We start from the raw sequence: 56823 nt of genomic DNA, 5'->3' as shown, positions 1-56823 counted from the left end.
TGCGGCTATCAGCATCCGGCCCAAGCTGTTCTGTCAGGTACAGCTTTAAAGCTTCTCGCTCAGCCCCCCCCAGCGTGGCTTGCCACCTCTGAGACCCCAGCCCTGACAATCTTGCCCCGCTTTACCTCAGCGTGATACCGAGAATACGCCGCAAAGGCTTCCCTCTGGAAATTGCCCAGTTTCCGCTTGAACTCCCGCTTGGTGATGATCGCGGAAACGTCCTTGGGGCCCCTGCGGCAATCTTGGAAACTGCCTCATTTGGTGCGTTCAACATGCTTCAAGCCTAGCCCCATGTGTTCCCCGATCTGCACCGGTAGGGACCGAAAATGATGGAAGCTATTGGTTGATTTGATTTTTTGACCGGTCATATGGAGCGGGTGAAGGGAATCGAACCCTCGTCTGGAGCTTGGGAAGCTCTCGCTCTGCCATTGAGCTACACCCGCACGGCCATCTAGATAGCCGCAGACGCCGACAAGCGCAAGCCATGCAATGCCAAACTCTTGCTAAATTGGTCGTGCCACGCTTGCAGTCCAGTCTTGCCTCATTTGGGCATTCTTTCGTTTGAAGGCCACGGAGCTTTTGCCACTTGGCGATGAATCTCGGCGATGCGGGTTACCTGAACCGCCCCCTGGGATGGCAACTGAGAGGTTTACGCTGTCCGCAAAACCTGGTGGCAGTTGTGCCGCGAAGGTGAAGCTGTGGCGCGCCATATGAAAGGCATGGGCCTGACGGTGAATGCAAGCATTCACCTGACGGCTGACAGATTGCGGGGCATTGTTCGAGGAAATATCCATGAAAACAACGATCTCCGATACGTCAGTGCCATATCCGCACGACAAGCTGAACCGCAAATTCCGGGCGCCAGCGCCAAATATGCTGTGGGGGTGTTCATTGTGGCGCCATTAGCTCAAGCCCAACGAACGACGACTTCACATTTGTCTCAACCGCTACCCGGCAACACATTCAAAGAATGTGTGAGAGGGGTGGCAAGGATTTGTTTGCCTCGCCTTCGTGATCGACACCTTCGCCAACTGAATCGTCGGTTGGAAAGCGTCGCGATCTGCCAAGACAGATTTTGTCTTGCCTTCTCGGGCTTTTGCGCTGCGAAACCCTGCCGGGTCACAGATGCGTTGGAACAGGCGCTTTATGCCCGCCGCCCTGCCTATCAGGCTGGTTTGGTTCATCTCCGGCGGCGTAGCTCGGGGAAAACCATGGAAGCGGTGGGGTTTGAAACGCTCAAATGGCCTTACGGCGATGCAAGCATCGCCTACCGGCCACCAGATCGGCGGTAAGATCAGGACGGGCCTCATCATCGAGAATTGGCCAGACATCCTGCGGGCCGTGGCCATGATGGCGGCGGGCCTCCTGCCGCCCAGTCAAGTGCTCAAAAAATTCGCGGCCTAACGCATAACGCCCTGATACCGTTGGATTCAGGCGGCGTTATGCGGGTCAGCTTCAGGTTGAAACGCTTTTGGCTGCGGGGTTTTCGATGATGACTGCGATCCCTTGGCCCCCACCGATGCACATCGTCGCCAAGCCATATCGCCCACCGATGCGGCGCAGCTCATGGATCAGTTTCACCAGAATGATAGCGCCGGATGCGCCGATCGGATGGCCAAGGGCAACCGCGCCACCGTTGGGGTTGGTACGGTCAGCATCAAACCCCAATTCGGCGGAAACAGCGCAGGCCTGGGCTGCAAAAGCCTCGTTTGATTCGATGACCGCCATATCCGCCGCCGTCAGCCCCGCCCGTGCAAGGGCTTGGCGCACAGCCGGCACCGGCCCCATGCCCATCACATCGGGGGCTACGCCGCCAAGCCCCGAAGCGACGATACGCGCCAACGGGGCAATATCTTTTGCAACGGCAGTCGCGGCATCCATCAAGACCAGCGCCGCCGCACCATCATTTAGCCCGCTCGCGTTACCTGCGGTCACGGTGCCATCTTTGGCAAATGCCGCGCGTAGCTTGGCCAGATCTGCGGCGGTAACATCGGGGCGGACATGTTCGTCTTGGTCAAACACCCCCTCACTACGGCCGCGTTTTACCGTGATCGGGTGGATTTGATCGGTGAAACGCCCTTCGGCAATGGCGCGGGCGGCGCGGTGATGCGACTCGGCGGCAAAGGCATCTTGGGTGGCGCGGTCAATGCGGTTGCGCGTGGCGATGTTTTCGGCCGTGACCCCCATATGGCCGTTGCCAAACGGGTCGGTCAGCGCACCGACCATCATATCAATCGCCCGCACATCCCCCATTTTCTGCCCCGTGCGCGCCTGCGTCAGCAAATGCCCGGCGCGGCTCATGTTTTCTGCACCTCCGGCAAGGGCAATGTCGGTATAGCCCAGCTTGATCTGTTCGGACGCGGTAATCACCGCCTGCAAGCCAGAGCCGCAAAGCCGGTTCAGCGTCAATGCGGGTGCGGTTTCCGGCACCCCTGCGCGCAAAGCGGCAACGCGGGACAGGTACATATCCTCCGGCGCGGTGTGGATGACGTTGCCGAACACCGCCTGGCCAATATCGGCCCCCGTCAGGCCTGCACGCGCAATCGCGGCGCGTGAAACCTCGGCCGCCAGATCACAGGGCGAAATACCTGCCAAAGCGCCGCCAAAATCCCCGATCGCTGTACGAAGGGCGGAAACGATAACCACGTCTTTTGTCATGTTTTATCCTTTTTTAAGGGGGGCATCGGGTTATGATATAAGAATACCGCTATCCACCGGGATCATATGTCCTGTGGTGCGCCGCGACTCATCCGACGCCAGAAACAACGCGGCCATCGCCACATCGCGCGGCTCTGCCAGGCCAAGAAGGTAGGAATCCCACTGAGACTTCAGATGCGGCTCCCGCTCATAGAAACTCAACACCCGTTCGGTGCCCACTGCGCCTGCAACCAAGGTGTTCACCCTGATTTTATCTGGCGCATATTCCACCGCAAGCGACCGTGTCAGCGCAATCACCCCGCCTTTTGCGGCAGTATAGGCATCGCGGTTGGGCAGGCCCATGGCCCCCATGATCGAGGCTGAATTGATGATCGCGCCACCGCCGCGCCGCTGCAGATGCGGAATGGCAAAGCGGCAGCCAAGGAAAGTGCCGAACAGGTCCACCCGGATGCAGCGCCAGAACTCATCCAAGGACGCCTCGGTCACCGGCCCATCTGCCGCCGACGATCCGCCAGCATTGTTGTAAAGCACATCCAACCCACCGAAATGCACGGCCGCCGCATCAATGGCAGTCTGTGCGCTTTCAGGGTCGCCGACATCCATCGCAAAAAACGCCGCAACACCGCCCGCGGCATGGATTGCGGCGACCACCTCGGCACCACGGCCAACATCACGGCCCGCGACGGCAACCGCTGCGCCCTCGCTTGCGAACAGCTCTGCTGCGGCGCGCCCGATGCCGGACGTGGCGCCGGTGATCAATGCTACTTTCCCTGCCAACCGCCCCATGCGCCCCTCCTGATTGCTTTTGATGTTTTATCGGGTCGATTTTGCGTGGCCATCGTCCGGCTGGACGAAGCGCGCTATTTTCTGGCCCTGTAGTAACACGCAAACGCAGTTGACCGAGGAAATGATGGAAACGCTGAACCAGATGCTCGCCCGCAATATCGCGATACTACCGGATCGCAATTTCCTGATTTTTGAGGATCGCGGCATCAGCTATGCCGAATTTGGGCAGCAAACCGCGCGGATGGCGCAGGTGATGGCGGCGCAGGGCTTGGGCAAAGGTGACCGCATCGGGCTTTATCTGCCATCGGTGCCGTTGATGGCCGTTGCCGTGTTTGCGTGCCAGCGATTGGGCGCAGTGCCGCTGCCCCTGTCGGCCATGTTCCGGCAAGATGAATTGCGCCGTGTGGTGCAGGCCAGCGGCATGAAAGCAATCATTGCCGATGCCATGACATTTGCCGAATTCGCCCCCATCCGGGCAGAGTTCCCGGCCCTTGGACAGTGCTTTGTTACCGGCGGCGCGCAAACAGATGCGCTGGACCTGGATGCGCTGATGGCACTGGCGCCTGATCGGTTTGACGATGCCCCCAATCAGATGGGCGATGTCGCCGCCCTGTTTTTCAGTTCCGGCACCACCGGCGCGCCAAAGGGAATTTTGCAAAGCCACCTGAATCATTGTTCGATTCTGCGTGACATGATGGTCGCCCATGGCAGCCGTTACGGGCAAGAGGTGTATTTATGCGCCGTGCCGCTGTTCACCAATTTTGGCCTGACCGCGACCCTGAATTTGTGCATGTATACCGGCGGCACGCTGATTTTGCATGAACGCTGGAACACCGACAAGGTGCTAACCGATATTGCGCATTACGGTGCGACCTATTTTGGCGGTACACCCACGATGTATGTCTATATGGTCAATGATTATGATACCACGCGGCACAATCTGTCGTCGCTGCGGGTGTGTACCACGGGCGGATCACCTGTTCCGCAACCGGTTATTCGCCGCTTTGAAGAGATTTCGGGCGTGAAGGTGGCGCAGGTTTATGGCGCAACAGAAACCTGCGGCCAAAACGTGATAGAGCCGGTTACGGGCCTGCGCCGTTCGGGCGCGGCCGGCCTGCCCATCGGCTCGTCTCGCATCTTGATCGTGGATGAGGCGGGTGAATTGATGCCACAGGGCGAGATTGGTGAAGTCATCATCGGCGGGGATTCCGTTGCGCTTGGGTATCTGGATGATCCGGCGGCAACGGCGGCGGCCTTTGGCCCCCTTGGTTGGAAATCCGGCGATCTTGGCTATCTGGATGAGGATGGTTTTCTGTTTATCGTGGACCGCAAGAAAGATGTGATCATCACCGGCGGTCACAATATCTTCCCGTTAGAGGTGGAAAGCACGCTATACGAACACCCTGCCGTTGCGGTTTGTGCGGTTGTGGGTGGCCCGGACGTGGCCAAGGGTGAAATTCCGGTGGCAATCATTGTGAAAACCCAAGGGGTTTCGGTGACCGCTGAAGAAATTCAGCGCTACTGCCGTGAACGGCTTTCGGCCTATAAAGTGCCACGTCAGGTTGAATTCATTGACGAAATGCCGGTGGAGGCCGCGAAAATCCGCAAGCGCGATCTGGTGGCCGCGCTGCGCGATGATACGCTGGACAAGTTTCGGCGCCAAAGCGTTTCGCCTTGAACCTGAACCACATATCGCGGCCGAGAATAAAATCTTTCAACGCGTTATGGGAAAAGAGCCGTTTCAAGCAAACATCGGAATGCTGCAGGCTTGGGGTTTTACCCCTCGCCGGTGCGGATTTTGCGAACATCGCCTGCCGCACCATATGCCGCCCAGCCCCCATCGACAGGCAGCACGGTGCCGGTGATATATGATGCCCAATCCGACAGCAAGAACGCCGCGGCGCGGGCCATTTCTTCGGGCATGGCAAAGCGTTCCAGCGGGGTGCGCTGTTCGATCAACGTGGGGTCAAACACGTTTCTGTCCAGCAAATCCTGCACCATCGGCGTGCGGGTATAGCCCGGCGCGATACAGTTCACGCGGATTCCTGCCGCACCCCATTCACAGGCCAGCGTCTTGGTCAAATGCACCACACCCGCCTTTGAAACACCATAAGCCGAGCGCCCCGGAAATGCCCCGAGGCCCACGATCGAGGACACGTTCACAATGGCCCCCTGCCCCCTGCGCAGCATCTGCTTTCCGGCGGCGCGGCACATCAGATAGGTGCCACGCAGATTCACATCCAGCACATGCTGCCAGCGGTCAACCTCTTGTTCATGCACGGGAAGCAGATCATCACCAATACCCGCGGCGTTGAACAACAGATCAACCCCGCCCATGATCGCCCCCGCTTCCTCTACCATGCGGTTGCAGTCTGCTTCTGACACCACATCGCCAGCAGTGATACCACAAGCCCCCGTGCGCAGCCGCGCCGCCGCCAGTTTGTCAGCGGCAAGATCTGCAATCACCACCTGCGCGCCAAGCTTTGCCAAGACCTGCGCAGTCACCTCGCCGATACCACTTGCGCCGCCGGTCACCAATGCCTTGCGGCCGGTTAAAGTCAGGGTCATCTGTCCGGATCTCCTCCATCGTCCGCGCCGGGGCGAAAATGCACATCCGGCGTCCATTCCTGCCGCGCGCGCAGATGTGTTTCCCAATAGGCGGCGGCCACAAGGTCGGGGTCATAGGGCGTGCCTGTTGCCATGGTGCCGTGAATGGCGATGGTTGCCACCTGCACCCCCAGCGGTGCCAACTCCAACGCCAGCGAATGGCCAAGGCTGCGCAGGGCGGCCTTGCCCAGCGAAACGGCCCCCCATTCGATCCACGGACCAAAGGCCAACACGCCGCCCGTCAGCAAAATAGTACCATGCCCGCGCGCGATCATTTCCGGCGCAACGCTTTGCGCGGCCAGCAGCGCGCCGGTCACATTGGCCCGAAGACCAGCTTCGAAGCTGGCACTATCAATTGGCGCCCCGCGCGCGGCCCAACCGGGTGCGTCGGCATAGCGCGCCTCGGTTATGCCCGACGGGGTTACAAAGCGCGAAGGCTCTACAATCGCGGCATTATAGATCAGCACTTCGGGCGCACCATGGGCCGCGCGGGCCTGCGCCAAGGCGGCGACAAGGCTGGCCGGATCGGCGGCATCGCCCACGATGCCCAAGGTCGCCAATCCCTCGGCCTGCAGGCTGGCGCTGTACTTGGCCACCGCCGCAGCCCGCCTGGCAACAAAGGCAGTCTGCAAACCTTCGCGCGCGAAACGACGGATCAGGGCAAGACCAAGCCCCGGCCCCGCACCGATGATGACCGCGCTGGTCATTTGTCGCGCGCCCGATTGGCGCGGCGGGCCAGGAAATCCTCAAACGCGCCAATCACGCCTTTGCGCAAGAACAAGACGCACAGCACAAAGGCACCGCCCTGAACCACCACGACCCACGCGCCCAATGGTGCCAATTCTCGCTGCATGGTGACCACCAGAACCGCGCCGACAATCGGGCCAAGCAGCGTGCCAACCCCGCCGATCAACGTCATCAGCAGCACATCGGCCGAGGTCATGAAGTTCAGATCTGCCAAGGACGCGATTTGAAACACAATCGCCTTCATTCCGCCCGCAAGCCCGGCAAGCATTGCCGAAAGGGTAAAGGCAAGCAGCTTGTAGCGATCGGTCGAATAGCCAAGCGAGATCGAGCGCGGCTCATTCTCGCGTACCGATTTCAACACTTGCCCAAAGGGCGAACGTACCATCCGCGTGATGAAGGCAAAGGCAGCAAGAAACACGACCAGCACAACGAAATACATGTTCATCGTGTCGTTCAGGTCAATCAGCCCGAACAGCTTGCCGCGCGGCACCGATTGAATCCCGTCCTCGCCATGTGTCCAGGACGAGGTGACGGCGTAGAAATACACGATCTGCGCCAGCGCCAGCGTTATCATCGCAAAATAAAGCCCCTGCCTGCGGATTGCCAACCAGCCAAACAGGGCGCCGATTGCCGTTGCAACCGCGACCCCGGCCAGAATCGACAGCTCTGGCGGCAAGCCCCACACAGCGGCGGCATGGGCCGCAACATAGGCCGAACTACCAAAGAACGCCGCATGGCCAAAGGCAAGCAGGCCACCATAGCCAAAAACAAGGTTATAGGCACTGGCAAACAGCGCAAAACACAGAATCTTCATGGCGAAAACCGGGTAGATCACGAAGGGCATCACCACCCCGACTCCCGTCAGCACGATCAGCCAAAGCTGGCCATTTTCCAGGATACTTTCGCGCCGCACATTGGAAATATCGTTGCCGGAATGGCTGACCGTATCCTTGCCAAACAGCCCTGCCGGACGCACCACCAGCACAATTGCCATGATGACGAAAATCACGGTCGATGCCGCTTCGGGCCAGAACACTTTTGTCAGCCCCTCAATCACGCCCATCATGATACCCGAGACAATCGCCCCGAAAATAGAGCCCATGCCCCCGATCACGACCACCGCAAAAATGGTCACAATGATCGACTGCCCCATATATGGGCTGACCTGATAAATCGGCGCCGCCATAACCCCGGCCAGCCCCGCAAGGCCGACCCCAAACGCATAGGTGAACATCAGCATTCGCGGCACGTTGATGCCAAAGGCGCGCACCAGATCGGGGTTTTCGGTGGCCGCGCGCAAATAGGCACCAAGGCGCGTCCGCTCGACCACATACCATGTCGCAAGGCACACAACCAAGGCGGCCACGATCACCCATAGCCGGTATATCGGCATGAACATGAAGCCAAGGTTCACGCCGCCTTTCAACGCCTCTGGCACACCGTATTGCTGGCCGGCCGCGGAAAAATGCACGTTGAAGCCACCTTCAAGCACCATGCCCAGACCGACTGTCAACAGCAGCCCATAGGCATGTTCCAGGTCATAGACCCGGCGAATGAATACCCGTTCTGTCGCGGCCCCCACCAGCGCCACCATCGGGGGCACCAGCAAAAGCGCCCACCAATAATTCACGGCAGGCAGGCCCAGACCCGGAAATATCGTGGGCAGGTTTGCCAAAAACCACGCACCATATGCACCCAGCATATACATCGCACCATGCACGAAGTTGCCGATCCGCAGCATGCCAAAGATGATCGCCACACCCAGGCTCATCATCGCATAGAACAAGCCGTTGATAAGGCCGATCAGCAATTGACCGAACAGCAACGGCGCAGAAATTCCCAGCAATTCCATCATGGTTCAGGCTTTCAAGTAGGTCTGGATGCGATCCAGCTTTGTGGTCACATCGGCGGCGGTGAAACTGTCGATCACCTGACCATGTTCCACCACATAATGACGATCGGCGAGTTTGGCGGCGAAACGAAAATTCTGCTCTACCAAAAGCACGGTATAGCCCCGCTCTTTCAAGGCGCGGATCACCATGCCGATTTGCTTGATGATAACCGGGGCCAGCCCCTCGGTCGGTTCATCCAGCAGCAAAAATCTGGACCCGGTGCGCAGGATGCGGGCGATGGCAAGCATTTGCTGTTCGCCGCCTGAAAGTTTTGTACCGGGGCTGGTCCATCGCTCGCGCAGGTTGGGAAACAGGGTCAGGATCGCGTCAACATCCATTCCGCCGGGTGCGATGACCGGCGGCAAAAACAGATTTTCCTCGACGGTAAGCGAGGCAAAAATTCCCCGCTCCTCGGGGCAATACGCAAGTCCGCGCCGGGCAATGGTTTCGGCGGGCAGCCCAAGGATCTCTTGCCCATGAAACGTCACTGACCCGGTTTTGCGGCGTAAAAGCCCTATGATCGCGCGCAAAGTGGTGGTTTTTCCGGCACCGTTGCGGCCCAAAAGCGTAACAACCTCGCCTTCATTCACCACAAAGCCCATGCCGTGCAAGGCTTGGCTTTCGCCATACCAACCGCGCAGATCAGTGACTTGCAGTATTGGGGGTTTGTCAGTCATCCTCGCCTCCGATATAGGCTTCAATCACGCGCGGGTCGTTCGAGACTGCGGCATAATCACCCTCAGCCAGTATTTTTCCGCGGGCCAGAACGGTGATCCGATCTGCCAGCCTGGACACGACCGACAGGTTGTGCTCGACCATCAAAATGGTCCGGTTTGCCGCAAGCCGGCCGATAAGATCAGAAATCTTATCCACATCTTCATGGCCCAGACCGGCCATCGGTTCATCCAGCAGCAGCACTTCTGGGTCCAGCGCCAGCGTTGTTGCCAGTTCCAGCGCGCGTTTGCGGCCATAGGGCAAATCAGACGCAAGGCCGCTCTGATCTGCCTCCAGGCCCACGGTTGCCAAAAGTTCCTCTACCCGAGGGGCAAGACTGGCAAGGCTGGATTCCGATTTCCAGAAATGGAAAGACGTGCCGCTGGGGCGCTGCAACGCAATGCGCACATTTTCCGCCACCGTCATTCGCGGGTAAATCGCTGATATTTGAAACGACCGCACAATCCCGCGCCGCGCCACCTGTGCAGCACCAAGCGCTGTGATATCCTCACCATTATACAAAATCACGCCCTCGCTGGGGGGCAAAACCTTGGTGATCAGGTTGAATACCGTTGTTTTGCCCGCGCCATTCGGCCCGATCAGGGCGTGAACAGAATTACGGCGAACACGCAGATCAACGCCACTGACCGCCGCAAAGCCGTAAAAGCGTTTGGTCAGACCGTGGGTTTCTATAACATAATCGGTGGCAGCTTGGGCTGTCATATGCGGCTCTTTTCTTCAGATTCGGGTCTTCAGATTCGGGTCTTCAGGGTCGCGTCTTCAAATTCGGGTCTGGCAAGTCAGCAGCGCCGACAAGAATACCCCGCCCGGTAGAGGCGCGCTGGCGCAATTGTGCCAAGGCTTTATAGGGGCGCGAGTGATAGAAATCATGCGCGGCCTGAAAGCTGGGAAATTCCACAACCGACAGGGATGTGGGGGTCCAGCCCCCCTCCAGCGGCTCGATCTTTTCGCTGGCAAACACAAAGCGCCCACCGGCCGCCGCCATAAGCGGTGCTGCAATATGGCGGTATTCGTCCCAGGCGGCGGGATCGGTGATGTCTATTTCAAAAATCATATAGCCGCGCATGGGGTTTCTTTTTTTTTCTGTTGTCAGGGTTTGCGGGGGCAAATTGGCGCCCCCGGCTTTTCAATCCAAAACGTGCCGCCTTTACTTCTTGATAAGCGGGCAAGTGGATGCGGAAATGTCACGGAAGGCATCCGCAGCCGCCACTGTCGAAACCAGCTGAAAGTAATCGTCGCCTTCGGTAAGCTCTGCCGGGGCTTTCACCTCTAGCAGGTGCATGTCATGGGCCAGGCGGCCATTCGGATACAACGTGCCGTTTTTGACAAACATGTCGTTCAGGTCGATTTCCTGAAGGGCGCTGAACACTGCATCCGCGTCATCGGTGCCAGCCTTTTCAACCGCGCGCAGATAGGCCCCCACAGCAGAATAGTTGCCCGCCGCAATCCAGCCCGGCGCGTTCCCGGTCTTGGCCTTCATCGCCATGCCAAACGCGCGCGAGTCGTCGTCCTGGGTCCAGAACCATGGGGCGGCAAATTGAATGCCCTGCAAGGATTCCGCACCGATCGCGCGGGCGTCGGATTGATGCAAGAAGGTCACGGAAACCGCCTGGCCCTGCTCGATGATGCCAAATTCCTGAATTTGTTTCAACGCGTTGATCAGCTCCGACCCGTTCAGGTTGATCTGGATGGCTTTTGCACCCGACGCTTGCGCCTGAAGGATAAAGGACGAGAAATCAGTGCCGCCCAAAGGTGCGCGCACTTTGCCAACCACGGTGCCGCCGCCTTCGGTCACAGCGGTTTCCACCCATGCCTCTTGTACCTTGCCGGCTTCATAATCGGGCGAAATGATGAAAAAGCTGTCCAACCCCTTTGCAAGCTGCGCCTTTACGGCTGTGCCTACAGTCGAATAGGCATCATAGGCCCATGCTGCGACATGGCCGTTGCAATCTGCCTCTGTCGGGCGGTCGGTCAGCGGCGAGATAAACAGGCCCAGCTTGCCCTTTTCGCCGATCAGCGTATTCACACCCAATGCGATGGCAGAGTTTGCAACGTCCACGATCACATCGACATCGCCGGTTTCCAGCCACTCGCGCGCGATCGACAGGGCCACGTCGGGCTTGTTCTGGTGGTCGGCAGAAACCACCTCGACAGGTTTACCAAGCGCGGTGCCGCCATGGGCCTCAACCGCCAGCGCCACGGCTTCGATCACCTCAGTCCCGCCAAGCGCAGAAAAAGAGCTGGATTGATCGTTCAAGATTCCGATCTTTACAGCGCCGTTTCCGGTTTGCGCGGCACCCGTCAACGGGATCAAAGCCAGTAAACTGGTTGCCAACAAAAGTTTCTTCATGTCATTCCCTCCCTGAAATCCAACCAGGCAACGCCTGACAAACCGGTGCCGCCATTTGCGGACATCCCCGCTTGTGGCTACAGATTTGTACAACACGCCGCGGTCAACATCGTCCTATCAGACTAAAGTCGATGGCTGCACGGTCACACAGCCGGCTGATTTGCGGCGCGCGCATGCATTTCATCGCGCAATTCGCGTTTCAAAATCTTGCCCTGCGCGCTGGTTGGCAGGCTGTCGCGGATCTCAACCGAACGGGGAACCTTGTAATTTGCCATGTTTTCGCGCGCCCAGGCGATAATATCGGCCTCGGTTGTGTGCGCATCTGCCCGCAGGGTCACGAACGCCTTGCCAACCTCGCCCAGGCGCGCATCCTCAACCCCGATCACAGCGACTTGCCCTATGGCCGGGTGGCGCGACAGCATCCGCTCTACCTCGGCCGGATAGCAGTTGAAGCCGCCGGCGATGAACATTTCCTTCAGTCGGTCTTCAATATGCAGATTGCCTGCCTCGTCAATGCGGCCAATATCGCCGGTATGAAGCCAGCCGTTGGCATCAATCGTCGCCGCTGTCGCCTCGGGGTTATCAAGATAACCCTTCATCACGATATAACCGCGAATGACCACTTCGCCCGTTTGACCCTTTGGCAAGATCTGGCCTGCCGCATCCATCATCTCGATCTCGACGTCCGGCATCGGTTTACCGGCGGTATTGGCGATCACCTCGTTGCTGTCGTCATGGCTGCACATCGTGCCATAGCCGCCACATTCGGTCAGGCCATAGCCGTTGCAAACACCGGTAAAGCCCAGCTCACTGCGCATCCGTTCCACCAGAACGGCCGGAATCACCGCACCGCCGGTGATGCCAAGGCGTAGGCTGGAACGGTCAAATTCGGCCAGGCGCGGATGGGCAAGCATGCCCTGAAAAATTGTCGGCGGCCCCGGAATGACACTGATCTTATCACGGATCACGCGGGCCAGCACCTCATCCGCGTCATAGGTCAGATGCGGCAGGATCGTGGCCCCGACAATGATCGACCCAATTGCACCGCCACGATAGCCAAACGCGTGGAAAAACGGAGGAATGACCAAGGTGCGGTCGCCCCGTGTCAGGCCAACGCGGCGGGCCCAGGCACTTACCACCCGCAAGAACTGGCCGTGCGCATACATCACACCTTTGGATTGCCCGGTGGTTCCCGACGTGAACAAGATATCGCAGATGGTGGCCGGGGTGATGGCCGCTGACCGCGCGTCCAATGCCGCTTCGGTCACGCTGGCCGCCCGCGCAAGGAATGCATCCCATGCCAGATCATCGCCCTTTGCGGCCCCAATCACCACCACTTCGCGCATCAGCGCACGGGTGGCGGGGGTCAGCATGTCGGGGTAGTATTTCCCCAGAAAATCCCCGACCGACACCAACAGCGTGGCGGCGCCACGCTGAACCAAATCTTCAACCTCGGCACCTTTGAACCGGGTAGAGGCCGGGATCATCACGGCACCCGCGCTGGCAATGCCCAGGGCCGCCACCAGCCATTCGGCACTGTTGGGGGCCCAGATCATCACCCGCTGGCCCGCCTCGATCCCCGACGCCATCAGAGCGCGGGCAAAGCGGCGCTGCATCTGGTCCAATTCGATAAAGCTGATCCTATGGTCACCATCTTCAATCGCGGGCGCATCGCCATAGATTTCGGCAGCGCGGGCACACAGGGCGGGCAGTGTCGTGAAGGTCCAGTTTCCGGTTTCCAGCATTGCAAGGGGGCTTTCTTGTAAGGGTATGGCGGCACGGGTACTTATCAACGGCTTGGTATCTGCTTCATCGTCCAAAGGGACGAAGAATTGCAAGCCGACACACGCCAGATCTGGTCAGGACAATTCAGCCCCACCCAAGGAGACCGCCCGATGCAAACGCCCCTTCCAACCGCCACGATCCGCCTAGATGGGCAGGTCGCGATAGTCACCGGCGGCACGCGCGGTATTGGCGCGATCATTGCCCAAACGCTGCTGGCGGCGGGGTGCGACGTGGCTGTCTGCGGCCGCACCGCGCCCGAAACCCTGCCCGAGGCCGATGGCCGCCGCGCCCGCTTTTGGCAATGCGATGTGCGCAAGCATGAAGAAGTGACAGCGTTCGTCGATGCCGTAGGGCAGGCCTGTGGCCGCGTGGATATTCTGGTGAACAACGCCGGCGGCTCGCCGCCGGTCGATGCCGCCAGCGCCTCGCCACGGTTCCATGAGGCGATTTTGGCGCTGAACCTGACGGCCCCTGTGCATATGTCACAAGCGGCAGCAAATTGGATGCGGCGCAACGCCTCGGTTGGGTCGATTGTGAATATCGCGTCGGTATCGGGGGTGCGCCCTTCGCCGGGAACTGCCGTTTATGGCGCGGCAAAGGCGGGGCTGTTGGGGCTGACCCGCAGCCTTGCGGCGGAATGGGGCCCGGATATTCGGGTCAACGCGATCGTGGTCGGGCTGATTGATACCGAAGGCGATGAATTGCCTTACGGGTCTGACGCTGCGCGCGATGCGATTGCCGCGTCGCTTCCGGCCAAACGAATGGGGCATCCGCGCGATATTGCGATGGGGGTCTTGTACCTGGCCAGCCCGATGGCGGCCTATGTTTCCGGGGCCACACTGGAAATTCATGGCGGGGGCGAACGCCCGATCTTTCTGGATCTGGTCGAACGCCATGCGCCATAGCGAAAGGGGCCTATAGCCCCTTTCGCCGTTTCACGACATGCCCCAGACCGGCTTGGCGGGCGGGCGCGCCGCCAAAATGGCATCAATCGCCGTGCCAATCCCGGCACTTTCATAGCGGGCATGCACGTCATGCGCCGGGCCTTCGTGCCAGCCAAGCGCCACCGAAAGCCGCCCGCCCAGCAGTTCAAAAACCTCACCCGTCACATGCGCGGATGCGGCCGAGCATAGCCATGCCACCAAAGGCGCAGTGTTTTCGGGCGCATACAGGTCCAGATCGCCTTCTTTGCGCTGCATCGCCTCACCAAAGGCGCCTTCGGTCATGCGCGTGCGGGCTTGCGGCGCAATCGCATTGGCGGTGATGCCATAGCGGCCCAGCTCTGCCGCTTGTACCAGCGTCATCGCGGCAATTCCGCCCTTGGCCGCCGAATAGGCCGTTTGCCCGATAGACCCCTGAAGCCCCGCACCCGAGGTGGTGTTGAGGATGCGGCCATCTACCGCTTTCCCCGCCTTTTGACGTGCGCGCCAGTAATCGACCGCGTGGCGCGATGTGCAGAAATGGCCGCGAAGATGAACCTGCATAACCGCATCCCATTCCTCTGGCGTCGCAGAAACAAACATCCGGTCGCGCACAAAGCCCGCATTATTCACCACCGCATGCAGATCGCCGAAGCTGTCCAGGGCCGTCTGCACAATGCGCCCGCCCGCCTCCCAATCTGCCACATTGTCAAAACTGGCGACGGCTTGCCCGCCCATGGCGTGGATCTCGGCCACAACCTGATCGGCGGGCGCCTCTTGTGTCGTCTCGCCGTTGTTGGTCACGCCAAGATCATTGACAACAACCGCCGCCCCCTGACGCGCCAATTCAAGCGCATAGGCCCGGCCCAAACCGCGCCCCGCCCCGGTCACGATAACCACGCGGCCCTCACAAATTCCCATCACAATATCCTTTCATCTGTCCCCGGCAAGGCACGCAGGCCCCGTCCCTCACCCGTGTGTTCATTGCCGACCCAGCCGCACCGGGCGCGCCTGGCCTGCCTGCCGCTTGCGGTCGGGTTCACAGGCGGGCAGCGGCGCACATTCCACCAGCGTTTCCAGCGCCGCTTGCGCAAGCCGCTGATATTCGCCATCACCATCGTTTTTCCAGCCGATTTCGGCCGGGTCCAACGCGCGGATCACACGCGCCGGATTGCCCGCAAGCAAATGCCGCGCGGCAATCACCTTGCCGCCTTTCACAAGGCTCATCGCGCCAACAAGGCATTCATCGCCAACCTCAGCCCCATCCAGAACCACCGAATTCATCCCGATCAGCGCGTTTTCCCCGATACGGCACCCGTGGATCACCGCGCCATGCCCAATCGTGGCCCCGCGCCCCACCACACAATCTTGCTCGGCCGATCCATGCAGCACGCAGCAATCTTGGATACTGGCATCGCCCACAACCACAATGCGGCCGAAATCACCCCGCAACGAGGCAAAGGGCGCGATATAGCACCCAGGCCCAACGATCACATCGCCAATCAAGGACGCTTGCGGATGCACAAAACTGCTCGGGTCCACAACCGGCACAATACCGTTGAAAGCATAGCACGCCATCACAGACGCTCGATGATTGTGACATTGGCCTGCCCGCCGCCTTCGCACATGGTTTGCAAGGCATAACGGCCGCCGCGCCTTTCCAATTCATACAGCATGGTCGTCATCAGGCGCGCTCCGGTAGCGCCCAAGGGATGACCAAGCGCAATGGCGCCGCCGTTCACGTTGACCTTGTCGTGGGGTATATTCAGCTCTTTCATCCAGGCCATCGTTACCGATGCAAAGGCCTCGTTACATTCAAACAGATCAATATCGCTGACCTTCAGGCCCGTCCGCGCCAGCGCGTGCTGCGTGGCGCGGATCGGGGCGGTCAGCATCCAGACCGGATCATCGCCGCGTACCGTCAGGTGATGGATGCGCGCGCGGGGCTTTAGCCCGTGATCTTTCACGCCGCGCGCAGAAGCGATCACCAACGCCGCTGCGGCATCGGCATTCTGGCTGGCAATCCCGGCGTGAATGGTGCCGCCCTCCAGCAGCGGATTCAACGTGGCCATGCGCGCCAGCGTGGTATCGGCGCGGGGCGGCTCATCCACTGAAATCCCGTTCAGGGGCGCAATCTCGGCGGCAAAGCGGCCTTCGGCAATCGCTGCAAGCGCGCGTTGGTGGCTGGCAAGGGCAAATTCCTCCATCGCCACCCGCGACAGGCCCCATTTATCCGCGATCATCTGCGCCGATCGGAACTGGTTTACCTCTTGCCCGCCGTAGCGCGCATTCCACCCCGGCGAGGTGGAGAAAGGGTCTGGAAAACCGAATTGCTGCCCTACGATCATCGCGGCGGAAATCGGCACCATGTTCAGGTTGGCAACACCGCCCGCGATGACCAGATCTTGCGTGCCGCTCATCACACCCTGGGCCGCAAAATGAATGGCTTGCTGTGCCGATCCACATTGGCGGTCCACGGTAACGCCGGGCACATGGTCGGGCAGGCCCGCGACCAGCCAGCAGGTGCGCGCAATGTCGCCCGCCTGGCTGCCGATGGTGTCAACGCAGCCGTAAACCACGTCATCCACAGCGCCCGGATCAATGCCTGTCCGTTCGATCAGCACCCTGATGGGATGCGCGCCAAGATCAGCGGAATGAAGCGTGGCAAGCCCGCCTTTCTTGCGCCCGATGGGGGTACGGATAGCGTCGATGATATAGGCTTCGGCCATGTCAGCCCTCCTGAGGGAATAGGGTTTCGATTTCCAGTGGCGCGCCAAACACTCGCGCCGCCATACGGTCGCGGTGCCAGGCAGGCGTGCCCCAGGCATTGGTCAACGCCAGCGCGCGTTTAAGGTAGAAATGCACATCCACCTCCCAGCTATAGCCCATGGCGCCATGCACCTGCACCGCATTGCGCGCAGCCAGATCAGCCGCATCGCCACAGGCAAGCTTTGCGTGCGATATCCGCGCCGCCGTGGCCACCCCTGCGCCGGGGGCCAGCGCCGAGGCCGCATGCAAGACCGGGCGGGCAAATTCAATCTTTACCTGCGCCGTGGCAAGATGATGCTTGACCGCCTGATAGGTTCCGATGGGTTTGCCGAATTGCTTGCGCTCGGATGTATAGGCCACCGAAAGATCAACACAGCGCTGCGCCATGCCCAGCATTTGCGCGGCGCCAAAAAGGGCGGCGCGATCAACGGCCTGTTCGGCCAGTCTGGCAGCGGCTTTCCCCGTCGCCAAAATCGTGACGCGCCTTTCATCAGCCTGCATGGTAAACACGCGCCGCAACGGATCGACCGAGGGTCGCGCCACTAGCTGCACCGCATTGGCCGGGATCAGGTCTATCCGGTCAGGCCCCACGCGCAAAATGGCATCGGCGCGGTCGGCATCGACAATCACCGGGTTCAGGGGGTGCGACAGGGCCACAAATGCCTGCCCCGCCATCGCTTGCGCCAACAGGTCCGGCCTGTCCAGCGCTGCAAGCAAGGGCAGCGTCACCCCTGCCAACTCTACCAAGGGTTCGGGCAGGGCCACATAGCCGCAGCCTTCGGCCAGTTGCACAAAATCGACACAGCTCAGCCCAAGCCCGCCTTTATCCTCGGGCACCAAAGACCCGGCAAGGCCCAGCCCCATCAGCTTTTCCCAGCGATCTGCATCGAAATTCTGCCCCGTCGCCAGCAGGCTGCGCAGCCGCGCCGATGTACATTCCGCCGTCAGCAGTTTGCGCGTCATTTCGGCCATCATGGCCTGTTCATCGGTAAAGGTGAATTGCATCCCTGTTACCCTTTCGGCATGCCAAGCATACGCTCGGCGATGATGTTACGCTGAATTTCATTGGTCCCGGCATAGATCGGCCCGGCCAGTGAAAAAAGATAACCATCAAGCCATGCACCCGCCTCGGCCGCCTCTGGCGCGGTCGGCAAAAGTTCGGCCCGCGCGCCAAGGATAGACAGGGCAGCCCGGTGCAGCGCAATATCCATCTCTGACCAGAAAATCTTGTTCACACTGGCCTCGGCGCCAATATGCCCGCCCGCGATCAGCCGTGATGCGGTGGAATAGATCGACAGCGCATAGGCCTCGGCATCCATCACGGCTTGCACCACCGCATCGCGGGCGGCAGGTGGCGCGCTGGTTGCATGGCGCTGATACAGATCAACCAAACGTTTGGCCGCCATCTGGAAACGCGCGGGGCTGCGCAACATCAAGCCACGCTCAAACCCGGCGGTCGCCATGCAGATTTTCCACCCTTCGCCTTCCGCACCCAAAAGGTTGAAGGCCGGAACACGGACATCTTCCAAGAACAGCTCGGCAAAGCCGACCTCGCCGTTGATCTGCGCGATGGGTTGGCGCCTGACCCCCGGCGCATCCAGCGGAAACAAGATCAGCGTCAGGCCGCGATGGCGATCAGATGCGGGGTCGGTGCGAAACAGGCCAAAAGCCCAATCGGCAAATACCGCGCGCGAAGACCAGATTTTATGCCCCGACAGAACATATTCATCCCCCTCACGCCGCGCCTTGGCCTGCACCCCCGCAAGGTCAGACCCGGCCTGCGGTTCAGACCAGGCCTGCGCCCAGATTTCATCGCCCGTCGCCATCTTTGGCAAGAAACGTGCTTTTTGGGCATCGGTGCCAAATTCCATCAAGGTTGGCCCCAGCAGGAAAATGCCGTTCTGGTTCACCCGTAACGGCGCGCCAGCGCGGTAGTATTCCTCCTCAAAGATCAGCCATCGGATCAGGTCCAGCCCGCGCCCGCCATAGGCCTGCGGCCAGGTGACCATCCCCCAACGGCCCGCGTTCAGCTTGCGTTCCCAGGTGCGGTGGGCTTCAAACCCGTCCGCATCGGCATCAAAGGATTTCAACGGCGCGGGCGGCACATTGGCATCCATCCAGGCCCGCACCTCGGCGCGAAAAGCCTGCTGTTCGGCGGTGTAATTCAAATCCACAATGCCCCCCTGTCAGCCCTTGGCCGCGTCTTTATTCGCCGCAGCCATCTTGCCCGCATCAAGCCCCGCAAGGTTGTTGCCTGTCAAAATCTGGTTCTGGGCATGGGCAAAATGATGCATGTGATAGACGGCATCCATCGCGCTGCGCTTGCCGCGCAACTCTTCGACATGATTGACGGCCTGCTTGGTCAGCCACAGGCCAAGCGACGGCATACCGGCCAGCTTTGACGCCCAGTCCGATACGGTCGCGGCAAGCTCCGCGCGCGGTACAACCTTGTTGACCATGCCAAAACCCTCGGCGCGCTGCGCCGACATCCGGTCACCGAACAACAGAAACTCTTTGGCGACACGCGGCGGCAGTTCAAACGCATGTGCAAAATATTCAACGCCCGGAATGCCCATGCGGATCACCGGGTCCTGAAAAAACGCATCATCCGAGGCCACAATCAGGTCGCAAACCCAGGCCAGCATCAGCCCGCCCGCAACACAGGCGCCCTGCACCATCGCAATCGTCGGCTTTTGGCAATCGCGCCAGCGGCGGCACATGCCAAGATAGACCTCTTGTTCACGGGTATACAAGAACTCGGCGCCGGGTTTGTTGACGTGATCCGCCCACAGCAAGCGCCGTTCAAAGCTGCGGTCAACATCACGGCCGGGTGTGCCAATGTCATGGCCGGCCGAAAAATGCTTGCCCTCGCCCGCCAGCACGATCACCTTGACCGCATCATCATTGACGGCACGGATAAACGCATCATCCAGCGCATAGGTCATCTGCGAGTTTTGGGCGTTGTTGAAGCCGGGGCGGTTCATGGTGATCCACGCAACCGGGCCATCCACACGGTACAGCACCGGGGTTTCCGTCTCATAGGTGATTTCGGGGGTATTTGTCATCGCGTATGGTCCTCGGTTTTCTGGCATAGCAACAGTCTAGCGTGCCGCATCGCCGCCTCATCGTCTAATGGGACTAAAAGACAGCGGTCAGTCAGGTTGGCGCTGGCCTGTCACGCGCCTGCCGATGCCGGGGGGCACTGGCAAGGCGGCGTGGGCCTGCGCCATTTCCTGCCATGCAGCGACCAGATCTTGCCTGACCATCGCCCCGGTTTGGCGAGTTTCAAGGTCAACATAAATCGCGATGCAATCCAGCGTGGCCGAGCGCTGGCCGCTTTGTGCATTCCAAAGCTGATGGAACAATTGTACGCGCTTAAGATCCGTCATGACAATATAACTGGTCACGACAATCGGCGTGCCAAGCCGCAGCTCTGCCTGATAGCGCAGGTGTTTTTCCAACCGGAAAAACCCTTTGCGCTGTTCAAGCGCATAGGCGCGGGTGATGCCCAGATTTTCAAAAAATGTGGTTTCTGCGGCTTCAAACACCGCATCATAGGCGCGCACATTCATGTGGTCATTGCGGTCGATCCACGCCTGTTCCACCTGCCCGCGATAGGTTGCTGCGCCCGCATCGCGCCATGCGTCAAACCTGGGCATAGCTTTGGGTCCGCGCTTCGTGCATCTGCGCCAATCGTTTATCCAGATCGACCGAGGCACAGGCCAATGCCACCTCGCCCCGGCGAATGATCATCGCGTTATCGGTATAGGGCTGGGTGATTTTCAGATGTTGCTCCACAATCACCACCGCCGTTCCCGATTTCGCCCAGTTGCGCAGAAACGACAGGATCGGCGGCAACAGCATTTGCGCCACCCCCATTGAGGGCTCATCGCATAGCAGCACCTTGGGTTGCGCGATAAACGCCTGGCCCAGTGCAAGAATCTGTTGCTGCCCGCCAGAAAGATCGCGCGCCCGCTGTTTGGTCTTTTCCTTCAGAATGGGAAACACCGCATAAATTTCCTCTAATGAGTTTTGAAACCCAGCGCGGTCGGATCTGCGCGCGGCAATGCCCATGCGCAGATTGTCATAAACCGTCAGTTCCGGGAAAACCCGGTGATTGTCCAAGACCAAACGCAACCCGGCCTGGGCGGCTTTTTCCGGGGCCATCCCGGTAATTTCCACGCCATTCAGCATGACGCTGCCGCCGGTGGGTTTGTTGAACCCGGCAATCGCGCGCATCAGCGTCGATTTTCCAGCCCCGTTTTCGCCCCCGATCAACAAGATTTCGCCGGCATTCACGCGCAGCGATATGTCGCGCAGCACCGGAATATCGCCGTATCCCGCCGTCAGATTGCTGACTTCAAGCATCGGTGCCTCCTACAAACAAATGTTGCACGGCCGGGGTCGCGTGCCAGATCTGCTGGCACACCTTGCGCCACAACACGGCCCGTTTCCAAAACCGTGATACGGTCAGCAATGCCCCAAACCAGATCAAGGTCATGTTCCACCAAAATGACCGCCTTGCCCAATTTGCGGCTAAGCAAGTGCACGAGGCTTGAAAACGCGGCGCGCTCTTGCGGGGAAAGCCCGGCTGCGGGCTCGTCAAACAGCACGATGGACGGGTCTTTCATCACCACGCGCACCACCTCCAGCAAACGGCGCTGCCCGTGCGACAACAGCGCGGGGCTGTCGTCGCCATGCGCCTTGCGCAAATCCTCGATCAGCCGGGCAACATCAGCCGACGGCTCGGTCTGGCGGGCATCCAGCCCGATCTGAAGATTGCCCCAGACCGAAAGCGATTGGAACACGCGCGGCGTCTGGAAGGTACGGCCAAGCCCGCGCAGCGCGATATCTGCCGCAGGCAAGCGCGTCACATCGGCACCGCAGAAATGATAGCTCCCGCCATCGACCCGGCTTAACCCACTGATCACATTCAACAACGAGGTTTTGCCCGAGCCATTGGCCCCGACCAGCCCGTGAACCTCTCCGGGGCGCACCTCCATATCCACGCCATCAATCGCCACAACCGCGCCGAACCGCTTGGTCGCCCCCTTGACCGAAATGATCGGGGTCATATCGGCCGCCGGTGGGGCATCGGGCAGGTTTTCCAGCACGGCCGTAAAGCTGCCAAGGCTGAAGGCCTGTTCGCCGCCGCCCTGCTGATTGCGCTTGCGCCGCCACGTCTCGAACGTGCCGACCACGCCATCGGGAAACAAGATAACCACCGCCAGCGTCAGTATGCCATAAACCAGCGGCTTGTATTCCACCAGCTTTACCAGGAACACCGAAGGCAGGATAAAGATGATCCAGATACCGATAATCGGCCCCAAAAGCTGCCCGCGCCCGCCGACAACCACGGCAAAGAAGAACACGAAAGACAAGTCGATCAAGAATCCCTGCGGCGAAATAAAGCTGACTGTCGGCACATAAAGCAGCCCACAAATTCCGGTGCCAATACTGGCAATCACAAAGGCAAGTGACCGCATCAGGCCGGGGCGAATACCAAGCGAGCGCGCCGCCTCGGGGCTTTCAGCCGCAATGCGCATCCGCCGCCCCAAAGGCATGCCGCGCAACAGATAATGCAAGGCCAAGGCGGCAATCGGCACCAGCGTTACCATTATCGTCAGCCAGCTTAGCCCAAAAACCGGCTTTGCCAGCAATGCGGGCATATTCATCGAAATCCCGTTGATGCCGCCTGTCAGTTTATCGAACTGGTTCAAAAGCTGCGGAAACACGATTGCAGCACTCATCGTCACAAAGCCAAGGTGAAAGCCCTGCACCCGCAAGGCGGGCAACGCGAACAGCAGCCCCCCCCGCCGTTGCCGCCCCTACCCCGGCCAGCATCCCCACGACAAGCGGCATCCCGTGCAAACCCGATGCAACCGCAAGCCCATAGGCCCCCAGCCCCAGAATAGCCCCCTGACCAAAGGATTTCTGCCCGGCGTCGACAAACAGAAAGTTCTGGATCACCGCAACCGCAATATAGATATTCACCAACTGAAAGGTATGTTCCCAATAGGAATTACCCAAAAGGCTTGGCGCAATCCCGGTGAACAGGATCAAGGCCACACCCACCAAAAATTGCTGCCAGTCAGAGTTGTAGCTGCCCTTGCCGCTTGCCGTCGCATTCAAAGGAATGGATTTCGTTGTCATCGGCTTACACCTTCCGCGCCGAAGCGCGCCCAAACAAACCTTGCGGCAGGAACATCAGGATCACGACCAGAACCAACAGCGACGACAGGTCTTGATAGGCACCGCCAAGGTAAAAAGTTGTCAGCGCCGCAATCACCCCAACCAACGGCCCGCCAATCATCGCGCCGCTGTTGTTGCCAACCCCGCCCACGACCGCCGCAACAAACCCGTTCAGAACATAGCGCAGCCCTGCGTCCGGGCTGACCGAGATCATCGGCGCGACCATGAAGCCGACCGACCCCGCAATCATTCCCGAAATTCCAAAGGCCAAAAGCTGCAAACGCCGCACCGGAATACCTGCCGCGCGGGCTGCGTCAAAGTCTTGGCTCAACGCGCTGATCGCCAGCCCGGTAAAGGTACGGCGCAAGAAAAAGCGGAGCACGACATACCACGCAAACATGGCGCCAATCGCCAGCAGAAACGCGCCCGGTGTTCGCACCCCAAACAGGGTGAAACGCGGCATCGGCCCTTGCACAAAATTCCCGCTGGACCCGTAGACCAGCATCAACCCCGAGGCGATGATTACCGAAACCGACACGGTCGAAATCAGCCAGCTGTCTTGCTCTACAGACGAGCGCAGCGGCAAAAGCGTGATCCACCCCTGCACAGCCGCCAGCACCCCGATCACAACTGTTGCAAGGATCAGCATCAGCGCCCACATGCCAAAGCCCGCGTCATTCGCCAGCACATAGGCGGCAAACCCGCCAAGAATAAAAATATTCCCCTGGGCAAAGTTAAAGATGCCGGCAGCGTTGTGAACGATATTAAAGCTCATCGCGATGATGGTGAAAAGCGACCCGATAGCCACCCCGCGCAGGATAATGGTCATCAAATCATTGATGTTGGGCAAAAGTTCGGTGATCATTGTACCTCCTCTGACGATTGCATTCCTGTGCAGCACCAAAAGGGCGGCCGCGCCTGAATCAACGCGCAGTTGTTCGCAGTTGTTCGCAGTTGTTCATTGTGAATAGGCTGGATTGTCCGGTGCGCTAAATCATCGTTCAACCGGACTACAGGCAAGGTTTCAGGTCAGCGTGGCAAGCAATTCGCTGATATCAACCCCAATCATGCGCAGGCGCTGGCGGGTGTCATCCAAAACCCGATCCTGCACCGAACTGGACCGAATGCTTGCAAGCGCCAGATCGGCAATGACCACGGCAACCTCGGCGCTGGTCATACGCCCCTTGGGGTTGAACCAACGCGACGTCCACGTTCCCATGCCGATGATGCCAAAGGCCGCTATATGCGAATCGACTGCACGAAACTCACGCGCGGCGATGCCTTCATCAATCAAATGCACATATTCATCAAAAATCGCGCGGCGCGACTTATTGTAATCTGCCCGCAGATCGGGTGGAATTTGTGCCTCCAGCCGCGCCAGACGCACGAACCGCGACCCAGACGACAGCCGCCGCACCACGCCATCTGTCACCACATTGCGCAGCCGCTCTGTCGCGGTTTTGCCCGGTTCATGGGCAAGAACCCGCATCCGGTTTACCGGCACATTCGCCTCTGAATCAATGATGGCAGCAAGAATTTCGTCCTTGGAGCCGAAGTAGTGATAAACTGCCGATCGGCCCAGGCCAACCTCGCTGGCGATCATCGCCATGGATACCCTGTCAAAGCCGCGTTCATCGAACATGCGCGCGGCAATATCCATCAACTCCTCACGCACCAATTCCTTGCGGGGGTTGGAATCGCGTTTGGTGCTGCGGTTGGTTTGACCGGACGCAGTTTCATCAATCCTCAACTCGGTCATGCCTGTGCCTTTCCTGTCGCTTTTGCAACGTCCACGACACGCCGCGCCGTTTGATATGCCTTTTGGCACAGCGGGCGCAACGCCATTTCCGGTGCCTCCGGGCCAATCACGTCAACCGTAATCGGGGCGCTAGCGCCCATCTTTGCAAGACATGACAGAAAACCTGCAATATCTAAAGCGCCCTCGCCGCAAAAACGGCGGTTACGCGTATCTTCTCTAAAAGCACCGCGCGGGGTTGCGTCTGCATCACGGATCAGCACCCCGGCCTAGCCCGAGAAAATTTCAAACAGGCCCGCCGCACCCATTCCACCGCCGATACACATGGTCACCACGCCCCAACGCGCCCCGCGCCTGCGCCCTTCCATCAAGACATGCCCCGACAGCCGCGCGCCGGTCATGCCAAAGGGGTGGCCCACCGCGATCGCACCGCCATTGACGTTCAACTTGTCATTGTCGATGCCCAATTTGTCGCGGCAATGGATTGCCTGACTGGCAAAGGCCTCGTTCAGCTCCCACAGATCAATATCGGCCACGCGCAACCCATGCTGCGCAAGCAACTTTGGCACCGCAAACACCGGGCCGATTCCCATTTCCTCGGGCGCGCACCCCGCGACAGCCATCCCGCGGAAGGCACCAAGCGGGGTCAGCCCGTCACGCGCTGCCGCCCCTGCCTCCATCATCACCAGGGCCGCGGCCCCGTCTGACAATTGCGAGGCATTGCCCGCCGTGATGAAGCGCCCGGCCTTGACCAGCACGCCATCCTTGTAAACCGGCTCCAGCGCCTGCAACTGCTCCAGCGTGGTAGTGGCGCGAAAGCCCTCGTCACGGTCCAGCGTCACCGCAACGGCACTGATTTCCCCGGTTTCGCGGTCTTTCACCTGCTGAATACTGGCCATCGGTGCCAGTTCATCGGCAAAGCGCCCCGCTGCATGCGCGGCCGCCGTGCGCGCATGGCTGGCCTGGGCAAAAATATCCTGCGCCTCGCGGCTGATAGCGTAACGATCCGCCACAATCTCGGCGGTTTCGATCATTGGCATATACATATGCGGCAGTTGCGCGGTTACCGCAGATGAAATGTTGCGATGCGTGTTCTTGAACTTGTTTTGCACAAGCGAGATTGAACTCGACCCCCCCCGCAACCACAACCTCCATCCCGTCATGGATGATCTGGCGCGCGCCAATCGCCACCGCCATCAACCCCGAGGCGCACATCCGGTCCACCGCCATACCCGGAACGCCCGCGCCAAAGCCTGCGGCAGCGGCGGTCAGGCGACCGATATTATAGCCTTGCGTGCCTTGCTGCGCCGAACAGCCCATGATCACATCTTCAATCCGCGCCGGGTCCAAACCGGCACGCGCCACGGCCTGCTTTGCTGCATGGCCCGAAAGCGCCGGGGCCTCGGTATCATTGAACGCCCCCCTAAAGGCTTTGCCGATCGGGGTGCGGGCAACCGAAACAATCACTGCATCACGCATATTCAAACGGGCTCCGTTTCACTAGGTGGCGTGGATGGGCCACGGATATGGGCAAAAAAGCCCCTTTTCCTTTCGATAAAGACCCAAGCCCCGCGCAACATCGTCCAAGAAGACTAAGCCCAAAACGCCAAAACTTGACACCTGCTGCATTTTTTTGACGGATGCATGTTTTATTTGACAGAGCGTCAAATTTTTGCCAGCTTGTTGAAGTGCGAACGGGCGCAGTCTTTAAAACAAAGCTGCACCGCGCGACCAGGGGAGGGAAAACCATGCTCGATAGTCTTGGCGTTACGGATGAGCGAAACTGCGTGATTGAGGCGATTTACGACTTGTTGACCGAAAAGGGCGATCTTCAGGCTGCGCTGGCGCGTGTACGTCTGTCCTTGGATGCCGATGCCACTTTTCTGGTTGCTGAGACGCGCGGCCTTGGTGCCCCCGTGGTTATCGCCCGCAGCATCTTGAATGGCGCTGGCGCGGAAATGGCCAAAGCCTGTGAAGCCTTGCTGACAGGGCGCAACGCCGGGGCAGGTTTTGCCGAGGGTTTGCAGCATGTTATGGCTGAAAGCAGCTATTCAGACGGGCAGACCCGTTATCAACTTCACGCCCTGCGCGCGGCAGGTGCTCGCCCCTTCAGCCCGATGACCTCTGGCACCGTCGCTGATTTGCTGGGCCATATCCGCCGCGCGCATGCCTTGGCCGGGCGTATCGGCACCGCCAATACCGAACGTCAGGTTCATTCTGCCTTGCTTGACAAGCTGGCAGTTGGAACAATCTTTTTGAACGCGCAGGGCCAGGTTTTGCAGCAAACCGGCGTTGCGATGGATATTTTGCAGCGGCGTGATGGCTTGCAACTGGCGCGCGGCGGCATTGTCGCCAGTGTCGGCGCGGATGACCGCAAGTTTCAGGCCGCAATCCGTATGGTTCTGGGCGATGCAGCCACGGATAGCACGGACCCTCAGGTTGTCTCGGTGGGGCGGGCCTCGGGGCAGCGCGATCTGGGGCTGATTATTCACCGTCTGCCGGCAACAACAAAGAGCGACAGCGGCAACCAACCTGCCGCTGTCATCTTTATCCGCGACCCCGAAAACAACCGAGAGCCCGAACGCACCATGCTGCGCCGCTTGTTCGACCTGACCCCAGCCGAGGCAGAACTGGCGCGCAACCTTGCGACCGGCCTGTCGCTGGATGAGGCGGCACTGGCGCTGAACATCAGCCGCAACACCGCGCGCGCCCATCTGCGCGCCGTGTTTTCAAAAAGTGGGATCACGCGCCAGACAGAATTGATGCGCGTTGTTCTCAGCTCTGCCGCGATGTTGGGCGAACGGCCAATCTTCGCCAACTGACCGCCAGTCGCGCCATTCCGCTCCCGGTGGCTGACAAAAAAAAGCCCCTCGCCAGAATGATCTGCGAGGGGTTTTTCATTCATGCACCTTGAGAGCGTTAGCGCCCCGCGCTTCGTTTGGCGGGTTGGTTTTCGTTTGGTCGCGCGCAGCAATGTCTACTCTGCCAGCCCTTAAATCGAATAGCCGCCATCAACGCTGATCACCTGCCCGGTCACAAAACCGGTGCGGTGATTATCGGCAAAAAAGGCCACGGCTTCGGCAATATCACGGGCCGCGCCGGCACGGCGCAGCGGAGTCGCTTTGGCTGCGGCCTCCATATAGCCGTCATGGATATAGCCCAGCTTGGTCAGTTCGGTATGTTGCCCGGTCTCGATCAATCCAATGGCCACACCATTCGCGCGCACCCCAAAGCGACCTTCCTCTTTGGCGATGCCCAGCATCAGCGCCCGCACCCCGGCTTTCGGAACAACCGACAAGCCATCTGCAGGCGCGTAGCGATATTGCGCCGCCGAATGGCAGGCAACGATATTGCCCTGCGCCGCGCGCAAATGTGGCAAGGCCGCATGGACCACGTTGAAAAAGCCAAGCGTATCCTGGATCAGATGCGACTTCATCTGTTCCGGCGTGATTTTGCTCAGGTGAATCAGCGGCACCAACGGCCCTGCTGCATAAACGACTGTGCCAATGCCGCCATGGGTTTTCACCACATTGGCGACCATCTGCGCAACCGCTTCGCTATCCGAGATGTCAACCCCGTGGGTCGAACCCGCCTGCCCCACTGCGTGAACGGCGGCACAGGCAGTATCTGCCTTGGCCTTGTTGCGGAAGTAAGTCACCGCGACATCCCAGCCATCGCGGGCCAAGACCTGACAGATATCTGCCCCGATCCCCCCGCTGCCGCCAATGACAATGGCAGCGCCCCTGCGTGTGTTCACCATCGGATCAGGCCGCAGCCGCGCGGATGCCGGGCGGGTTGCCCTTGATCGTGGCCCCGCGCATATCTTGCGGATCAAGCTTGCGGATAATTGCCAGATCTTCGGCGGTCGGCGCCTTGGTCTCGGCCATTCCGGGGGCTGCGATCAGCGGAAATCCGGTATTGGCCTGAACATGGTCAAAGCTGACACCCGGATGCAGGCTGATCACCCGTGCCGCATGGTCTGGCCCGTTGAAGTCCATCACGCACAGGTCAGATATCACCAACCCAAACAGGATTTCGGGCGGCGTCATGCCATCGGGCCAATGCTTGTTGGAATACCCGACCGAAGAAACGACATCCACCTCCCCCTCGACAAAGGTCCGTTTGGTGTGCGAGGTGACAAGCATGGAGTTGCGGTGCGAAATAGAGTTGCCCGGAAACCCGCGCACACCCAGCATTTGCACCTTTGGCTTGGCAAAATCGCCAAGGCACGAAATATTGCCTTGCGCCCAGCGGTCAATCTGCACCGGCGTCACCATCGCATGCCGCCGCCCCGACCACAGAATATCAAAAATCCGGTGAAACGGCGACCAGCCGACAAAGCCGGGGCGTTCACTGGCGGATGAGCCAAGGACGATAGGCGCCTCGGTCAGATAGGCCTCGCCATCTGTCATCAGCAGGTTGTCATTCATGGTCAGTTTGGCCAGTCCGACGGCAATTCTGGGCAGGGTGCCGATGCCATGTGCCAGCAATTCGCCATCCTCGCGCCACGCATCAGCGGCGGCAACGATCATCAGTTCGGCAAGGGTGAAATCAGGGGTATTGGTCATGGTCGTCACCTCAAAACAAAGGGATGGGCAGCCGGGCAACCGCTTCGGCACCACCAAGCTTTTCAAGATAGGCAGCCTCTCCGGGCAGTACGAACTGCTCCATATAGGCTTGCCAACCGCCCTCCTCACCTGCGGCGGCGCTATAGGCGGCAAGGTGCTTCATGTCCCAGCCATAGGCGTTGTGCAGCGTGGTCGGATGCGCGCCCGCTGCCGCATGGACCACCGCCGACACGTTCAGACGGTTGAACAGTGACGTTTGCGCCCCCTCGGGGAAGCTTTCATCAATCCGGTCGCACAGCACTTCGGTACTGACAATCACCTGTTTGGCGGCGCGCGCCATCAGCCCGTCAAAATAGGGGTCTGGTCCATCGGTTTGGGTGTTTCCGCGCCGATCCGCACGGTTGACGTGGATCAGCGCCACATCCAGATAAATCGCGGGCATCGCCAGAAACACCTGCGACGGATCATAGGGCGAGGTCACGGTTTTCAGATGCGGATTGTTGGCCATGACATCGGTTCCCAGCCCTACCAGCGTCGGCGCAAAGGGCACGCGCTCCGCAGCGGCGCGCAGCCCCAGCAGCAACAAACCTTCGTCCAGCTCCTCGGCCTCGATCGTGCCAGCCTCGCGGGCTTTGCGAAAATGCGCCTCCAACGGGATCTTATCAAGCGAAACAAAGCCATAGATCGCCCGCTTTACCTTGCCAGCCGCGCACAGCATACCGATTTCCGGCCCGCCATAGCCCACAACAGTCAAATCCTTCAGGTCAGAGCGCAAAATTTCGCGGACCAGCGCCATCGGCTTGCGCCGTGGCCCCCATCCGCTGAAACCAATGGTCATCCCATCACGCAAGGTTGCAACCGCCGCTGCAAGATCAAGTTCTTTGTTCATCATTCTGCCCGTTCCTTCAGCCCAGCCATGACGGACCTTATCCCGCCGCTTCCCCGTCACTATTGCCCGCAACATCGCTGCCTTCATCGTCTGTTGGGACTAACGCGCACGCCCTTCAGCCCGGCAAAAACGCATAGCGTTGCAAAGTGTCGGCGACACAGGCAGGCTTGTCCGCGCCCTCAATTTCAACCCACATGCGCACCGTGGTTTGTACGGTGTTTGCCGCTGTCGGTTTGGCGTCGATCAACTCTCCCGTTACACGAATGCGGGAATTGACCGGCACCGGCGCAGGAAAGCGCACCTTGTCCACGCCATAATTCACCCCCCAATCCAGATTGTCGGGCATGAACAGATCGGGTAGCACCATATTCAGCAAGGACAGCGTCAAAAACCCATGCGCGATGGTGCCGCCAAACGGGCCGTCAGCCGCGCGGGCCGGGTCTACATGCAGCCATTGAAAATCGCCTGTGGCCTGCGCGAATTGGTCAATCCGGGTCTGGTCGATGGTGATCCAATCGGTTGGGCCCAGCTTTTGGCCGATGGCCGCAATGGCCTCATCCGCCGATGAGAAACGAAATGTCATAGGGGCCTCCTCAGGCGTGTTGGCTGGAAACAGAGACGACTTCGCCCACCATGTAAGAGGCGTAATCCGAGGCGAGGAACATGATCACATTGGCCACCTCCCACACCTCTGCCGCGCGGCCAAATGCTTCTTGCGCGGCAAGCGCGTCCAGAAATTCTGCCGGGGCAGACCGTTTCAGGAAATCATGCATGGCGATCGACGGCGACACCGCGTTGATGCGGATGCCATGTTCGGCAGCCTCCAGCCCTGAACAACGGGTCAGCGCCATCACCCCCGCCTTGGCGGCAGCGTAATGCGCCTGGCCCTTTTGCGCCCGCCACCCCAGCACCGAGGCGTTATTCACAATCACGCCTTTCTTGCGCGGAATCATCCGGTTCAGCGCGGCGCGGGTCATGCGGAAGGTGCCGTTCAGCGTGACATCCAGAACGCTGGTCCATTCGGCATCCGTCATCTCGGCCACGGGTTTCAGCCCGCCAAGGCCCGCATTATTGACCAAAACATCAATCCCGCCCAAGCTATCCTCGGCCGCTGCAATCAGGGCCTGCACCTCCGCCTCTTGGGTGACGTTGCACAGCTTTCCCGAAATCGGCACATTCGGTGCAATGTCGCGCAGCGCCGCAACGGCGGCTTCGGTCCGGCCCTCATGGATGTCGGAAATCATCAGGGCGCGCGCGCCTTCTTCCAGCGCGCGGCGGGCGGTCGCAAAGCCAATACCTTTGCCCGCCGCCGCCGTGACAAGAACCGAGCGCCCCTTTAGCAGCCCATGGCCAGCAACGTAATCGGGAACAGCCCCCATAACCTCAATCCTTTCTGGAAAAATCTGCCGTGCCGCCAGAGGCGACAAAAGCATTCCGGGTTTTTTGCGAATCTTTCTGTCAGATAGGCCTGCGCGGTAAAACCTTGTTCCCAGCGGTAGGCCGTCTCAAGGTTGCTGGCTTCGACCCCATTCAGCGCCTCTTTCGCCAGGGCGATCATCACCGGGCTTTTCGCGGCAATCTTGCGCGCAAGGGCAAAAGCGGTATCGCGCAGCGCATCCTTTGGCACAACCGCCTCGACCCCGCCGAAACGGAACGCTTCCTCCGCAGCGATAAAATCGCCGGTGAAATACATCTGACGCACCTTTTGCAGCGGCAAGATGCGCTGCAAATGCGCCCCGCCCCCCAGCGCCCCACGGTCCACCTCTGGCACCCCCAGCGTGGCACATTCCGACAAGATCACGATATCAGCCGCACCACAAATCCCGATGCCACCGCCCAGAACAAAGCCATGCGCCGCTGCAATCACCGGCGCGCGGCCCGTGTGAATGGCGCGAAACGTATCGTAATTGCCCTTGTTCACATCAACAATCCGGGCGGGATGCGCCTGAAGTTCCTTGATGTCCACGCCTGCGCAAAAGCCGCGCCCCTCGGCGCGGATCACGATCACCCGCACATCCGGGTTTGCATTCAGCCCGTCGATAGCCGCCGCCAGCGCAAACCAGCCTGCGGCGTTCAGCGCATTGACCGGGGGCCGCGCGATTACCACCTCGCCGATATGATCCGTCACCGATGTGTGTATTTGCTCGCTCATGCCGTATCCTTTCCGTTGCGCCGCAAAGCGGCCAGGGCATCAAGACGGCCTTCCGCCTCGGCCATGATCCGCGAAATCAGCGCCTCACAGCTTTCCAACCGGTCAATCAATGCCGCCACCTGACCCGAGGGCAGCAGCCCGCCCCTGGTATCCCCATCCACCAACCCCGCCTCGACCAGGCGCGGCAAGTTCGGCGCCATCACCGTGGCCGCAAAGCTGAAATCCTCGGACATCGCCGCTTTCCACGCCAGTTGCAGCATTTGCGGCAACGACATGCCCGCCTTGCGCCCCCAAGCCACCCCGTGCCTGACCGAGGCCGCAAATCGCGCCGCCCCGCTCATGCCTTCAAGCTGGCGGATCACCTCATTTTCAACAAAACGCTGCGGCAATCCGTCAACGGCTGTGGTGATACGAATAAGGTTCGGATCTTTGGTTTTCAGATAAACGTCAAGCGTGGACTGGTTTACCGGGCTGTCCGAGGTCAGCAAAAACCGCGTTCCCATCGCAATTCCCGCAGCGCCCCAGGCCAATGCAGCCGCCAACCCGCGCCCATCATGAAAGCCGCCCGCCGCGACCACAGGCACGTCAACCGCGTCCAACACTTGCGACAAAAGCAACGTGGTCGGAACCGAGCCGGTATGCCCGCCGCCCTCGCCGCCCTGAATGGTAATGATATCGGCCCCCAAAGCCACCGCTTTGACCGCATGTTTCACCGCCCCAACGGTGGGCATACAAATAATCCCGGCATCCTTGAACCGCCCTATCGTTGCCGCCTCTGGCCCACGCCCATAGCTGACAGCGCGAACCTTGTGGCGCAAAACCGCCTCAATCACCTCTGCCGCGTTGGGGGAAAACATGTGGAAGTTAACGCCAAACGGGCCATCGGTGCGCGCCTTGACAGCCTCGATCGCGGCATCAATCCCGCCCAATGGGATCGACGCCGCCGCCAGAAAGCCAAAACCCCCGGCCTTGGTTGTCGCTGCCACCAATGCGGGGTCTGCCACCCAGCCCATCGCGGTTTGCACAATCGGCACGCGACAGCCCAAGCGCTGCGTCAGCGCGGTTTCCAGCCCATGCGTCATCCTGATCTCCTGTCCTCGTTGGCGGCTTTGTCGCCCTGTTCCCCGGATTTGGCATCGTCCGAACGGGGGGGCTGTTTCAGTAAAACACACGGCCCCCGTTCACCATCAAGGTCTGCCCCGTGATATAGCGCGCCTTGCCCGAGGCAAGGAACAGGGCGGCGTTGGCAATATCTTCCGGCTCGCATATTTCCAGCATCGGCACCGAGTTTTTCGCGCGCTCAAAAGCCTCCTTGGGGATAAGCTGCATCGCGCGGGTATTGGTCGGGCCGGGGCAAATGGCGTTGACCGTCACCTTATGCGGCCCCATTTCACGCGCCAGCGCCCGGGTAAAACCCAAGACGCCCGCCTTGGCCGCCGCATAATCGACGCAACCAAGATCGCCGTTCATCGCACTGTCGGATGAGATTGAAACAATCCGCCCCGCCCCGCGCGCCTTCATGCCGCCCACAACCTGACGGGTGCAATGCACCGTCGCATGCAGCGAGATATCCAGAACAAACTCCAACACCTCATGCTTGGCCTCGGCAAAATCCGAATAGTTTTCACGAGCCGTCTGGCCCAGATTGTTCACCAGCGTATGCACCGGGCCAAAATCAGCGGCGATACGGGCGAAACTGTCAACGATCGTCTTGTGGTCCAGCAAATCCGCCTCGATGCACATCACCCGCCCGCCAAAGGCCCGCGCCGCATCGCCGGTTGCGGCCAATGCCGCCCCATCACGGTCCAGCAAGGCAACATCCGCCCCTTCGGCCGCAAAGCCAAGCGCCATTGCGCGGCCAATGCCATGCGCCGCCCCGGTAATCACTGCAATTTTTCCACTGAATTCTTTCATCTTTTCCATCCTTTGGCATGCTATGGCCCGAACCTGCGAAGCAGGGGCAAAAGACTGTAACTTGCATCTTGCGCACCCGCTTGGCCGCGGGGACTTTGCGCTGCGAAATCATCCCAGGCGGCGGGGTTTGCGGGGCGTGTCTCGGCCCAGTCGATCACCACGCTGCGTGATTGGAACCGCCATTCGCCATTGCGGCGGCTGTAATGGTCAAGGCTGCGGCTGCCGGTCGTTGTCTCTATCGCCTGCGGCCCATGGGTGCGATGATAGTTGATTTTATGGATTTCACCCTCGGCCCGGTCGCCCTGCAGGTCAAACAGGGTGTTGACGACGTAATGCACCGTCATCTCATACCGAGACAGGGCAACCCGCACAAAATCCAGATACCCGGCAACCCCGCCAACAAACATCTGACCATGGCTGTCGGTCGCATCCGGGTGATACAGGCTTTCCAGCAGCGCAAAATCGCGCCGATCAATCGCGCGGGAATAGGCGGTGACCAGCCGTTGCAGGGCGGCCATATCAGCCAGTTCGGCCAGCACAGGCGGGCGCAGCCCCATCAGCCCGGCTTCCCCGGCCCGCGCGCCTCTCGGGGCATTTTCAAACCTTGTTCGGCAATGATGTTCAACTGGATTTCATTCGTGCCGCCATAGATGGTTTCTGACCGCGCAAACAAGAACATATGCTGAAGCCGGGCGCGGGCGGGGTCATCAGACATCGCAGCCCCCATCGGCCCCATCGCCGCCAGCGCCAGCTCTCCCAGGCTGCGGTGCCAATTGGACCATTCGTATTTATAGCCCAACACCTCCGGCCCTGCCTGCCCACGCGCTTGCGCGCCCAACATCCGCAAGGCCCCGTGGCGCATCGCGCGCAACCCGGCCCAGGCGCGGCCCAGCCTTTCGGCCAAATGCACCGCGTCATTTTGCGCCATGATGCCAGCCACTTCCGCCAGTTCGCGGGCGAATCCCATTTGCTGGCCAAGGGTGGAAATGCCACGTTCAAAACCCAGCAGCGTGGTAGCGATTTTCCAGCCTTCCCCCGGCGCACCGATGGCATCCGCCGCCTTGGCGCGCGCGCCGTCAAAAAATGTCTCGTTGAACTCGGCCCCGCCATTGATCTGGCGGATCGGACGAATATCAATTTCAGGCTGGTCCAAAGGCATCAGCAGCAAAATCAGGCCCTCGCGCCCGACCGATCCATCTACCGCCCGCGCCAACACAAAAATCCAATCCGAGTATTGCGCAAGCGATGTCCATGTCTTCTGCCCGGTCACCAACCAATCGCCCGTGTCCGGGCACAGCCGCGCGCGGGTGCGCACCGCTGCCAGATCAGACCCTGCACCCGGCTCGGAATAGCCCTGCGCCCAAAATGCTGTCCCTGCCAGAATGCCGGGCAAGAACCGCGCCTTCTGATCTTCGGTGCCAAAGGCCATCAACGTCGGCGCAACCAGCCCTTCGCCGATATGCCCCATTCGCCCCGGCCCCCCGGCGCGGGCGTATTCTTCGTTGAAGATCACCTGATCGGCAACCGACATCCCGCGCCCACCCACAGATACAGGCAGGCCTAACCCGACCCAGCCGCCACTGGCCAATTCGGCCTCCCATGCCTTGCGCAGCTCCACCAGCGCCTCGCCATCCCCGGCATGACCACGATTGCGCAGCGGCAAAAAGCGGTCCGTCAAATGCCGCGCCAGCCAATCCGACGCCTGCGCACGAATGGGCGCGCTGTCACTTGCCGCCGGCATGGCCGAAATATCGCCCGCCATCAGTGCCGCGCCCAGCCCAGCAAAGGTTTGCTCGGGCGTATTCAGCAAATAATGCTGCCCGAACGCCCGTTTCAAAAACAGATGTGGCGCATATTCCCAGGTGATGCCCACCCCGCCATGCAACTGCACCGCCTCGGCCGCCACCGCTTGCGCCACGTCACGCGCCATCGCCCAAGCGGCAAGCGCCTCGGCACCCGCCAGCGCCGCATCGCCATGGTCAAATTCCATGGCAGTGCCGACAACCAAAGCCTCTGCTGTGTTCAGACGCACGAAAAGATCGGCCATGCGGTGCTTGATCGCCTGAAATGACGCGATGGGGCGACCAAACTGCACCCGGTCGGTGATATATCTGAGGGTCAGATCATAGGCCCCCCGCGCGGCCCCCACAGCCTCGGCTGCAAGCGCAAGGCGCGCACGATCCAATGCGGCATGAAAGACCACGGCAAAATCGGGCGCATCAACCCGAACGCCCGCCACCCCGGCAAGATCAAGCCGCGCCAACGGCCGGGTCCGGTCCATCGCATCCAGCGGCGTGATGCCCTGCACCAGCGGCACAGCGAACAAGGCAGGCTTGCCATCCAGCATTGCAGGCACCAGCGCCGTATCCGCCCCCGCCAGATCCACCACGGGGCCAGAGCGCCCGGTCAGGAAAATATCCGCGCCCGCCCGGCACGCGGTAAAATCATCAAAGCCACTGGCCACAACTACGGCGCGCGCGGCACCCGATGCGATGGCGGATAGCAGGCGGGCTGCCTCGGGCCCGGCTGCGGCATGGGCCAAAACCTGCGCCGCAATCCCTACGGTGGATATATAGGGCACTGGCGCCAACACCCGGCCCACCTCTGCCGCGATCAGCACAAGCTCGGTCATGCCAAGGCCAAGCCCGCCTGCTTCTTCGGCGATAGCCACCCCGGCGAGCCCCAGCTCGACCGACAAACCAGACCATAGCGCAGCATCCCCTGCCCCATCCGCAACCCGCGCGGCAGCGTCCAACCCGCCGGCGTTGGCCAGAAATCGTGCAACTTCATCGCGGATCATGCGCTGCTCATCGGTCATTGTCAGATCCATGCTCTCTGCCTGCTTGCTGTTCATCGTCTTGCCGGAATTAACTCTGGCGCGGCACCGGGCGGCAGGCATCGTCCAAATGCACGATGCCACCCTGCCCGCCTGCGGCAGACTGGCCATGAACCAGCCCGAGGACAACATGCAAAGCCTTGAAACCCGCCTGCGCGCGATTGAAGATCACATTGCCATACAATCCATCATTGCCGCTTATGGCCCGGCAGTGGATACCCCCGACGGTAACGTGATCGGCGCGGCCTATGCGAAAACCGGGCGCTATCAGGCGGCAGAGTTTGTTTTTGAGGGGCCGGAGGCCGTTGCAGGGCTGGTCGATATCAAGACCCACCAAGACTATCTGGCACGCGGCTGCGCACATGTGCTGTCGCCCCATCACATCAAGGTCAGCGGCGATACCGCCACGGCACAGGGCCATTCGGTCGTGTTTTTACACGGCGTCAACGGCTGGGCCGCCGAACGGGTCAGCGCCAACCATTGGGCATTTATCCGCACAGTGGACGGCTGGAAAGTCACACAACGCCTCAACCGCTTGCTGGATGGATCAGCGGCGGCACGCGCCCTTTTGGCACCTTGCCCCGCAGATCATCCCGCAGATCATCCCGCAAATCAGCCCACAGACCACGCCCCATCTGCAACAATCACCTGACCAGAGACATAGGCGGCATCCTTACCCGCAAGCCACAGATAGGCCCCGGTCAGATCCTCAGGCGCGGCCCCCTCTTCCATTCCTGCCAGCTTGGCACGATGCACCGACAATTCTGGCCGCGCGCCTTGCAACGGGGTCAGGCCCGCACTGATCGCCGTTTTCACCCGGCCCGGTGCCACGGCATTCACCCGAATGCCCAGATGGGCCAGTTCTGCCGCCAGGGATTTGGTCAACGCAATCACCCCACCTTTTGACGCGGCATAGGCCGCAGCATATGCGATACCGCCAATCCCCGCAGTAGAGGTGGTATTTACGATTGCCCCCTTGCTGCGGGTCAGGGCAGGCAAGGCGGCCTGGCACAGCTCAAACACCCCTGTCAGGTTGATGCGCAGCATCCGGTCCCAATCGCTGGCGGCAAGATCGGCAAAATGCGCGCGGTGATAGGCACCCGCAACATTGATCAGCGCATCCAACCCGCCCAGATTGTCCACAGCATCCGTGACCATCTGCGCGCCGTTCCCCGGTATCATCGCATCATGCGACAGCGCCACAGCCCCCAGATCACGCGCCACGGCCTTTAACCCGTCAGGGTTGAGATCGGCCAGCGCAAGCCGCGCGCCTTGCGCGGCAAAGGCCTGTGCGACCGCGCGGCCTATACCCGATGCCGCCCCGGTTACCAAAACCGCTTTTCCGTCAAACCGTCCCATATTTCCCCCTTAATGCCCGGCGGGCGCAATAGACAGGCCCAGCGGATGCTGGCCCGCGCCAAGTGTCTGTGCAACATTCCAATCGTCAACATCGCCGGCAACAACCAGCGCGCGCGCCCGCTGCCGTGATCTTGTTTGCAATGCCTTGTGCTGCTGCTGCATGCTTATCATTGACCACCACCGCCGCACCGCGGGCCGCCAAATACTGCGCATAGGCCGCCACCCGCGCCGGTAATTACCACTGCCTGCGCCTTGCCTGTGTTTTGCATCTCATTCTCCGCATGACCCTGCGCCACAGCGTGACGCGACCGCGCAAATGCGGCATACCCAAAACGGACGATGCCAGCCACGCCCCGCACAGTCACCCTGCCCCCAAGCGCAAAAACCACGGGAAACGCCAATGACCGACCCAACCCTTGCCGAAATCCTGACCCGTCTGGACCGTATCGAATCGCGTGACGAGATTCGCCAACTGGCGTCGAAATATGCGCTTGCACTGGATATGCGCGATATGGACGCAATGGCGAACCTGTTCCCGCAAGATGTCTCGGCCGGGGGCGGGCAAAAAGGGCGGGCAGCCCTGAAGGCATGGCTATCAGATACAATGCGCAAGCAGTTTGACGGCACCTCGCACCATATCGGCACCCAGATTGTTGAATTTTTGGATGCGGATACGGCAGTCGGTATTGTTTATTCCAAGAATGAACATGAAACCGGCGCGGAATGGGTCATCATGCAAATGATGTACCATGACCGGTATGAGCGTGTTGACGGGCGCTGGTATTTTCGCCGCCGCCAGCCGCTGTATTGGTACGCAACCGATCTGAACAAACCGCCCATCGGCAGCCGCAAGATGCGCTGGCCGGGGCGCGAACCCTATGAGGGCAGCTTTCACGCGCTGTTCCCCAGTTGGGCGGAATTCTGGGCCAACGCGGCTGATGACAGCCCCGCGCTTGCAGACCCCGCCCCGCTGGAACAATTTATCGAAACAATGAGACGAGGAAATAATGTCAGATCTGTCCGTGTCCGTTGATCGCAGGCTTGCACCGCTGTTCGAACCGATCACGCTTGCCGGCGTGCCCTTGCGCAACCGTGTGGCCATGGCCCCGATGAGCCGGTATTTCTGCAAAGATGGCCAGCCGCATCAAGGGGTTGTCGATTACTACCGCCGCCGCGCGGCAGGCGGGGTCGGGCTGATCTTGTCCGAGGGAACCTATATTCCGCACCCCTCGGCGGCCAGCTATGAAAATGTGCCGCATTTTTATGGGGCCGCGCTGGAGCAGTGGAAACACGTCATTGATGCGGTGCATCTGGCAGGCGGGCGCATGTTTCCGCAGCTTTGGCACACGGGCAGCTTTCGCCAGACCGGCATGGGGCCAGACCCGTCTTTACCCGGCTTGGGCCCGTCGGATAATTCCAACGATTTCACCAACCTGCCCGAACGCACCCGCGCCATGACCGAGGCCGAAATCGCCGATGTCATCGCGGCCTATGCCGCCGCCGCCGCCGACGCCCAGCGCCTGGGTTTTGACGGGGTAGAGGTGCATGGCGCACATGGCTATCTGATCGACGAGTTTTTCTGGGCCAACACCAACCGGCGCACCGATGAATGGGGCGGTGACCGTGCGGCCAGAACCCGTTTTGCAGTGGCAGTCATCCGCGCCATTCGCGCCAGCACCGGCCCGGATTTTCCGATCAGTTTCCGCTTTTCCCAATGGAAGCAGCAAGATTACACCGCCAAACTGGGCGAAACCCCGGATGAATTGGCGCAGGTGTTGCGCCCCCTTGCCGATGCCGGGGTCAGTATTCTGCACTGTTCCACCCGCCGCTTTTGGGAGCCAGGATTTCCCGATCTGGGTGAAATGACGCTGGCCGGCTGGGCCAAAAAACTGACCGGCCTGCCGATCATTGCGGTAGGCGGGGCCGGCCTTGACCGTCCGGGCATCAAAGATGCCGCCGCAGCACCACTGGACCATGTTGCCGAACCGCTTGCGCGCGGCGAATTTGACGTGCTGGCCGTGGGCCGCGCGTTGCTGGCCGATCCTGACTGGCTGCAAAAGATGCGCATGGGGCACGAAGATACCTGTCTGGGCTATAACAAAAGCCATCTGGAAACACTGTTTTGACGCAGCCCACCTTCAGCGCATAAAAAAAGGCTGGGCAAATTGCCCAGCCTTTCCCATTTCAACGGGACCGGTTCAGTTACACTGAACCCGCTCAACCAAGCCATCCTCACGCGGGTTGAACGCGTTTTTGGTGACCACAAGGCCATCAGCCGACGGCAGAAAATGGCTTTGCGCGCTTGCCCCGAATGTGCCCAGCATATTGTCGATCTTGTCTGAATTTGCTTCGATCCAGGCGGCGATCTTGTCGCCTTCCAACAATTCCGCCCCTTCGATCGCCGCTTTCAGGATCAGCGGTTCAACATAATAAGGCGCCAGCGCAGACGAGCCGCCCAGTTTGTCGATATCAGCAATCGCCGCCGTGGCGCGCGCGTCGAACTTGGCAAAGGCAGACGCACCGATCTCATCGCCTTCGCAATAGGTCATGCCCATGAACTGCACAGACAAAACGCCCTCGAACACTTCCTCACCCAAGGCCTTGGCATTGCCCACCGCATAGTTTGTCGTGGTCAAGCTGCCCAAAACCGGAACCATCCAGCCGATTTCATCGCGGTTTTGCAAGAACTTGCGCGCATCATCCCCGATAGAGTTGATGAGCAAGACAACTTCGGCCCCGCTATTGCGCAGCGAAAACAGTTGCGGGGTCATATCCTCGGCCTTGAAGGCAAATTCCTGCACCTCGACTGGCTCTACGCCCTTTTCTTTCATGTATTCGATGATTTCATTCACGGCGGCTTTCGACATGCCACCATTGTCTGAAATCAGGCCGATTTTCTTGGCGCCAAGAACATCAACCGCATAATTGATGTTGGGGATCATCTGGTTCAACCCGGTAGGAGAGTTGGAAAAGTGATAGGGTGCTGCCTCGGGCGTCAGGCTGGCCGAGGCTGCGGTGGTGATCTGTGCTATCTTTGCCGCAGTGGTGATCGCCGTTACCGGGATAACCTCTTGCGAGGTGACAGGGCCAACCATTGCCATGATCTTTTCGTTCTCGACCAAGCGGCGCGCCTCGCTGACCGCGTGGGTCGGGTCGGTCTGCGTGTCGGCGATAACGATTTCAACCTGCTTGCCCATAATGCCGCCATTGGCGTTGATATCCTCAACCGCCAGGTTCCAGCTCAAGGTCGCGACCGCCCCGATCGACGCACCGCCGCCGGTGATGGACACCATGCCACCGATCTTGATCGTCTCTTCTGCCTGGGCGCTGATGCCTGATGCCAACAGTGCAAGCACCGAGGCCATACCAAGCAACTTTCTGCGATTACGGTTCACCATATTAATCCTCCCGGTTTGTGTGGCGCGGTCCAAGGCTTTCGCCCCGCCATTGGCGAAGTCTTGCACAGGCTGTCTGCGGTGCATCGTCTGATTGAACGATACGAAATATATATCGCGGCAGTCTTGGCGGGCACAGGCTCTATGGTTCGTCTGGACGATGCCACAGGGCCTGCGCACAGCCAGCATCAGGCAGTAAAATGAAAGGCCCAGCATGAAAACCCTGATCGTCGGCGGAACCGGCATGATTGGCGGCAACACCGCCCTACATCTGCGCCACCTTGGACATGACGTCACGCTTGCGGCCCGCAAGCCCGCCCCACCCGGAACGCCAATGGCAGATATGCCCACGATCTTTGGCGATTACACCAAGCGCAGCTTTGCGAAAGCCGATCTTGCGCCGTTTGACGCCGTGGTTTTTGCGGCGGGAAATGACATTCGCCACGCCCGCCCCGATCAGCAAACCGATGATTTCTGGCGCATGGCCCAATCCGAAGGGGTGCCCGCCTTTGCCGCGCTTGCGCGCAGTGCAGGCGTGCGCCGCTTTGTGCAGCTTGGCAGCTATTACCACCATCTGCGCCCCGATATGGCGCTGACAAATCCCTATGTTCGCGCCCGCCAATTGGCAGATGCAGGCGCGCGCGCTTTGGCAAGCGATGATTTCAACATCTGCACCCTGAACCCGCCATCCATCGTGGGGGCGGTGCCGGGGCTGGTAGCACCCCGATATGTCACGCTGGCTGCCTGGGGCAAAGGGCTGCGCTCGGAATTGCCGAATACCGCACCGCCGGGCGGCACGAACTATATGTCTGTCCGCTCCCTTGCGCAGGCCATTGCCGGGGCGCTGGAAAATGCGGCAACCGGGCGCGCCTATCTTGTTGGCGATGAAAACCTCAGCTTTCGGGATTTCTTTCAGCTCTTTTTCGATCTGGCCGGCAACCCGGTACAGATAGAAACCGTAGACGCCGATAACCCACTGCTTCCCGACGCCTTTATCGTGCAAGGGCGCGGCAATCAGATAGAATATGACCCCGACCCGCAAGAAACGGCACTGCTTGGCTATGACCGGGGCGACATCCGCCGCGCGGTGGCCGAAGTTGTCAAGCAAACGGAACAAATCTGACCAGAGGCGCGAAGATGTAACGCCCTGCCCGAAAGGGCGAGGTCCACGAACGCGCGCTGCGGCTTTTGTTCGCGCGTTGTGATGCGTATCAGGGCGAAGCGGCGGCGCTGACGGCAAGCAATGAGGGAGGGGCCATGGCAATGGTTTTTGCCCCCTCCTCCGCCTCGGTATCGTCAAAATCGGGCTGGCCCTTCAGATACTGCCGCAGGCTTTCGCCGTTCTGCCCCACCATTCTGACGCTGTTACGTCGAGAGGCGAGCAAAACACAAAATAGAGGGTTCGATCATCTTGAAAGAACGCCACCGCGAGGCCACGATCACGTCACGCTTTTCTCGGGATTGCGTTTGACGCTGCATGCATGAACTCATCTGCGTGAGCCGTATCGGCTTTGGTTAACAGACTGCCCCCAATGAACAGGATGGTCGCAACCGGAAGGCCGAGAACGCCAACATTTAACCCAAAGAAAGAATTTCCCGTCAGATACATGCCCGCAACGAATAATGTGCCTCCAATGATTGACACAAGCGCGCCCATATCTGTACCCCGCCGCCAGAAGAATGCCCCAATCGTTGCAGGAACCATCAGCACAAGACCGACAGACGCGGCAACCGCCAGAATCGCAACCATGCTGAACTCCATCCAAGCAAAAGCCAGCGCCAGGAGTGAGATAACCGGAATGACCCACTTGCCTATTAACAACTGCCGAGCATCATTTTTGTTGCCGCTTAAATTGCCATAAACGTCACGCGCAAAGATTGAAGAAAGCGTGAGCAGGATGGAATCGATGGTCGAAACCGCTGCCGCCAGAATACCGATCATCACGATCACACCCAGAACGGGTGGAATAAGATTCGAAGATAGAAGCGCCGATGTGGCAAGATCGGGCCGTTCAAGATCAGGGATCGCCACAAGGGCTAAAAAACCCCAGATGACGGAAACCAATGTGTATATCAGTCCAAAGCACAGAAAAATCAGTAACATTCGACGCAGCGCACCTATTGAGGCTGGCATGAACAAGCGTTGGCTGACTTGTGGGTTTGAAATAGAGAAAAACAGCCATGGAAGCGTAAGCCCCAGAAAGGTTGTGAAGCTGAAAAAGCCCACGCCAGGCACCCGCAGCATTTCGGGCCGTGTCTCGGACAAAGTGCTGAACATTCCGCTGAAATCCGCCCAGCTTGGATACGACCAGCCCTGTGGCCAATACGGCGGCAAGAAGCATCATCACAGCCTGCAGGCTATCGGTCCACATGACCGAACGAATGCCCGCGATATAGGAAAAGACGATTGCCAGAACCGTCGCAACCACAATGCCGACCCCGAACGGAATACCGCCATCGGTCATGCCCGCCAACAGATAGCCAACCCCGGCAAGCTGGACCGCAGAATACGGGATCAGAAAGACCAGGCTGACCAAACCTGCCGCAAATGCAACCCAGCGGTTGCCATAGCGGTTACCAAGCATTTCATAGGGTGTGACGAAACCGTATTTCCGCCCTACCGCCCAAAAGCGTGGGCCGAAAACCGCGACCAGCGAGACACCAGCAAAATAGATGATCTCAAACCCCAGCGCCCCCACGCCGCCGCGATAGGTAAGACCCGCCAGCCCCACCATCATGAAGGCCGAATATGTTGTAGCCGAATAGGATAGCGCGGAAACAACGCCGCCCATCGCCCGCCCGCCCAGAAAATAATCTGACATCGAAGATGAGGGGCCGACCCGCGAAAGATAGGCGATCAAGAGAGAGATTGCAGTGTAAGTTGCGATCCCCCAAATCACGAGGGACATTGTCATTTTGCGTCTCCATTGAAGCCGAGTGTCGCGATGACGTTCAGGACAATCGTAAAAACACCTGCCAGCGTCCAAAACAGAAAACTACCGTGCCAAGTTTCGACCGATTGAAGCAAGAGATAAGGGACCGCGTAACAGGCAACGATCAAGATGCCGACGAGCACAAGCGAGATTTTTCGTAACATTGGAACCGTCCTGTTGTTTACGGCCTGTTTCAGATCATAGTTGGCCCCGGCATCGTTGCGCCGGGCGTTGTCATTGCCTTTATATAACCGCGTGGGTTCACGATGTGAATCATCAATATTTGGGGCATTAGGCGGCCCATGACCAGCTAGCCAAGCTCCACGGACCTGAGCGCCAGCACAAATCTGCGCAGATAAATGGGGATGATCATCCCAATAAGCGCCAACGTATTGATGAACAGCTATGGGCTTCTATCCGAATGACGCAAAAACACATACCAACCCGGACACGCGCTTACCCGCACAAAGTTGCCTGTCGCTCTTGAGAAACCGGTTTTGGGGTCAATCCGAGACTGCATCGACAGTCTGGGGCGCAAAGAGGCCCAAATTGTAGCCTTCCAACTTCACCCTAGACGAGAATGGGTCGTCAAAGTGAAGCATTGTGGCAGTGCCGGGCGTTACTGGCACCAGTCTGTCTTGCGAAAGGCCCAGAAAAGCAGTCAGCGCCGCACGGATAACGCCGCTGTGGACGACGGCAAGCACGTCACCGTCAGTCTTGGCCAGCCAATCGCGCAATCCCGCAACGACACGATCAACGAAATCCTGCCACGCCTCGCCGCCGACAGGATGCCAGGCCCCCGTCCGCCACGCCCAATAGTCCTCGGGATGTTCTGCGATTAGGTCGGGTTTGCGCCGCCCTGTCCATTCGCCCATGTTCAATTCGCGCAAACGTGCATCGGCGGGGGCGTCACCGAACCCGATCAGTTTCACTGTTTCACGGCATCGTCCCAGATCAGAGGACACCACAGCTTTGGGGCTAAGGCCATCAATCAGGTGCCGGAAGGACAAGGCTTGCTCGATGCCGCGTGGTGACAGATCGGCATTGTCATGCCCCTGCAAGCGCTGTTCGGCATTCCAGATGGTTTCGCCATGCCGCATCAAAATTAACCTCATGTTGAGATCCTCTTGCCATCGGTGTTGAATATTGCGTCAGGTGCGCGCAGAAATGTTAGGTCGACTTCGGCGCCCGGTTCCGCCCGAAAGAAGCCATCCACCATGGCCGTGACCCGCAACCCCCCAATCAGGCAAGTCACCATTGACTGCCCGGCAATTGGCGCCGATTTAACATATATCGCCTTCAGTCCGGGCCTGCCTTCACGGCTGCCCACAGTCATGTCCTGTGCGCGGTAAAGCAGTTGCGCATGGTTCAAACCCGGTGCCAAATCGGCAGAGGCCAGATCAATCCCATTGAAGCTCAGTGCGGCGCCGTTGCGGATGACCGGCACAAGGTTGCCGGCTGGTGTGCCCAGAAAGGTCGCGACAAAGGTGGTCTGTGGTTTCAGCAACAGCGCGTCCGGCGGGCCAAATTGCTCCACCTTGCCATCCCGCAGAACTGCAACATGGGTCGCCATGGTCATCGCTTCAACCTGATCATGTGTGACATAAACCGACGTGGCCTTGGTCGCACGGTGGATACGCATCAACTCGCTTCGCATGTCTACCCGCAGTTTTGCATCAAGGTTTGACAACGGCTCATCCAGCAGCAAGATGCCGGGCCGCGGCCCAATGGTTCGCGCAATGGCGACGCGCTGTTGTTGACCGCCCGAAATCTCGGCGGGATAGCGATCGCGCAACGCCTCAATATCGAGAAACTTCAGCACCTCATCAATCCGCTCTGCCCTATCTTTTTTTGACCAGTTGGCGACTTTCAAAGGCCAGTCGATATTGCCCTCGACCGTTTTATGGGGCCAAAGCGCATAGCTTTGAAACACAAGGCCGGCATCGCGGGCGGCGGCATTGGTCATAACGCCGGACTGGCCGTCAGAGACGAGCTTGCCACCAAAAGAAATCTCGCCCTCAGTTGGCGGCTCCAACCCTGCGAGCATCCGCAAAAGGGTGGATTTTCCGCAACCCGAGGGGCCAACAAGCACCAAGAAGGAACCGGGAGGAACGCTGATGTTCACGTTGTCGACCGCAGTGTGACCGCCAAAACGTTTGGTCAGATTGGTGATCGAGATTGCCGGGGTGGCAGCAATGTTTCGACTTTGCACATTCATGCGGTTTTCCATCCCTGTATCCTATTTTGCAAAACGTGAACCAAAGCCGACGCAATCAGACAGATCACCAAGATAATCAGCGTGATGGCATTGGCGAATTGCATGAACCCGAGGCCGGCATAATTGAAAGCCATCATGCTAAGCACGGGCGTTGTGGAGCTGAACAGCAACACGACAAGCGACAGGTCACGGACGATCTTGATGAACACCAGCAACCCGCCGGCAAAGATGCCGCGAATGGCCAAAGGCAGAATGATCTCAGTCATCCGCCGGATCGGGTTGGCCCCGGTCATGCGCGCGCTTTCCTCAATATCATTGGAAATCTGGCTCAGCACGGCGCGGCCTGATTGGACCGCATAGGGCATAAGGTTTGCCGTCGCGGCCAGAACCAGAAGCGTGAACGTGCCGTAAAGTGCCGGAATGGGGCCAACCGATGTGCCGTACATGGCGATATAGGCGGCGGCCATCGCGATGCTGGGAATGAACAACGGCAAGAACGCCAACTGGCTGAGAAGGTTACCAAGGAATGTGCCTTTGAACCGCACGATAGTATGGGCAATGACAAGCCCAATTATCATGGTCGTTGTGGCGACGGTCAGGCCTAGACGAATTGTCGTCCAGATTGCATCCATCAGTAATGGATTGCGGAAAATGCCTGCCTGGCCCTGCGCAATGTCAGTCCCTGCCGGACCGATCCAAAAATGCAAAGTCCAGTTTGTGAACAGGCCGGAGGATTGCTGCGCCATGCTGGAGGAAAACAGCACAATGACGGGAATAACCGTGGTCATCATTCCAAGGCCCAAGGCCACAAAGAACAAGGGCCACCGCCACTTGCCAAGCGGGAAACGTTTGGTGCGCGCGCCTTTTCCGGTCACCGTAACAAAGGCCTTTCGGCCAGAAACCAATCTGTCGCTGAAAAACAGCAGGGCAGCGGCGGCAACGATCAGCAGCAGCGCCAGCACATAGCCGCGCTCAATGTTGCCAGTCTGCACCATGCCATAGACGCGCGTCGAAAGGGTCTGCATCCGCACCGGCGCGCCCAGCAAAGCCGGCGCGGCGAAATTGGACACAGCACCCGCAAAGGTCAGCATTCCCCCCGATACAAGGGCGGGCGTGACCACGGGTAGAATAATGCCAAACAAGATGCGCGACCGCTTGGCCCCTGCCATTTCAGCAGATTCCACCAAATCGGCGCTGACAGAGCTTAATGCGGCGGCGATCATTGTATAGGCCAATGAATAGTAATGCGCGACCAGCACAATGAGGGTTGGAAGCAGCCCCCACGCCAGCCAGTCCGGAATGGTCATCCCGTTGGCGACGAAATAGCCGGGCTGCCCACCCAAGCGGTCGTTGCGAAATAACGTGCCCCAGGCCAGCGCGGCGGCAAAACTGGGGATCATGAAGGGCAAAGTGGACAGGACACCCAGAAAGCGCCGCCCAGGCACATCCGTCAACACCACCAGCCAAGCGAGAAATCCACCCAGCAACAAACATCCAGTCGCAACCCCGGCACCCAATAGCATCGTGTTCGCAATCGGTCGCCACAGCAGGTTGGTGGACAAGGGACTGGCCGTCACGGCCTTCCAAGCCTCCAACCCTTCTGGCGTCAGCGATATCTGCATGATGCGCAGCAACGGAAAGATGACGAGAATAGCTGTGATACAAACCATGACAAAGGGCATGAGGTTGCGTGATTTAAACAGCCTGGCGAACATGCGCGGCCGGATGGCAAGTCCTGTCATTATACAAGTCCTAGGTGGCGCGTGCGGTGCTCGGCCTGTCCGGGCACCGCACTGGTACAGTTACTGGAGCATGATGATAAGGTCGAGGATCCGGCTGCGGGCAGCGCCTGTGGCTGTCGGGTCCATCGTCCAAAGGTTCACTTTCTCCAGCGGGACGGCATCAGGGTGATCGGCGATCGTGCGCCGCGCGGCATAGTCGCCTTGCACAAAGAACGGCTCAAACCCTGGCCCGCCCGAAGGGGTGTCGTCGCCCATCATGTAGTCAATCACAAGCCGTGCCGCAGCCGGATGAGGCGCGTCCTTGGCGACCACAAGCACTGCTGGAAACAGGATGCCTGCCGATGGAACTGTATCATTTGAAATCTGAAGCGCCCAACCTTCTTTGGCGTTGTCTTTAGCGGCCGAATAGGTGGTCCAGCCGACCGACGGATTGGTGGCCTTGATGTCACCAATTGCAGCACGCAGTTGGGTGCTGTCGTTCACCATGACCAGATCATTGTCAAACAATGCGCGGATGAACTGCTCTCCCGCGCCATTCAGGTCGCTGTCGACAATAATCGGCTTTCCGAATTGCGCCTCATAGGCGGCCGCCATCTCATCATTGCGCAACGAGATTTCGGTCAGCAGGTCCAGGGCTTCACCACGCTGACTCGGGTCTTCCATCAGCACCTTGCCGCGCCAATCCGGCGTCGTCAGTTGCCACAGGTTCTTGATCGGGGTGCCATCAGGATAGGCTGCCTCGTTGTACATCAATGCCCGTGACGAAAGCCGGTGGGTCAGCACATCCTTTTGCAATGCGGCAGGAACGCTGTCGCCGATACGCGGAGGCACATATTTCGTGACCTTGCCTTCCGGTATCAGGTCACGCAGCACGATGGGCGCTTCCGACAAATAAAGCACATCAACAGCATAGATGCCGGCGCGTTGTTCGGCATCCAGACGCGCGATCTGCTTGGTCGAGTTGAGGTCGACCCCGATCAGATCAATGCCGGGGTATGTTTCTTCAAAGGTCGCCTCGATTTTTGCGATCCGGCTGGACAGCGAGAATACCGTAACGCTGCCTTCCGTCTTTGCGATCTCATAAAGCTCATCCGCCGACATGGCATCAAGATCCTGTGCCAGCGCAGGTGCTGCCATCAGGAGTGCTGCACCCAAAAGGGCACTTGTCATTATATGTTTCATTCTTTCCTCCTCCAAGGATTATTAAAAGCCGTCAAACAGCTTCGACAGTTTCTCCAATGCCCCGATTGTTTCCTCCTCATGACGCGCAGCCATTGTCAGCAAAATTGCACTAATGATAACAAATGGCACCGTCGGGGTCTGAAACTCGCTGCCCGAGCGCCCGCGTGGCGCTGCAAGCGTAATGTCTGACTCTGGGGTCATGATCAGGCCCGCCAAATCCGATACCAGAATAGACTTGGCCCCAACGCTGTGGACATGCTGCATCATCGGCGCATAGGTAGACGGTTGCTTGCGAAACGCCAAGGCGATGACAATGTCGTCCTTGGACAGACCGACCAGACGTTCCGCCACATCACGCCCACGACCCGTCAGCGAAACCGTTGTCATGCCAAAGCGATCCAACCGCCGGGACAGAAAATATGCGATGGATTGGGCATGCCCCTGCGCGAAAATGAAAACGTTGCGCGCGCCAAAAATTGCATCCGCAACTTGATCGATCGCAGCTTGCGAGATCAGGTCATCCAGATTTTGGAGTGCGGTGACCTCAGATGCGATCAGATCAGACAAATAGTTGCCTGCTTCCGCCGACTTGACCGAACGGCGCATCCGCAATGCAGCATCTTGTGCGTTCAGCATATCCGCTTGCAGGACGCTGCGCAGTTCTGGAAAGCCTTTATAGCCAAGCTTTTGGGCAAGCCGCGTGGGCGCCGCCCCATGCACTTCAATTCGCTCAGCCAGTTGTGGACCAGACAGAAATACCAGCTCTTCGCGCCGATCCAAAAGGGCGGCGACCATCTTTTGATCTGTTTCGGTCAATCGTTCGGCGGACTGCGATAACCGAGTAAGGAAGTCTGAAGCCATAGAATGATTCCTTTCAATTATGAACTGAAAGGAATTTTTCCGTTCAGTCAAGTCGCTTTCTTTCTTGGCGCCTGCGGTGTTTGTCAAACAAGTTGTCCGCCGATTTCAAGCGGCGTCTCTGATTTCGGAGGCGCTGGTATCGCGTTCCGGGTTCAGCCAGACGGGTCCGGCGGGTTGCCAGTTGCGGGTTTTTCCTGACCACCGTTCCGGCTTTTGTGCGCGGGCATTTGCATAGAGCAAGGCCCGGTTTGCGAGGGCATCGCGGTCTTGTCCTGCGTGGCGCATGCTGGGTGTGACGAAGCGGATGGCGCTGTGAAGGTGCTCCCCGTTATACCAGCTGGTGAAGGATTTCACCCAAGCCTGCGCCTCGGCTTTTGTCGCGAAGCCCTTGGTTGGCCAGTCCGGGCGATACTTGCAGGTGCGGAACAGCGCCTCGGAGAAGGGGTTGTCGTTGCTGACGCGCGGGCGACTGTAGGACGCCATGATGCCCAGCTTTTCCAGCGTCACCTTCATCGTAGCGCCTTTCATTGGGCTCCCATTGTCGGCGTGCAGCACCAAGGGCCGCGCGATGCGGGCCTCCGACCAGACCGCCTTTTGCACCAACATCGCCGCAAGATCCGCACCCTCGCGCTCATGGACTTCCCAGCCCACGATCTTGCGGCTGAAGATATCCACGATCAGATAAAGGTAGAAGAACATGCCCGCGACCGGCCCCGGCATCCAAGTGATATCCCAGGTCCAGACCTGACAGGGTGCGCTGGCTTTGTAACTAGTTGGAGGCTTGCGCCGGACGGGCGACTTGGACCGACTACGATGATGCTGTTGCCCATCTGCGCGCAGGATACGGTAGAAGCTGGATTCTGAGGCCAGATAGTGCCCCTGATCGGCTAGTTTCGGCACGATCTGGCTGGGTGGAAGGCTGGAAAATTCCGCAGAATTACAGATGCTTAGAACAGCGGCGCGTTCCTCGTCGCTGAGCTTGTTAGGAGGCTCCGGCCGTTGGACCAAGGGACGTTGATCAGCGTGAACCTGACCGCCTTTGGTCCAGCGGCGCAAGGTCCGTTCGCTGATTTCCACCTCAGCGCAGGCTTTGGCGCGGCGGGCGCCAGCGGTGACGGCCCCTTCGATCAGCAGCGTGGCGGTTTGGCGATGTGGGGTGCTGATCATGCGTCCTCGTCGCCCCCCCAGATCGCCGCCAGCTTTTTTCTGAGCACCAGAAGCGCCGCAGTTTCGGCCAGGGCGCGGTCCTTGCGGGCCAGCTCGCGCTCCAACTCCTTGATCCGCTTCTTCTCTTCCTTCGTCGCCTGGCTCACCTTGGCCGTGCTGGTACGGTCCCAGTCATTCGCCTGCTCGCACGCCCCGCGCCATACCTTGATTTGCTCGGGAAACAGCCCGCGCTTGCGGCAATACTCCGCCAGATCGGCCTCATTCAGCGCCGCCGTCTCCAGCACCGCCGCAAACTTGTCGCGCGATGCCCAACCGGAAGGGCCGGCATCGGCATCGGGCAAAAGCTGGCCCTTGCCACGCGCCTCAGCACGCCACTTGTGCAGCGTCGCCTCCGAAATCCCCTCCTCCTGCGACAAGCGCCGAATGGCCATGTTGTTCGGAGGCAGCATCCGCTTCAGCACCGCAGTCTTGCGTTCCTGTGAATATCCCACGTCATCGTCCTATCCCGCCCACCTGAAAAATAGAGAAAAGTAGAGCAGCGGACAACTAGCCTGACACAGGGGGCAGATGGGCAACAGCATCATCGTAGTCGGTCCAAGTCGCCCGTCCGGCGCAAGCCTCCAACTAGTTACAAAGCCAGCGCACCCTGTCAGGTCTGGACCTGGGATATCACTTGGATGCCGGGGCCGGTCGCGGGCATGTTCTTCTACCTTTATCTGATCGTGGATATCTTCAGCCGCAAGATCGTGGGCTGGGAAGTCCATGAGCGCGAGGGTGCGGGATCTTGCGGCGATGTTGGTGCAAAAGGCGGTCTGGTCGGAGGCCCGCATCGCGCGGCCCTTGGTGCTGCACGCCGACAATGGGAGCCCAATGAAAGGCGCTACGATGAAGGTGACGCTGGAAAAGCTGGGCATCATGGCGTCCTACAGTCGCCCGCGCGTCAGCAACGACAACCCCTTCTCCGAGGCGCTGTTCCGCACCTGCAAGTATCGCCCGGACTGGCCAACCAAGGGCTTCGCGACAAAAGCCGAGGCGCAGGCTTGGGTGAAATCCTTCACCAGCTGGTATAACGGGGAGCACCTTCACAGCGCCATCCGCTTCGTCACACCCAGCATGCGCCACGCAGGACAAGACCGCGATGCCCTCGCAAACCGGGCCTTGCTCTATGCAAATGCCCGCGCACAAAAGCCGGAACGGTGGTCAGGAAAAACCCGCAACTGGCAACCCGCCGGACCCGTCTGGCTGAACCCGGAACGCGATACCAGCGCCTCCGGAATCAGAGACGCCGCTTGAAATCGGCGGACAACTTGTTCCCCCTGTGTCAGGCTAGTTGTCCGCTGCTCTACTTTTCTCTATTTTTCAGGTGGGCGGGATAGGACGATGACGTGGGATATTCACAGGAACGCAAGACTGCGGTGCTGAAGCGGATGCTGCCTCCGAACAACATGGCCATTCGGCGCTTGTCGCAGGAGGAGGGGATTTCGGAGGCGACGCTGCACAAGTGGCGTGCTGAGGCGCGTGGCAAGGGCCAGCTTTTGCCCGATGCCGATGCCGGCCCTTCCGGTTGGGCATCGCGCGACAAGTTTGCGGCGGTGCTGGAGACGGCGGCGCTGAATGAGGCCGATCTGGCGGAGTATTGCCGCAAGCGCGGGCTGTTTCCCGAGCAAATCAAGGTATGGCGCGGGGCGTGCGAGCAGGCGAATGACTGGGACCGTACCAGCACGGCCAAGGTGAGCCAGGCGACGAAGGAAGAGAAGAAGCGGATCAAGGAGTTGGAGCGCGAGCTGGCCCGCAAGGACCGCGCCCTGGCCGAAACTGCGGCGCTTCTGGTGCTCAGAAAAAAGCTGGCGGCGATCTGGGGGGGGCGACGAGGACGCATGATCAGCACCCCACATCGCCAAACCGCCACGCTGCTGATCGAAGGGGCCGTCACCGCTGGCGCCCGCCGCGCCAAAGCCTGCGCTGAGGTGGAAATCAGCGAACGGACCTTGCGCCGCTGGACCAAAGGCGGTCAGGTTCACGCTGATCAACGTCCCTTGGTCCAACGGCCGGAGCCTCCTAACAAGCTCAGCGACGAGGAACGCGCCGCTGTTCTAAGCATCTGTAATTCTGCGGAATTTTCCAGCCTTCCACCCAGCCAGATCGTGCCGAAACTAGCCGATCAGGGGCACTATCTGGCCTCAGAATCCAGCTTCTACCGTATCCTGCGCGCAGATGGGCAACAGCATCATCGTAGTCGGTCCAAGTCGCCCGTCCGGCGCAAGCCTCCAACTAGTTACAAAGCCAGCGCACCCTGTCAGGTCTGGACCTGGGATATCACTTGGATGCCGGGGCCGGTCGCGGGCATGTTCTTCTACCTTTATCTGATCGTGGATATCTTCAGCCGCAAGATCGTGGGCTGGGAAGTCCATGAGCGCGAGGGTGCGGATCTTGCGGCGATGTTGGTGCAAAAGGCGGTCTGGTCGGAGGCCCGCATCGCGCGGCCCTTGGTGCTGCACGCCGACAATGGGAGCCCAATGAAAGGCGCTACGATGAAGGTGACGCTGGAAAAGCTGGGCATCATGGCGTCCTACAGTCGCCCGCGCGTCAGCAACGACAACCCCTTCTCCGAGGCGCTGTTCCGCACCTGCAAGTATCGCCCGGACTGGCCAACCAAGGGCTTCGCGACAAAAGCCGAGGCGCAGGCTTGGGTGAAATCCTTCACCAGCTGGTATAACGGGGAGCACCTTCACAGCGCCATCCGCTTCGTCACACCCAGCATGCGCCACGCAGGACAAGACCGCGATGCCCTCGCAAACCGGGCCTTGCTCTATGCAAATGCCCGCGCACAAAAGCCGGAACGGTGGTCAGGAAAAACCCGCAACTGGCAACCCGCCGGACCCGTCTGGCTGAACCCGGAACGCGATACCAGCGCCTCCGAAATCAGAGACGCCGCTTGAAATCGGCGGACAACTTGTTTGACAAACACCGTGTTTGACAAACACCGGTTCGCTTCGCCTTCACGCAGACAATTCTTCCAAGATCTGATGGGATAATTCTCGGTTCAAAGAACCCCTTTTCTGACTTAACGTAGTGCAGGAGCCTACCGATCACGTCAGTCTTGTTGAATTTGTCAATCTCAAGGTTCAGATCGATCTCATTTTTCTGCTGGTAGGTCAAGCTCGACAGGTTTGAAATACAGCTTACAGTATCAGAGTCGTAATATTTTACTCCAGATGATCTCACATGAAAGACTATGACCTCGCCGTCGATTGAATCGTTCGCTGAGCATGCGAAGTAAAGAGCTACCAGCGGATTTCCAGAGATGTCGAGCAATCTGGTTGGTAAACCGTAATGTTGCATTCTGACCAAGCGGTCGAAACAGTATTGGTCTCCCTGGAACTCTTCATAATGAGCGATGAGGAGCTCTTTCGATATGCGCTCCTCATTTATCAAGAATTTCCAGTCGCCGTTATCCCATTTGCGCAGCAGGATTGGTGTCAGCTCATACTTCGCGTTGCTGTGCCCCCTAAAGAAAGTTTCGGCTCCGACTTTTCCTCCTGATCGTAAAGTAGCTTTAAGAAACTCTCGACGCTATCGGCACCCCCTAAGATTCTTTTTATCCCTAGGTGGGGGGCTCCACACTTGCAACGCTATCAGCATGGATGATTTGGGGATCAACCTTCCCCTCAAACTCGGGCTTTACTTTTTTCAGTCGAGAAAGAATTTCCGCAGCGCTACCGTTTCGTACCGCCCAATGCGTACGGTATAGTTGGAACTGGTCAACTCCGAATACTGATCTAATCGTACCAATATCCTCAAAACTTTCTTCTCCAAGGTCGATTATGGGGTCAAATTCCGCGGAGACCTCTTTTTGAGTGAGAAACAATACTCCGAATCTTCCCGAACTTAATCATCATCGAGACAGACCCCGCTGCCTGCTCGATTTCACTACAAAGGAATGTTGGAAGTCCCTCCAAGAAGGCTATCGCACTTGAATCGAGGACTTCGAGGCGCTTCTCAGTGTCGGCGGGCGTGTATTCGAACATTCGCCCCCGTTTCATGGTGATGTCTCGACCATCGCCTTGAACTCGGTCCCCAGTTCCCAAACGAAATGTAGTTAAAATTATCTCTCATGGGCTCGTACGTATCGCCTACTACAAGTTCATCGCGGAATTCGTAATCCACACTATCCGCGACTTAGACGAACGTCTATCGGCCCTATTCTGGTCAGCATCGCGCAGCCTTGGTGGCCAGTGCCCTTTGTGCGGCGACGTACAATCACAAAGGACGAAGGTGCGTCCACTTGCGTGCAGACGCCCCTAGGGCCCCGTTGTCGGTCACTTCAAGCTGAGATGGATCGATCAACCACATGTAATCGTTGAGGATAATTTTGACGTTGAAATGAAAAAACCCTTGACACCCCTTGCG

The 56823-nt window shown here is 59.5% G+C and carries 52 protein-coding genes, 1 tRNA gene and 6 pseudogenes; 11 read left to right on the top strand and 48 right to left on the bottom strand.

Features of this window, described 5'->3' with window-relative positions:
* Nucleotides 1-369: 369 nt before the first annotated feature.
* Nucleotides 370-443, bottom strand: a tRNA-Gly gene (locus tag VDP61_RS09745).
* Nucleotides 444-764: 321 nt separating this feature from the next.
* Between VDP61_RS09745 and VDP61_RS09740 the strand changes: the two are divergent.
* Both VDP61_RS09740 and VDP61_RS17870 read left to right on the top strand, forming a co-directional pair.
* Nucleotides 765-1184 (top strand): annotated as a pseudogene (locus VDP61_RS09740) (hypothetical protein); the annotation flags it as partial.
* 97 nt (nt 1185-1281) lie between these two features.
* Nucleotides 1282-1401, top strand: a pseudogene (locus VDP61_RS17870) (Tn3 family transposase); the annotation flags it as partial.
* A gap of 54 nt (nt 1402-1455) precedes the next feature.
* On the opposite strand, the gene bktB reads toward VDP61_RS17870, so the two are convergent.
* Both bktB and VDP61_RS09730 read right to left on the bottom strand, forming a co-directional pair.
* The gene (gene bktB / locus VDP61_RS09735) at nt 1456-2658 is read right to left on the bottom strand and encodes a beta-ketothiolase BktB (RefSeq protein WP_323006721.1); all 1203 of its coding nucleotides are present in this window, start codon (nt 2656-2658) and stop codon (nt 1456-1458) included.
* 30 nt (nt 2659-2688) lie between these two features.
* Entirely contained in the window at nt 2689-3444 is a 756-nt protein-coding gene (locus VDP61_RS09730) for an SDR family NAD(P)-dependent oxidoreductase (RefSeq protein WP_323006720.1), read from the bottom strand.
* Between the two features lie 109 nt (nt 3445-3553).
* Between VDP61_RS09730 and VDP61_RS09725 the strand changes: the two genes are divergently transcribed.
* Entirely contained in the window at nt 3554-5122 is a 1569-nt protein-coding gene (locus VDP61_RS09725) for a class I adenylate-forming enzyme family protein (protein ID WP_323006719.1), read from the top strand.
* A 98-nt stretch (nt 5123-5220) separates the two neighbouring features.
* Here the strand turns inward: VDP61_RS09725 and VDP61_RS09720 are convergent, their stop codons facing one another.
* The 9 genes and pseudogenes from VDP61_RS09720 to VDP61_RS09680 form a co-directional block, all read right to left on the bottom strand.
* Nucleotides 5221-6012 (bottom strand): SDR family oxidoreductase, encoded by a 792-nt coding sequence (locus VDP61_RS09720; RefSeq protein ID WP_323006718.1) that lies wholly within the window; start codon nt 6010-6012, stop codon nt 5221-5223.
* Nucleotides 6009-6758, bottom strand: coding sequence for an SDR family NAD(P)-dependent oxidoreductase (locus VDP61_RS09715; protein WP_323006717.1), 750 nt, complete (start codon nt 6756-6758; stop codon nt 6009-6011). Before VDP61_RS09715 ends, VDP61_RS09720 begins: the two co-directional genes overlap by 4 nt.
* Complete coding sequence (locus VDP61_RS09710) at nt 6755-7612, bottom strand: branched-chain amino acid ABC transporter permease (RefSeq protein WP_416236525.1); 858 nt, start codon at nt 7610-7612, stop codon at nt 6755-6757. The genes VDP61_RS09715 and VDP61_RS09710 overlap by 4 nt, the downstream gene beginning before the upstream one ends.
* Before the next feature lie 132 nt (nt 7613-7744).
* Nucleotides 7745-8653: pseudogene (locus VDP61_RS09705) on the bottom strand (branched-chain amino acid ABC transporter permease); the annotation flags it as partial.
* A 3-nt stretch (nt 8654-8656) separates the two neighbouring features.
* Nucleotides 8657-9367 carry an ABC transporter ATP-binding protein gene (locus VDP61_RS09700; protein ID WP_323006716.1) on the bottom strand — a complete coding sequence of 237 codons (711 nt, stop codon included), beginning with the start codon at nt 9365-9367 and terminating at the stop codon, nt 8657-8659.
* A complete protein-coding gene (locus VDP61_RS09695; RefSeq protein ID WP_323006715.1) occupies nt 9360-10127 on the bottom strand; it encodes an ABC transporter ATP-binding protein in 768 nt (255 codons plus the stop codon). Before VDP61_RS09695 ends, VDP61_RS09700 begins: the two co-directional genes overlap by 8 nt.
* Before the next feature lie 43 nt (nt 10128-10170).
* Nucleotides 10171-10491: a DUF1330 domain-containing protein gene (locus VDP61_RS09690; protein WP_323006714.1), complete on the bottom strand. Its 321-nt coding sequence runs from the start codon at nt 10489-10491 to the stop codon at nt 10171-10173.
* An 81-nt stretch (nt 10492-10572) separates the two neighbouring features.
* Complete coding sequence (locus tag VDP61_RS09685; RefSeq protein WP_323006713.1) at nt 10573-11775, bottom strand: ABC transporter substrate-binding protein; 1203 nt, start codon at nt 11773-11775, stop codon at nt 10573-10575.
* 143 nt (nt 11776-11918) lie between these two features.
* Nucleotides 11919-13520 (bottom strand): FadD3 family acyl-CoA ligase, encoded by a 1602-nt coding sequence (locus tag VDP61_RS09680; RefSeq protein WP_323006712.1) that lies wholly within the window; start codon nt 13518-13520, stop codon nt 11919-11921.
* Nucleotides 13521-13670: 150 nt separating this feature from the next.
* Here VDP61_RS09680 and VDP61_RS09675 point away from each other — a divergent pair, with 150 nt between their 5' ends.
* Entirely contained in the window at nt 13671-14465 is a 795-nt protein-coding gene (locus tag VDP61_RS09675; protein WP_323006711.1) for an SDR family oxidoreductase, read from the top strand.
* A gap of 30 nt (nt 14466-14495) precedes the next feature.
* On the opposite strand, the gene VDP61_RS09670 is transcribed toward VDP61_RS09675, so the two are convergent.
* The 13 genes and pseudogenes from VDP61_RS09670 to VDP61_RS09610 all read right to left on the bottom strand — a co-directional run bounded on the left by VDP61_RS09670 (nt 14496) and on the right by VDP61_RS09610 (nt 26676).
* The gene (locus VDP61_RS09670) at nt 14496-15401 is read right to left on the bottom strand and encodes an SDR family oxidoreductase (RefSeq protein WP_323006710.1); all 906 of its coding nucleotides are present in this window, start codon (nt 15399-15401) and stop codon (nt 14496-14498) included.
* A gap of 60 nt (nt 15402-15461) precedes the next feature.
* A complete protein-coding gene (locus tag VDP61_RS09665; RefSeq protein ID WP_323006709.1) occupies nt 15462-16058 on the bottom strand; it encodes a gamma carbonic anhydrase family protein in 597 nt (198 codons plus the stop codon).
* Nucleotides 16058-17209, bottom strand: coding sequence for an acetyl-CoA C-acetyltransferase (locus VDP61_RS09660; protein WP_323006708.1), 1152 nt, complete (start codon nt 17207-17209; stop codon nt 16058-16060). Before VDP61_RS09660 ends, VDP61_RS09665 begins: the two co-directional genes overlap by 1 nt.
* Before the next feature lies 1 nt (nt 17210).
* Nucleotides 17211-18254, bottom strand: a complete 1044-nt coding sequence (locus VDP61_RS09655) for an acyl-CoA dehydrogenase family protein (RefSeq protein WP_323006707.1) — start codon at nt 18252-18254, stop codon at nt 17211-17213.
* A gap of 5 nt (nt 18255-18259) precedes the next feature.
* Complete coding sequence (locus tag VDP61_RS09650; protein WP_323006706.1) at nt 18260-19423, bottom strand: acyl-CoA dehydrogenase family protein; 1164 nt, start codon at nt 19421-19423, stop codon at nt 18260-18262.
* Nucleotides 19424-19435: 12 nt separating this feature from the next.
* Nucleotides 19436-20314, bottom strand: coding sequence for an enoyl-CoA hydratase (locus VDP61_RS09645; protein ID WP_323006705.1), 879 nt, complete (start codon nt 20312-20314; stop codon nt 19436-19438).
* Nucleotides 20315-20401: 87 nt separating this feature from the next.
* Nucleotides 20402-20908: a thioesterase family protein gene (locus VDP61_RS09640; protein WP_323006704.1), complete on the bottom strand. Its 507-nt coding sequence runs from the start codon at nt 20906-20908 to the stop codon at nt 20402-20404.
* Nucleotides 20895-21617, bottom strand: a complete 723-nt coding sequence (locus tag VDP61_RS09635; RefSeq protein WP_323006703.1) for an ABC transporter ATP-binding protein — start codon at nt 21615-21617, stop codon at nt 20895-20897. Before VDP61_RS09635 ends, VDP61_RS09640 begins: the two co-directional genes overlap by 14 nt.
* Nucleotides 21596-22999: an ATP-binding cassette domain-containing protein gene (locus tag VDP61_RS09630; RefSeq protein WP_323006702.1), complete on the bottom strand. Its 1404-nt coding sequence runs from the start codon at nt 22997-22999 to the stop codon at nt 21596-21598. Before VDP61_RS09630 ends, VDP61_RS09635 begins: the two co-directional genes overlap by 22 nt.
* Nucleotides 22953-23402, bottom strand: a complete 450-nt coding sequence (locus VDP61_RS09625; RefSeq protein WP_323006701.1) for a hypothetical protein — start codon at nt 23400-23402, stop codon at nt 22953-22955. The genes VDP61_RS09630 and VDP61_RS09625 overlap by 47 nt, the downstream gene beginning before the upstream one ends.
* A 4-nt stretch (nt 23403-23406) precedes the next feature.
* Nucleotides 23407-24306: a branched-chain amino acid ABC transporter permease gene (locus tag VDP61_RS09620; RefSeq protein WP_323006700.1), complete on the bottom strand. Its 900-nt coding sequence runs from the start codon at nt 24304-24306 to the stop codon at nt 23407-23409.
* Between the two features lie 159 nt (nt 24307-24465).
* Nucleotides 24466-25200, bottom strand: a complete 735-nt coding sequence (locus tag VDP61_RS09615; protein WP_323006699.1) for a TetR/AcrR family transcriptional regulator — start codon at nt 25198-25200, stop codon at nt 24466-24468.
* A 266-nt stretch (nt 25201-25466) separates the two neighbouring features.
* A pseudogene (locus tag VDP61_RS09610) lies at nt 25467-26676 on the bottom strand (acetyl-CoA C-acyltransferase).
* A gap of 269 nt (nt 26677-26945) precedes the next feature.
* On the opposite strand from VDP61_RS09610, the gene VDP61_RS09605 reads away from it, so the two are divergent.
* Nucleotides 26946-28019 carry a helix-turn-helix transcriptional regulator gene (locus tag VDP61_RS09605; RefSeq protein WP_323006698.1) on the top strand — a complete coding sequence of 358 codons (1074 nt, stop codon included), beginning with the start codon at nt 26946-26948 and terminating at the stop codon, nt 28017-28019.
* 170 nt (nt 28020-28189) lie between these two features.
* Here VDP61_RS09605 and VDP61_RS09600 read toward each other — a convergent pair whose 3' ends face one another.
* The 10 genes from VDP61_RS09600 to VDP61_RS09555 form a co-directional block, all read right to left on the bottom strand.
* Complete coding sequence (locus VDP61_RS09600; RefSeq protein ID WP_323006697.1) at nt 28190-28957, bottom strand: SDR family NAD(P)-dependent oxidoreductase; 768 nt, start codon at nt 28955-28957, stop codon at nt 28190-28192.
* Nucleotides 28958-28961: 4 nt separating this feature from the next.
* Nucleotides 28962-29765: a ketoacid CoA transferase gene (locus VDP61_RS09595; RefSeq protein WP_323006696.1), complete on the bottom strand. Its 804-nt coding sequence runs from the start codon at nt 29763-29765 to the stop codon at nt 28962-28964.
* Between the two features lie 10 nt (nt 29766-29775).
* Nucleotides 29776-30657 carry a CoA transferase subunit A gene (locus tag VDP61_RS09590; RefSeq protein WP_323006695.1) on the bottom strand — a complete coding sequence of 294 codons (882 nt, stop codon included), beginning with the start codon at nt 30655-30657 and terminating at the stop codon, nt 29776-29778.
* A 112-nt stretch (nt 30658-30769) separates the two neighbouring features.
* Nucleotides 30770-31237, bottom strand: coding sequence for a MaoC family dehydratase (locus VDP61_RS09585; RefSeq protein ID WP_323006694.1), 468 nt, complete (start codon nt 31235-31237; stop codon nt 30770-30772).
* 10 nt (nt 31238-31247) lie between these two features.
* Nucleotides 31248-32033, bottom strand: coding sequence for an SDR family oxidoreductase (locus VDP61_RS09580; protein ID WP_323006693.1), 786 nt, complete (start codon nt 32031-32033; stop codon nt 31248-31250).
* Nucleotides 31991-32806: an enoyl-CoA hydratase family protein gene (locus VDP61_RS09575; protein ID WP_323006692.1), complete on the bottom strand. Its 816-nt coding sequence runs from the start codon at nt 32804-32806 to the stop codon at nt 31991-31993. Before VDP61_RS09575 ends, VDP61_RS09580 begins: the two co-directional genes overlap by 43 nt.
* On the bottom strand, nt 32803-33888 hold the full coding sequence (locus tag VDP61_RS09570) for a nitronate monooxygenase (RefSeq protein ID WP_323006691.1): 1086 nt from the start codon (nt 33886-33888) through the stop codon (nt 32803-32805). Before VDP61_RS09570 ends, VDP61_RS09575 begins: the two co-directional genes overlap by 4 nt.
* 76 nt (nt 33889-33964) lie before the next feature.
* Nucleotides 33965-34720: an SDR family NAD(P)-dependent oxidoreductase gene (locus VDP61_RS09565; RefSeq protein WP_323006690.1), complete on the bottom strand. Its 756-nt coding sequence runs from the start codon at nt 34718-34720 to the stop codon at nt 33965-33967.
* Nucleotides 34721-34740: 20 nt separating this feature from the next.
* Entirely contained in the window at nt 34741-35277 is a 537-nt protein-coding gene (locus tag VDP61_RS09560) for a nuclear transport factor 2 family protein (RefSeq protein ID WP_323006689.1), read from the bottom strand.
* Nucleotides 35277-37550, bottom strand: coding sequence for an acyl-CoA dehydrogenase (locus VDP61_RS09555; protein ID WP_323006688.1), 2274 nt, complete (start codon nt 37548-37550; stop codon nt 35277-35279). The genes VDP61_RS09560 and VDP61_RS09555 overlap by 1 nt, the downstream gene beginning before the upstream one ends.
* Between VDP61_RS09555 and VDP61_RS09550 the strand changes: the two genes are divergently transcribed.
* Nucleotides 37549-38208, top strand: a complete 660-nt coding sequence (locus tag VDP61_RS09550) for a nuclear transport factor 2 family protein (RefSeq protein ID WP_323006687.1) — start codon at nt 37549-37551, stop codon at nt 38206-38208. The genes VDP61_RS09555 and VDP61_RS09550 overlap by 2 nt on opposite strands.
* Here VDP61_RS09550 and VDP61_RS09545 read toward each other — a convergent pair.
* A complete protein-coding gene (locus tag VDP61_RS09545) occupies nt 38169-38915 on the bottom strand; it encodes an SDR family oxidoreductase (protein WP_323006686.1) in 747 nt (248 codons plus the stop codon). The two genes, VDP61_RS09550 and VDP61_RS09545, sit on opposite strands and share 40 nt — an antisense overlap.
* A gap of 400 nt (nt 38916-39315) precedes the next feature.
* Here VDP61_RS09545 and VDP61_RS09540 point away from each other — a divergent pair, with 400 nt between their 5' ends.
* A complete protein-coding gene (locus VDP61_RS09540) occupies nt 39316-39948 on the top strand; it encodes a nuclear transport factor 2 family protein (RefSeq protein WP_323006685.1) in 633 nt (210 codons plus the stop codon).
* The gene (locus VDP61_RS09535) at nt 39923-41041 is read left to right on the top strand and encodes an NADH:flavin oxidoreductase (protein ID WP_323006684.1); all 1119 of its coding nucleotides are present in this window, start codon (nt 39923-39925) and stop codon (nt 41039-41041) included. The genes VDP61_RS09540 and VDP61_RS09535 overlap by 26 nt, the downstream gene beginning before the upstream one ends.
* 72 nt (nt 41042-41113) lie before the next feature.
* Here the strand turns inward: VDP61_RS09535 and VDP61_RS09530 are convergent, their stop codons facing one another.
* Nucleotides 41114-42313, bottom strand: coding sequence for an ABC transporter substrate-binding protein (locus tag VDP61_RS09530; RefSeq protein ID WP_323006683.1), 1200 nt, complete (start codon nt 42311-42313; stop codon nt 41114-41116).
* 211 nt (nt 42314-42524) lie between these two features.
* Between VDP61_RS09530 and VDP61_RS09525 the strand changes: the two genes are divergently transcribed.
* On the top strand, nt 42525-43433 hold the full coding sequence (locus VDP61_RS09525) for an NAD(P)-dependent oxidoreductase (protein ID WP_323006682.1): 909 nt from the start codon (nt 42525-42527) through the stop codon (nt 43431-43433).
* Between the two features lie 88 nt (nt 43434-43521).
* Here the strand turns inward: VDP61_RS09525 and VDP61_RS09520 are convergent, their stop codons facing one another.
* The 10 genes and pseudogenes from VDP61_RS09520 to VDP61_RS09475 form a co-directional block, all read right to left on the bottom strand.
* Nucleotides 43522-43665, bottom strand: coding sequence for a hypothetical protein (locus VDP61_RS09520; RefSeq protein ID WP_323006681.1), 144 nt, complete (start codon nt 43663-43665; stop codon nt 43522-43524).
* Between the two features lie 89 nt (nt 43666-43754).
* The gene (locus tag VDP61_RS09515) at nt 43755-44555 is read right to left on the bottom strand and encodes a sodium:solute symporter family transporter (RefSeq protein WP_323006680.1); all 801 of its coding nucleotides are present in this window, start codon (nt 44553-44555) and stop codon (nt 43755-43757) included.
* A 46-nt stretch (nt 44556-44601) separates the two neighbouring features.
* Nucleotides 44602-45132, bottom strand: a pseudogene (locus VDP61_RS09510) (sodium:solute symporter family transporter); the annotation flags it as partial.
* An 89-nt stretch (nt 45133-45221) separates the two neighbouring features.
* Nucleotides 45222-45407: a hypothetical protein gene (locus VDP61_RS09505; RefSeq protein WP_323006679.1), complete on the bottom strand. Its 186-nt coding sequence runs from the start codon at nt 45405-45407 to the stop codon at nt 45222-45224.
* Between the two features lie 339 nt (nt 45408-45746).
* Nucleotides 45747-46358, bottom strand: coding sequence for a histidine phosphatase family protein (locus VDP61_RS09500; protein ID WP_323006678.1), 612 nt, complete (start codon nt 46356-46358; stop codon nt 45747-45749).
* On the bottom strand, nt 46355-47473 hold the full coding sequence (locus tag VDP61_RS09495; protein ID WP_323006677.1) for an ABC transporter ATP-binding protein: 1119 nt from the start codon (nt 47471-47473) through the stop codon (nt 46355-46357). The genes VDP61_RS09500 and VDP61_RS09495 overlap by 4 nt, the downstream gene beginning before the upstream one ends.
* Complete coding sequence (locus tag VDP61_RS09490; protein ID WP_323006676.1) at nt 47458-49203, bottom strand: iron ABC transporter permease; 1746 nt, start codon at nt 49201-49203, stop codon at nt 47458-47460. The genes VDP61_RS09495 and VDP61_RS09490 overlap by 16 nt, the downstream gene beginning before the upstream one ends.
* Nucleotides 49204-49263: 60 nt before the next feature.
* Nucleotides 49264-50385, bottom strand: coding sequence for an ABC transporter substrate-binding protein (locus tag VDP61_RS09485; RefSeq protein ID WP_323006675.1), 1122 nt, complete (start codon nt 50383-50385; stop codon nt 49264-49266).
* A 21-nt stretch (nt 50386-50406) separates the two neighbouring features.
* Nucleotides 50407-51246, bottom strand: coding sequence for a MurR/RpiR family transcriptional regulator (locus tag VDP61_RS09480; protein WP_323006674.1), 840 nt, complete (start codon nt 51244-51246; stop codon nt 50407-50409).
* A gap of 105 nt (nt 51247-51351) precedes the next feature.
* Nucleotides 51352-52862 (bottom strand): IS3 family transposase gene (locus VDP61_RS09475; protein ID WP_416236524.1). Its coding sequence is split into 2 segments (ribosomal slippage): nt 51352-52442 and nt 52442-52862, totalling 1512 coding nucleotides; the frame shifts between segments, so codons are not numbered across the junction.
* Between the two features lie 313 nt (nt 52863-53175).
* Here VDP61_RS09475 and VDP61_RS09470 point away from each other — a divergent pair.
* Entirely contained in the window at nt 53176-53706 is a 531-nt protein-coding gene (locus VDP61_RS09470) for an integrase core domain-containing protein (protein ID WP_323006673.1), read from the top strand.
* A gap of 92 nt (nt 53707-53798) precedes the next feature.
* A complete protein-coding gene (locus VDP61_RS09465; protein ID WP_323006672.1) occupies nt 53799-55352 on the top strand; it encodes an IS3 family transposase in 1554 nt (517 codons plus the stop codon).
* On the opposite strand, the pseudogene VDP61_RS17865 reads toward VDP61_RS09465, so the two are convergent.
* A pseudogene (locus tag VDP61_RS17865) lies at nt 55336-55923 on the bottom strand (FRG domain-containing protein); the annotation flags it as partial. The gene VDP61_RS09465 and the pseudogene VDP61_RS17865 overlap by 17 nt on opposite strands.
* Nucleotides 55924-56823: the final 900 nt, after the last annotated feature.

It is taken from the genome of Pseudorhodobacter sp., from assembly GCF_034675685.1.
Taxonomy (GTDB): domain Bacteria; phylum Pseudomonadota; class Alphaproteobacteria; order Rhodobacterales; family Rhodobacteraceae; genus Pseudorhodobacter.
Note: the sequence above shows the minus strand (reverse complement) of the source record. Positions and strands in the feature narration are given on the sequence as shown.

Coding starts and splice junctions, on each gene's coding strand:
- bktB (WP_323006721.1), bottom strand. CDS start 2,658: ATGACAAAAGACGTGGTTATCGTTTCCGCCCTTCGTACAGCGATCGGG.
- VDP61_RS09730 (WP_323006720.1), bottom strand. CDS start 3,444: ATGGGGCGGTTGGCAGGGAAAGTAGCATTGATCACCGGCGCCACGTCC.
- VDP61_RS09720 (WP_323006718.1), bottom strand. CDS start 6,012: ATGACCCTGACTTTAACCGGCCGCAAGGCATTGGTGACCGGCGGCGCA.
- VDP61_RS09715 (WP_323006717.1), bottom strand. CDS start 6,758: ATGACCAGCGCGGTCATCATCGGTGCGGGGCCGGGGCTTGGTCTTGCC.
- VDP61_RS09710 (WP_416236525.1), bottom strand. CDS start 7,612: ATGAAGATTCTGTGTTTTGCGCTGTTTGCCAGTGCCTATAACCTTGTT.
- VDP61_RS09700 (WP_323006716.1), bottom strand. CDS start 9,367: ATGACTGACAAACCCCCAATACTGCAAGTCACTGATCTGCGCGGTTGG.
- VDP61_RS09695 (WP_323006715.1), bottom strand. CDS start 10,127: ATGACAGCCCAAGCTGCCACCGATTATGTTATAGAAACCCACGGTCTG.
- VDP61_RS09690 (WP_323006714.1), bottom strand. CDS start 10,491: ATGCGCGGCTATATGATTTTTGAAATAGACATCACCGATCCCGCCGCC.
- VDP61_RS09685 (WP_323006713.1), bottom strand. CDS start 11,775: ATGAAGAAACTTTTGTTGGCAACCAGTTTACTGGCTTTGATCCCGTTG.
- VDP61_RS09680 (WP_323006712.1), bottom strand. CDS start 13,520: ATGCTGGAAACCGGAAACTGGACCTTCACGACACTGCCCGCCCTGTGT.
- VDP61_RS09675 (WP_323006711.1), top strand. CDS start 13,671: ATGCAAACGCCCCTTCCAACCGCCACGATCCGCCTAGATGGGCAGGTC.
- VDP61_RS09670 (WP_323006710.1), bottom strand. CDS start 15,401: ATGGGAATTTGTGAGGGCCGCGTGGTTATCGTGACCGGGGCGGGGCGC.
- VDP61_RS09665 (WP_323006709.1), bottom strand. CDS start 16,058: ATGGCGTGCTATGCTTTCAACGGTATTGTGCCGGTTGTGGACCCGAGC.
- VDP61_RS09660 (WP_323006708.1), bottom strand. CDS start 17,209: ATGGCCGAAGCCTATATCATCGACGCTATCCGTACCCCCATCGGGCGC.
- VDP61_RS09655 (WP_323006707.1), bottom strand. CDS start 18,254: ATGCAATTCACCTTTACCGATGAACAGGCCATGATGGCCGAAATGACG.
- VDP61_RS09645 (WP_323006705.1), bottom strand. CDS start 20,314: ATGACAAATACCCCCGAAATCACCTATGAGACGGAAACCCCGGTGCTG.
- VDP61_RS09640 (WP_323006704.1), bottom strand. CDS start 20,908: ATGCCCAGGTTTGACGCATGGCGCGATGCGGGCGCAGCAACCTATCGC.
- VDP61_RS09635 (WP_323006703.1), bottom strand. CDS start 21,617: ATGCTTGAAGTCAGCAATCTGACGGCGGGATACGGCGATATTCCGGTG.
- VDP61_RS09630 (WP_323006702.1), bottom strand. CDS start 22,999: ATGAGTGCTGCAATCGTGTTTCCGCAGCTTTTGAACCAGTTCGATAAA.
- VDP61_RS09625 (WP_323006701.1), bottom strand. CDS start 23,402: ATGACAACGAAATCCATTCCTTTGAATGCGACGGCAAGCGGCAAGGGC.
- VDP61_RS09620 (WP_323006700.1), bottom strand. CDS start 24,306: ATGATCACCGAACTTTTGCCCAACATCAATGATTTGATGACCATTATC.
- VDP61_RS09615 (WP_323006699.1), bottom strand. CDS start 25,200: ATGACCGAGTTGAGGATTGATGAAACTGCGTCCGGTCAAACCAACCGC.
- VDP61_RS09605 (WP_323006698.1), top strand. CDS start 26,946: ATGCTCGATAGTCTTGGCGTTACGGATGAGCGAAACTGCGTGATTGAG.
- VDP61_RS09600 (WP_323006697.1), bottom strand. CDS start 28,957: ATGGTGAACACACGCAGGGGCGCTGCCATTGTCATTGGCGGCAGCGGG.
- VDP61_RS09595 (WP_323006696.1), bottom strand. CDS start 29,765: ATGACCAATACCCCTGATTTCACCCTTGCCGAACTGATGATCGTTGCC.
- VDP61_RS09590 (WP_323006695.1), bottom strand. CDS start 30,657: ATGATGAACAAAGAACTTGATCTTGCAGCGGCGGTTGCAACCTTGCGT.
- VDP61_RS09585 (WP_323006694.1), bottom strand. CDS start 31,237: ATGACATTTCGTTTCTCATCGGCGGATGAGGCCATTGCGGCCATCGGC.
- VDP61_RS09580 (WP_323006693.1), bottom strand. CDS start 32,033: ATGGGGGCTGTTCCCGATTACGTTGCTGGCCATGGGCTGCTAAAGGGG.
- VDP61_RS09575 (WP_323006692.1), bottom strand. CDS start 32,806: ATGAGCGAGCAAATACACACATCGGTGACGGATCATATCGGCGAGGTG.
- VDP61_RS09570 (WP_323006691.1), bottom strand. CDS start 33,888: ATGACGCATGGGCTGGAAACCGCGCTGACGCAGCGCTTGGGCTGTCGC.
- VDP61_RS09565 (WP_323006690.1), bottom strand. CDS start 34,720: ATGAAAGAATTCAGTGGAAAAATTGCAGTGATTACCGGGGCGGCGCAT.
- VDP61_RS09560 (WP_323006689.1), bottom strand. CDS start 35,277: ATGGGGCTGCGCCCGCCTGTGCTGGCCGAACTGGCTGATATGGCCGCC.
- VDP61_RS09550 (WP_323006687.1), top strand. CDS start 37,549: ATGCTCTCTGCCTGCTTGCTGTTCATCGTCTTGCCGGAATTAACTCTG.
- VDP61_RS09555 (WP_323006688.1), bottom strand. CDS start 37,550: ATGGATCTGACAATGACCGATGAGCAGCGCATGATCCGCGATGAAGTT.
- VDP61_RS09545 (WP_323006686.1), bottom strand. CDS start 38,915: ATGGGACGGTTTGACGGAAAAGCGGTTTTGGTAACCGGGGCGGCATCG.
- VDP61_RS09540 (WP_323006685.1), top strand. CDS start 39,316: ATGACCGACCCAACCCTTGCCGAAATCCTGACCCGTCTGGACCGTATC.
- VDP61_RS09535 (WP_323006684.1), top strand. CDS start 39,923: ATGTCAGATCTGTCCGTGTCCGTTGATCGCAGGCTTGCACCGCTGTTC.
- VDP61_RS09530 (WP_323006683.1), bottom strand. CDS start 42,313: ATGGTGAACCGTAATCGCAGAAAGTTGCTTGGTATGGCCTCGGTGCTT.
- VDP61_RS09525 (WP_323006682.1), top strand. CDS start 42,525: ATGAAAACCCTGATCGTCGGCGGAACCGGCATGATTGGCGGCAACACC.
- VDP61_RS09520 (WP_323006681.1), bottom strand. CDS start 43,665: ATGGTGGGGCAGAACGGCGAAAGCCTGCGGCAGTATCTGAAGGGCCAG.
- VDP61_RS09515 (WP_323006680.1), bottom strand. CDS start 44,555: ATGCTGCGGGTGCCTGGCGTGGGCTTTTTCAGCTTCACAACCTTTCTG.
- VDP61_RS09505 (WP_323006679.1), bottom strand. CDS start 45,407: ATGTTACGAAAAATCTCGCTTGTGCTCGTCGGCATCTTGATCGTTGCC.
- VDP61_RS09500 (WP_323006678.1), bottom strand. CDS start 46,358: ATGAGGTTAATTTTGATGCGGCATGGCGAAACCATCTGGAATGCCGAA.
- VDP61_RS09495 (WP_323006677.1), bottom strand. CDS start 47,473: ATGGAAAACCGCATGAATGTGCAAAGTCGAAACATTGCTGCCACCCCG.
- VDP61_RS09490 (WP_323006676.1), bottom strand. CDS start 49,203: ATGACAGGACTTGCCATCCGGCCGCGCATGTTCGCCAGGCTGTTTAAA.
- VDP61_RS09485 (WP_323006675.1), bottom strand. CDS start 50,385: ATGAAACATATAATGACAAGTGCCCTTTTGGGTGCAGCACTCCTGATG.
- VDP61_RS09480 (WP_323006674.1), bottom strand. CDS start 51,246: ATGGCTTCAGACTTCCTTACTCGGTTATCGCAGTCCGCCGAACGATTG.
- VDP61_RS09470 (WP_323006673.1), top strand. CDS start 53,176: ATGAGCGCGAGGGTGCGGGATCTTGCGGCGATGTTGGTGCAAAAGGCG.